The 55148-nt window shown below is 52.4% G+C and carries 59 protein-coding genes and 1 pseudogene (1 of these 60 cut by a window edge); 26 read left to right on the top strand and 34 right to left on the bottom strand.

Going from position 1 to position 55148, the window contains the following annotated elements; translation table 11 throughout:
* Both HMPREF2726_RS02245 and HMPREF2726_RS02240 read left to right on the top strand, forming a co-directional pair.
* Positions 1 to 1188: the 3' portion of an L-lactate MFS transporter gene (locus HMPREF2726_RS02245; protein WP_009311261.1), read on the top strand. Its footprint begins 354 nt before the window's first position; only the last 1188 of its 1542 coding nucleotides appear in the window; its start codon lies beyond the left edge, outside the window; it ends in the stop codon at positions 1186 to 1188.
* Positions 1189 to 1624: 436 nt separating this feature from the next.
* Positions 1625 to 1825 (top strand): hypothetical protein, encoded by a 201-nt coding sequence (locus HMPREF2726_RS02240; RefSeq protein WP_003765401.1) that lies wholly within the window; start codon positions 1625 to 1627, stop codon positions 1823 to 1825.
* 130 nt (positions 1826 to 1955) lie between these two features.
* Here HMPREF2726_RS02240 and cah read toward each other — a convergent pair whose 3' ends face one another.
* The 4 genes from cah to HMPREF2726_RS02220 all read right to left on the bottom strand — a co-directional run bounded on the left by cah (position 1956) and on the right by HMPREF2726_RS02220 (position 5585).
* Positions 1956 to 2714, bottom strand: a complete 759-nt coding sequence (cah, locus tag HMPREF2726_RS02235) for a carbonic anhydrase (protein WP_070602050.1) — start codon at positions 2712 to 2714, stop codon at positions 1956 to 1958.
* 313 nt (positions 2715 to 3027) lie between these two features.
* The gene (locus tag HMPREF2726_RS02230; protein ID WP_003765388.1) at positions 3028 to 3759 is read right to left on the bottom strand and encodes a phosphoadenylyl-sulfate reductase; all 732 of its coding nucleotides are present in this window, start codon (positions 3757 to 3759) and stop codon (positions 3028 to 3030) included.
* A gap of 129 nt (positions 3760 to 3888) precedes the next feature.
* The gene (dinB, locus tag HMPREF2726_RS02225; protein ID WP_070602048.1) at positions 3889 to 4947 is read right to left on the bottom strand and encodes a DNA polymerase IV; all 1059 of its coding nucleotides are present in this window, start codon (positions 4945 to 4947) and stop codon (positions 3889 to 3891) included.
* 143 nt (positions 4948 to 5090) lie between these two features.
* A complete protein-coding gene (locus HMPREF2726_RS02220; protein ID WP_003756439.1) occupies positions 5091 to 5585 on the bottom strand; it encodes a hypothetical protein in 495 nt (164 codons plus the stop codon).
* A 962-nt stretch (positions 5586 to 6547) separates the two neighbouring features.
* Here HMPREF2726_RS02220 and HMPREF2726_RS02210 point away from each other — a divergent pair.
* From HMPREF2726_RS02210 to HMPREF2726_RS02200, 3 genes are read left to right on the top strand one after another with little or no spacing between them, the layout of a single operon-like run.
* Positions 6548 to 7555 carry a ubiquinone anaerobic biosynthesis protein UbiU gene (locus HMPREF2726_RS02210; RefSeq protein WP_070602047.1) on the top strand — a complete coding sequence of 336 codons (1008 nt, stop codon included), beginning with the start codon at positions 6548 to 6550 and terminating at the stop codon, positions 7553 to 7555.
* A gap of 12 nt (positions 7556 to 7567) precedes the next feature.
* Positions 7568 to 8485, top strand: coding sequence for a U32 family peptidase (locus tag HMPREF2726_RS02205; protein ID WP_009312869.1), 918 nt, complete (start codon positions 7568 to 7570; stop codon positions 8483 to 8485).
* Positions 8472 to 8912 (top strand): ubiquinone anaerobic biosynthesis accessory factor UbiT, encoded by a 441-nt coding sequence (locus tag HMPREF2726_RS02200; protein ID WP_009312870.1) that lies wholly within the window; start codon positions 8472 to 8474, stop codon positions 8910 to 8912. Before HMPREF2726_RS02205 ends, HMPREF2726_RS02200 begins: the two co-directional genes overlap by 14 nt.
* A 134-nt stretch (positions 8913 to 9046) precedes the next feature.
* Here the strand turns inward: HMPREF2726_RS02200 and HMPREF2726_RS02195 are convergent, their stop codons facing one another.
* Entirely contained in the window at positions 9047 to 10759 is a 1713-nt protein-coding gene (locus tag HMPREF2726_RS02195) for a proline--tRNA ligase (protein WP_009312871.1), read from the bottom strand.
* 449 nt (positions 10760 to 11208) lie between these two features.
* On the opposite strand from HMPREF2726_RS02195, the gene fghA reads away from it, so the two are divergent.
* Positions 11209 to 12057: an S-formylglutathione hydrolase gene (gene fghA, locus HMPREF2726_RS02190; RefSeq protein ID WP_070602045.1), complete on the top strand. Its 849-nt coding sequence runs from the start codon at positions 11209 to 11211 to the stop codon at positions 12055 to 12057.
* An 83-nt stretch (positions 12058 to 12140) separates the two neighbouring features.
* On the opposite strand, the gene HMPREF2726_RS02185 is transcribed toward fghA, so the two are convergent.
* From HMPREF2726_RS02185 to hda, 8 genes are all read right to left on the bottom strand, one after another.
* On the bottom strand, positions 12141 to 12980 hold the full coding sequence (locus HMPREF2726_RS02185) for a DUF4198 domain-containing protein (protein WP_070602043.1): 840 nt from the start codon (positions 12978 to 12980) through the stop codon (positions 12141 to 12143).
* Positions 12981 to 13198: 218 nt separating this feature from the next.
* The gene (locus HMPREF2726_RS02180; RefSeq protein ID WP_009312874.1) at positions 13199 to 13750 is read right to left on the bottom strand and encodes a hypothetical protein; all 552 of its coding nucleotides are present in this window, start codon (positions 13748 to 13750) and stop codon (positions 13199 to 13201) included.
* Positions 13751 to 13965: 215 nt separating this feature from the next.
* Positions 13966 to 14808, bottom strand: a complete 843-nt coding sequence (gene kdsA / locus HMPREF2726_RS02175) for a 3-deoxy-8-phosphooctulonate synthase (protein ID WP_070440181.1) — start codon at positions 14806 to 14808, stop codon at positions 13966 to 13968.
* An 87-nt stretch (positions 14809 to 14895) separates the two neighbouring features.
* On the bottom strand, positions 14896 to 15279 hold the full coding sequence (gene panD, locus HMPREF2726_RS02170; protein ID WP_003767516.1) for an aspartate 1-decarboxylase: 384 nt from the start codon (positions 15277 to 15279) through the stop codon (positions 14896 to 14898).
* 235 nt (positions 15280 to 15514) lie between these two features.
* Positions 15515 to 15835 (bottom strand): divalent-cation tolerance protein CutA, encoded by a 321-nt coding sequence (cutA, locus tag HMPREF2726_RS02165; protein WP_045072369.1) that lies wholly within the window; start codon positions 15833 to 15835, stop codon positions 15515 to 15517.
* Between the two features lie 10 nt (positions 15836 to 15845).
* Positions 15846 to 16145: a TonB family protein gene (locus tag HMPREF2726_RS02160; RefSeq protein ID WP_003756389.1), complete on the bottom strand. Its 300-nt coding sequence runs from the start codon at positions 16143 to 16145 to the stop codon at positions 15846 to 15848.
* Positions 16146 to 16334: 189 nt separating this feature from the next.
* Positions 16335 to 17003, bottom strand: coding sequence for a histidinol-phosphatase (locus HMPREF2726_RS02155; protein WP_045072370.1), 669 nt, complete (start codon positions 17001 to 17003; stop codon positions 16335 to 16337).
* Positions 17000 to 17668, bottom strand: a complete 669-nt coding sequence (hda, locus tag HMPREF2726_RS02150; protein WP_003763115.1) for a DnaA regulatory inactivator Hda — start codon at positions 17666 to 17668, stop codon at positions 17000 to 17002. The genes HMPREF2726_RS02155 and hda overlap by 4 nt, the downstream gene beginning before the upstream one ends.
* Before the next feature lie 178 nt (positions 17669 to 17846).
* On the opposite strand from hda, the gene HMPREF2726_RS02145 reads away from it, so the two are divergent.
* Entirely contained in the window at positions 17847 to 18485 is a 639-nt protein-coding gene (locus HMPREF2726_RS02145) for a DedA family protein (protein ID WP_070602042.1), read from the top strand.
* Positions 18486 to 18711: 226 nt separating this feature from the next.
* On the opposite strand, the gene HMPREF2726_RS02140 is transcribed toward HMPREF2726_RS02145, so the two are convergent.
* Positions 18712 to 19131 carry a YidB family protein gene (locus tag HMPREF2726_RS02140; protein WP_003756377.1) on the bottom strand — a complete coding sequence of 140 codons (420 nt, stop codon included), beginning with the start codon at positions 19129 to 19131 and terminating at the stop codon, positions 18712 to 18714.
* Between the two features lie 641 nt (positions 19132 to 19772).
* Here HMPREF2726_RS02140 and HMPREF2726_RS02135 point away from each other — a divergent pair.
* From HMPREF2726_RS02135 to HMPREF2726_RS02120, 4 genes are all read left to right on the top strand, one after another.
* Positions 19773 to 21953: a TonB-dependent siderophore receptor gene (locus HMPREF2726_RS02135; RefSeq protein WP_070602040.1), complete on the top strand. Its 2181-nt coding sequence runs from the start codon at positions 19773 to 19775 to the stop codon at positions 21951 to 21953.
* A 120-nt stretch (positions 21954 to 22073) separates the two neighbouring features.
* Complete coding sequence (locus HMPREF2726_RS02130; protein WP_070602038.1) at positions 22074 to 22349, top strand: transporter; 276 nt, start codon at positions 22074 to 22076, stop codon at positions 22347 to 22349.
* On the top strand, positions 22342 to 23847 hold the full coding sequence (locus tag HMPREF2726_RS02125) for a PepSY-associated TM helix domain-containing protein (protein WP_070602037.1): 1506 nt from the start codon (positions 22342 to 22344) through the stop codon (positions 23845 to 23847). Before HMPREF2726_RS02130 ends, HMPREF2726_RS02125 begins: the two co-directional genes overlap by 8 nt.
* A 2-nt stretch (positions 23848 to 23849) precedes the next feature.
* A complete protein-coding gene (locus tag HMPREF2726_RS02120; protein ID WP_246827847.1) occupies positions 23850 to 24128 on the top strand; it encodes a DUF3325 family protein in 279 nt (92 codons plus the stop codon).
* Between the two features lie 227 nt (positions 24129 to 24355).
* Here the strand turns inward: HMPREF2726_RS02120 and HMPREF2726_RS02115 are convergent, their stop codons facing one another.
* The gene (locus tag HMPREF2726_RS02115) at positions 24356 to 25513 is read right to left on the bottom strand and encodes a sugar transporter (RefSeq protein WP_070602033.1); all 1158 of its coding nucleotides are present in this window, start codon (positions 25511 to 25513) and stop codon (positions 24356 to 24358) included.
* Between the two features lie 135 nt (positions 25514 to 25648).
* Between HMPREF2726_RS02115 and HMPREF2726_RS02110 the strand changes: the two genes are divergently transcribed.
* The 4 genes from HMPREF2726_RS02110 to HMPREF2726_RS02095 all read left to right on the top strand — a co-directional run bounded on the left by HMPREF2726_RS02110 (position 25649) and on the right by HMPREF2726_RS02095 (position 29517).
* Positions 25649 to 26026, top strand: a complete 378-nt coding sequence (locus HMPREF2726_RS02110) for a hypothetical protein (RefSeq protein WP_070602031.1) — start codon at positions 25649 to 25651, stop codon at positions 26024 to 26026.
* A gap of 132 nt (positions 26027 to 26158) precedes the next feature.
* The gene (gene glyA, locus HMPREF2726_RS02105) at positions 26159 to 27409 is read left to right on the top strand and encodes a serine hydroxymethyltransferase (RefSeq protein ID WP_070602029.1); all 1251 of its coding nucleotides are present in this window, start codon (positions 26159 to 26161) and stop codon (positions 27407 to 27409) included.
* A 198-nt stretch (positions 27410 to 27607) separates the two neighbouring features.
* Entirely contained in the window at positions 27608 to 28822 is a 1215-nt protein-coding gene (locus HMPREF2726_RS02100) for a pyridoxal phosphate-dependent aminotransferase (RefSeq protein WP_070513525.1), read from the top strand.
* Positions 28823 to 28836: 14 nt separating this feature from the next.
* The gene (locus HMPREF2726_RS02095) at positions 28837 to 29517 is read left to right on the top strand and encodes an SIR2 family NAD-dependent protein deacylase (protein ID WP_009312888.1); all 681 of its coding nucleotides are present in this window, start codon (positions 28837 to 28839) and stop codon (positions 29515 to 29517) included.
* A 349-nt stretch (positions 29518 to 29866) separates the two neighbouring features.
* Here the strand turns inward: HMPREF2726_RS02095 and HMPREF2726_RS14065 are convergent, their stop codons facing one another.
* From HMPREF2726_RS14065 to HMPREF2726_RS02085, 3 genes are all read right to left on the bottom strand, one after another.
* Positions 29867 to 30013, bottom strand: a complete 147-nt coding sequence (locus HMPREF2726_RS14065) for a hypothetical protein (protein ID WP_003767024.1) — start codon at positions 30011 to 30013, stop codon at positions 29867 to 29869.
* 191 nt (positions 30014 to 30204) lie between these two features.
* Positions 30205 to 31059 carry a prolipoprotein diacylglyceryl transferase gene (gene lgt, locus HMPREF2726_RS02090; RefSeq protein WP_009312890.1) on the bottom strand — a complete coding sequence of 285 codons (855 nt, stop codon included), beginning with the start codon at positions 31057 to 31059 and terminating at the stop codon, positions 30205 to 30207.
* Between the two features lie 110 nt (positions 31060 to 31169).
* On the bottom strand, positions 31170 to 32300 hold the full coding sequence (locus HMPREF2726_RS02085) for a M14 family metallopeptidase (protein WP_049230378.1): 1131 nt from the start codon (positions 32298 to 32300) through the stop codon (positions 31170 to 31172).
* A gap of 92 nt (positions 32301 to 32392) precedes the next feature.
* On the opposite strand from HMPREF2726_RS02085, the gene HMPREF2726_RS02080 reads away from it, so the two are divergent.
* A complete protein-coding gene (locus HMPREF2726_RS02080; RefSeq protein WP_003767028.1) occupies positions 32393 to 32557 on the top strand; it encodes a hypothetical protein in 165 nt (54 codons plus the stop codon).
* A gap of 51 nt (positions 32558 to 32608) precedes the next feature.
* Positions 32609 to 33499, top strand: coding sequence for an acetylglutamate kinase (gene argB, locus HMPREF2726_RS02075; RefSeq protein ID WP_003778941.1), 891 nt, complete (start codon positions 32609 to 32611; stop codon positions 33497 to 33499).
* Positions 33500 to 33667: 168 nt separating this feature from the next.
* Here argB and HMPREF2726_RS02070 read toward each other — a convergent pair whose 3' ends face one another.
* The 5 genes and pseudogenes from HMPREF2726_RS02070 to HMPREF2726_RS02055 form a co-directional block, all read right to left on the bottom strand.
* A complete protein-coding gene (locus HMPREF2726_RS02070; protein WP_009312896.1) occupies positions 33668 to 34642 on the bottom strand; it encodes a class 1 fructose-bisphosphatase in 975 nt (324 codons plus the stop codon).
* 45 nt (positions 34643 to 34687) lie between these two features.
* A pseudogene (locus HMPREF2726_RS14280) lies at positions 34688 to 34795 on the bottom strand (IS5/IS1182 family transposase); the annotation flags it as partial.
* 21 nt (positions 34796 to 34816) lie between these two features.
* Positions 34817 to 35191 carry a hypothetical protein gene (locus tag HMPREF2726_RS02065; RefSeq protein ID WP_009312898.1) on the bottom strand — a complete coding sequence of 125 codons (375 nt, stop codon included), beginning with the start codon at positions 35189 to 35191 and terminating at the stop codon, positions 34817 to 34819.
* Between the two features lie 105 nt (positions 35192 to 35296).
* Positions 35297 to 36142 (bottom strand): 23S rRNA (adenine(2030)-N(6))-methyltransferase RlmJ, encoded by an 846-nt coding sequence (rlmJ, locus tag HMPREF2726_RS02060; RefSeq protein WP_070602026.1) that lies wholly within the window; start codon positions 36140 to 36142, stop codon positions 35297 to 35299.
* 143 nt (positions 36143 to 36285) lie between these two features.
* Positions 36286 to 37230, bottom strand: a complete 945-nt coding sequence (locus HMPREF2726_RS02055; RefSeq protein WP_009312902.1) for an AraC family transcriptional regulator — start codon at positions 37228 to 37230, stop codon at positions 36286 to 36288.
* Positions 37231 to 37359: 129 nt separating this feature from the next.
* On the opposite strand from HMPREF2726_RS02055, the gene HMPREF2726_RS02050 reads away from it, so the two are divergent.
* From HMPREF2726_RS02050 to HMPREF2726_RS02040, 3 genes are all read left to right on the top strand, one after another.
* Entirely contained in the window at positions 37360 to 37695 is a 336-nt protein-coding gene (locus HMPREF2726_RS02050) for a carboxymuconolactone decarboxylase family protein (RefSeq protein ID WP_003756322.1), read from the top strand.
* Between the two features lie 125 nt (positions 37696 to 37820).
* Complete coding sequence (locus HMPREF2726_RS02045; protein WP_009312905.1) at positions 37821 to 38186, top strand: rhodanese-like domain-containing protein; 366 nt, start codon at positions 37821 to 37823, stop codon at positions 38184 to 38186.
* 54 nt (positions 38187 to 38240) lie between these two features.
* Positions 38241 to 38735 (top strand): DUF302 domain-containing protein, encoded by a 495-nt coding sequence (locus HMPREF2726_RS02040; protein ID WP_009312907.1) that lies wholly within the window; start codon positions 38241 to 38243, stop codon positions 38733 to 38735.
* Between the two features lie 194 nt (positions 38736 to 38929).
* Here HMPREF2726_RS02040 and HMPREF2726_RS02035 read toward each other — a convergent pair whose 3' ends face one another.
* The 11 genes from HMPREF2726_RS02035 to gatC form a co-directional block, all read right to left on the bottom strand.
* Positions 38930 to 39937, bottom strand: coding sequence for a 2Fe-2S iron-sulfur cluster-binding protein (locus tag HMPREF2726_RS02035; protein ID WP_049222974.1), 1008 nt, complete (start codon positions 39935 to 39937; stop codon positions 38930 to 38932).
* A 302-nt stretch (positions 39938 to 40239) separates the two neighbouring features.
* Positions 40240 to 40809, bottom strand: a complete 570-nt coding sequence (locus tag HMPREF2726_RS02030; protein ID WP_003756310.1) for a DJ-1/PfpI family protein — start codon at positions 40807 to 40809, stop codon at positions 40240 to 40242.
* Between the two features lie 82 nt (positions 40810 to 40891).
* Positions 40892 to 42322 (bottom strand): Asp-tRNA(Asn)/Glu-tRNA(Gln) amidotransferase subunit GatB, encoded by a 1431-nt coding sequence (gatB, locus tag HMPREF2726_RS02025; RefSeq protein ID WP_009312913.1) that lies wholly within the window; start codon positions 42320 to 42322, stop codon positions 40892 to 40894.
* 99 nt (positions 42323 to 42421) lie between these two features.
* Complete coding sequence (locus HMPREF2726_RS02020; protein ID WP_070602025.1) at positions 42422 to 43294, bottom strand: VirK/YbjX family protein; 873 nt, start codon at positions 43292 to 43294, stop codon at positions 42422 to 42424.
* A 169-nt stretch (positions 43295 to 43463) separates the two neighbouring features.
* Positions 43464 to 43916, bottom strand: coding sequence for a hypothetical protein (locus HMPREF2726_RS02010; protein ID WP_009312917.1), 453 nt, complete (start codon positions 43914 to 43916; stop codon positions 43464 to 43466).
* A 122-nt stretch (positions 43917 to 44038) separates the two neighbouring features.
* Positions 44039 to 45487, bottom strand: coding sequence for an Asp-tRNA(Asn)/Glu-tRNA(Gln) amidotransferase subunit GatA (gene gatA, locus HMPREF2726_RS02005; RefSeq protein WP_070602023.1), 1449 nt, complete (start codon positions 45485 to 45487; stop codon positions 44039 to 44041).
* Between the two features lie 77 nt (positions 45488 to 45564).
* Positions 45565 to 46020 (bottom strand): DUF4303 domain-containing protein, encoded by a 456-nt coding sequence (locus HMPREF2726_RS02000; protein ID WP_349267060.1) that lies wholly within the window; start codon positions 46018 to 46020, stop codon positions 45565 to 45567.
* A gap of 222 nt (positions 46021 to 46242) precedes the next feature.
* Positions 46243 to 46875 (bottom strand): DUF6714 family protein, encoded by a 633-nt coding sequence (locus HMPREF2726_RS01995; RefSeq protein ID WP_246827846.1) that lies wholly within the window; start codon positions 46873 to 46875, stop codon positions 46243 to 46245.
* 2 nt (positions 46876 to 46877) lie between these two features.
* Complete coding sequence (locus HMPREF2726_RS01990) at positions 46878 to 47639, bottom strand: WGR domain-containing protein (protein WP_070602021.1); 762 nt, start codon at positions 47637 to 47639, stop codon at positions 46878 to 46880.
* A gap of 64 nt (positions 47640 to 47703) precedes the next feature.
* The gene (locus HMPREF2726_RS01985; protein WP_009312922.1) at positions 47704 to 48189 is read right to left on the bottom strand and encodes a hypothetical protein; all 486 of its coding nucleotides are present in this window, start codon (positions 48187 to 48189) and stop codon (positions 47704 to 47706) included.
* Positions 48190 to 48218: 29 nt separating this feature from the next.
* Positions 48219 to 48509 carry an Asp-tRNA(Asn)/Glu-tRNA(Gln) amidotransferase subunit GatC gene (gene gatC, locus HMPREF2726_RS01980; protein WP_009312923.1) on the bottom strand — a complete coding sequence of 97 codons (291 nt, stop codon included), beginning with the start codon at positions 48507 to 48509 and terminating at the stop codon, positions 48219 to 48221.
* A 227-nt stretch (positions 48510 to 48736) separates the two neighbouring features.
* On the opposite strand from gatC, the gene HMPREF2726_RS01975 reads away from it, so the two are divergent.
* Genes HMPREF2726_RS01975 through HMPREF2726_RS01950 form a run of 6 tightly spaced genes read left to right on the top strand, consistent with a single transcriptional unit; the run spans position 48737 to position 55009 of the window.
* The gene (locus tag HMPREF2726_RS01975; RefSeq protein WP_070602019.1) at positions 48737 to 49774 is read left to right on the top strand and encodes a rod shape-determining protein; all 1038 of its coding nucleotides are present in this window, start codon (positions 48737 to 48739) and stop codon (positions 49772 to 49774) included.
* 11 nt (positions 49775 to 49785) lie between these two features.
* Positions 49786 to 50625, top strand: a complete 840-nt coding sequence (mreC, locus tag HMPREF2726_RS01970) for a rod shape-determining protein MreC (protein WP_003778898.1) — start codon at positions 49786 to 49788, stop codon at positions 50623 to 50625.
* 7 nt (positions 50626 to 50632) lie between these two features.
* Positions 50633 to 51136 (top strand): rod shape-determining protein MreD, encoded by a 504-nt coding sequence (gene mreD, locus HMPREF2726_RS01965; RefSeq protein ID WP_003756286.1) that lies wholly within the window; start codon positions 50633 to 50635, stop codon positions 51134 to 51136.
* A 9-nt stretch (positions 51137 to 51145) separates the two neighbouring features.
* On the top strand, positions 51146 to 53185 hold the full coding sequence (gene mrdA, locus HMPREF2726_RS01960; protein ID WP_094113194.1) for a penicillin-binding protein 2: 2040 nt from the start codon (positions 51146 to 51148) through the stop codon (positions 53183 to 53185).
* Positions 53178 to 54341 carry a rod shape-determining protein RodA gene (gene rodA / locus HMPREF2726_RS01955; protein WP_049222978.1) on the top strand — a complete coding sequence of 388 codons (1164 nt, stop codon included), beginning with the start codon at positions 53178 to 53180 and terminating at the stop codon, positions 54339 to 54341. The genes mrdA and rodA overlap by 8 nt, the downstream gene beginning before the upstream one ends.
* Before the next feature lie 11 nt (positions 54342 to 54352).
* Positions 54353 to 55009, top strand: coding sequence for a MarC family protein (locus tag HMPREF2726_RS01950; RefSeq protein ID WP_003756281.1), 657 nt, complete (start codon positions 54353 to 54355; stop codon positions 55007 to 55009).
* Positions 55010 to 55148: the final 139 nt, after the last annotated feature.

Here is a 55148-nt window from a genome sequence, read left to right as displayed (position 1 = left end):
CTTCTGTATTTGGGCAACGGCGTGATCGGCGGCATCGGCTTGGGACTGGGCTATATCGGCCCGGTGTCCACTTTGATGAAGTGGTTTCCGGACAAGCCGGGCATGGCGACGGGTTTGGCGATTATGGGGTTCGGTGGCGGTGCGATGCTTGCCTCGCCGTTGTCCGTATCGTTGATGAATGCGTTTTCAGACGACGTGTCGGTCGGCGTCGCACCGACTTTTGTCGTTCTGGGGCTGTTTTACCTTGTGTTGATGATGTTCGGCGCATTCACCATCCGCGTGCCGGCGGAGGGTTGGAAACCTGAAGGCTATGTCGCGCCGAAAGTGAAAAACAAGCTGGTCAGCAGCAATCATGTCAATGTTTCCCAAGCGATGAAAACGCCGCAATTTTGGCTGTTGTTTTGGGTGTTGTGCCTGAACGTGACTGCTGGTATCGGCGTTTTGGGGCAGGCTTCGGTCATGATTCAGGAGCTGTTTTCAGAGGCGTCGGTCGGCAAACAAGCGGCAATCGGCGCTGGGGCGGCGGCAGGTTTCGTCAGCCTTTTGAGCCTGTTCAATATGGGCGGGCGGTTTTTATGGTCCAGCGTTTCCGACAAACTCGGACGTAAAAATACCTACACCATCTTTTTCGTACTCGGTTCGCTGCTGTATTTTGCCGTTCCGTCCATTGGCGAAAGTGGAAACAAGGCTTTGTTTATTATTGGATTCTGCGTCATCATTTCCATGTATGGCGGCGGTTTTGCCGCGATTCCGGCTTATTTGAAAGACTTGTTCGGTACTTATCAGGTCGGCGCGATTCACGGACGTATTTTGCTGGCGTGGTCAACCGCTGCCGTGATCGGTCCGGTTTTGGTGAACTACATCCGCCAAAGCCAAATCGACAGCGGTGTTCCCGCTGCGCAGGCATACGGCGTTACCATGTATATCATGGCGGGATTGTTGATTGTCGGTTTGCTGTGCAACCTTGCCGTCAGATCGGTTCATGAAAAACACCACGAAACCGACATCAAAACAGCGGCGCACAGCGGCAATCCCGATGACGAAACCGCTGTTTCCGATGCCTACTTGTTGCAGGAAAAAGTCGCGGCAGGCGGTTTTTCGGTTTGGTGGCGTTGGACTTTGGTCGGCGTCCCGCTGGCTTACGGCGTGGTGATGGTTTTCGTCAAGGCATTGGATTTGTTCCGTTAGGATTTCAAATGCCGACGTTAGGTCGTCTGAAATGCAGATATGGGTTTTCAGACGACCTCTGAGCGGAAAGACCGGCTTTTGTTTGTATAGTGGCTTAACTTTAAACCGACGGCGTTACCTCGCCTTAGTTCAAAGAGAACGATTCCTCTAAGGTGCTGAAGCACCAAAGTGAATCGGTTCTGTACTGTCTGTACTGTGCGGCTTCGTCGCCTTGTCCTGATTTAAAGTTAATCCACTATATAACCGTCTGATTGGTAAAAGCATTAGTGTGCAATGCCGATTGAGATAAGGTTTGCACGAAGTATGGCAGGGCAAATCGGCAATTTATACCGGACTGGATTTGTGATACATTTTTGCCTTCACAAACCGCAGCAAGCTGCCGGTCAAACGGGAAATCTGTCTTCTTCCCGTTTATTGACCCATGATAGGAAAAGAAATGTTTTGGTATATCGTAGGATTTTTTGCTTTCGTAGTTGCCGTCCTTGCGCTTTGGGTGAATGCCAGCGCATTTGGTATGCAGGAGGACGGCACGCCGCAATCGGAATATGAAAAACGCTTGGGCTTGGGGGCAAAATTGAAGGATAAGGAAACTGCTATGAAAGAACGCGAAGCAGCAAGGTTTCATCCTGATGATTGATGCTGCATTGCGATTCTTCCTTCGGATATACGGTGGACTCGGTGTTCTGAAACCTTAGACCATCATGTAAAAAGGTCGTCTGAAAAACCAAATTTGGTTTTTCAGACGACCTTTTTGTTTACGGCTCCGTTTATTCGATGACAACGCGTGCGTTAAGCGGCTGGACGGGGCGGTTGTTGTGCGAGCCGATGGCGCGGGTGAATTTTTCTGCCTGCGCCTGATCAATGTAGTCGTAGGTTTTCAACAGCAGCCACGATACGCCTTCGCTGCACGGCGGCGTGGTAAGCGAACCGGCAAAGCGGTAGTAATTCAGCCGTTTCGGCAGCAGGGTGCCGGCGTCGAAAGCTTTGTCGAGGTTTACCTTTCCTTCTTTCATCGGCATCACGTTCCATATAGGCGCGAGGCGGTCGTTGGTCTTGCCAGGTTCGTACAATACTGCCAATACCAAAGGCTGGTGGTTTTCGTCTAGGTAGACGAAGTGGGCTTCCATCGGGAAGGTGCGGCCTTTGATTTGGTTTTCACTGGGGACGTGGAAATGGAATTGTTTCAGGGTGTAGGTGCGTCCGTTCACGCTGAGGGTATTGCCGCCTTCGGGGTAGTTGACTTGGATGGTGTGGCCGTTGTTTTCCACGTTAACCGCGCTCGGCTTGTAATTGACTTTGATGGCAGGCAGTCTGCCGGAGACGGTTTCGGTAATGTTGACGGGGGATTGGTTTTTGCCTGTGGAACATAAACGGAACTCTTCAGACAGATTGCCCCAGCTTTCGGGGGAGTCGTGTCCGGTGTAGCCCCAATGGGTGTGGTTTCCGTGTGCGGCGGCGGAGAATGCTGCGAAGGTGGACAGCAGGAAAACAGTCAGACGAGGTAACGTACGGGTCAAGCAGGGCATTGCAATATCCTTTCTGTGAGGAGGAGGGGAAAAGCATTGCGGTGCGTATGTAGATTATTGTTATTTTTTATTTAACCATAGCCATATTAAATCATTAGGTCAAGCCTTCTTGGGTTAATTCTGTTAAGGCTATGAAGTTAAGGCGAATTCATTTTTTCAAAACGATGCTGTTGTTCTGAAAATTGATAATAATTTGAAATAGAAAATGCCTATTTTTCACCCCTTAAAAATTTAAGGAAAGCCGACTTATGAAAAAGGTCGTCTGAAACCTGAATTCGGTTTTCAGACGACCTTTTGCCTTGCCTGACAAGGGTTATTTGTGCAGCCCGCATTCTTTGCTGTCTTTGCTTTCCCACCACCAGCGTCCGGCGCGGATGTCTTCGTCTGCTTTGACGGGGCGGGTGCAGGGTTCGCAGCCTATGCTCGGGTAGCCTTGGAAATACAAGGCATTGAGCGGGACATCGTAGGCTTGCGCGTATGCCCAGACGTCGTTTTCTTCCCAGTCGAAAATGGGGTTGAACTTGGCGATGTTGCGGCTGTGGTCGGTTTCTTCAAAATCCAATTCGCTGCGGGTTGCCGATTGACTGCGGCGTTGTCCGGTCAGCCAGGCGGGGGCGTTTTTCAGGGCGCGGTTGAGCGGCTCGATTTTGCGGATGTGGCAGCAACGGCGGCGCAGCTCGACGCTGTCGTACATGGCGGTTGCGCCGAATTCCTGCTCAAACTGCCGCGCGCTTTCGGGATCGGGGTGGAAAACTTCCAGCTCGGTTTGGTAGCGGACGTTGACGGCGGTAATCAGGGCGGCGGTTTCGGGATTGAGCTTGCCTGTGTCGAGGGTGATAATGCGCAGGGGGAGTTTCAGGCGGCAGATGGCGTCGGTAATGATCATGTCTTCGACGGCAAGGCTGGAGGCGAAGACGGCTTGCGGATAACGGCGGGCGATGTGTTTGAGGCGGGTTTCGAGCGTGGCGGTCAACTCGGGCAGTCGGCGCCGTTCGGCTTCGCCTGTTGTCGGGATGCGCCAAAGCTGGGGGCGGAAGAGGGACATGGTTGGCTTGTTCCTTGGTTTTTGTTTTCAGACGACCCCTCTTGCGGCAAAGGGGTCGTCTGAAAGTTTGTACGGAACATTATTGTCGGGCGGTCTCGCGCGAAGGGGAAAGAATGCTTTTCTATTTCTTTATAACCAAAGCGATTGCTGCTGGTCTTTCGGCACGAGGTGGTTCACGCCTATGCCGATTAGGCGGAAAGCGTCTTCGCGCTGGGGCGGCACGCGCTGCATCAGGGTTTGCGCGGCGCAAAGCAGGGCGTCGGTGTCGGGCAGGACGGAAGAGTAGGTCAGGGAGCGGGTGATGATGCGGAAATCGTGGGTTTTCAGCTTGAGGGTTACGCCTTTGGCTTCGACATTTTTGCGTGCGATTTGCCGCCACAAGTCTTCAGCAAGATGGGGCAGATGTCCTGCCGCCTGTTCGAGCGACAGGTCTTCGGGCAGGGTGATTTCGGTGGAGATTTGGAGGCGTTCGCGTTCGGCTTTGACGGGGCGTTCGTCCGTACCGCGCGCCAAATCATAAAGGCGGTAGCCGTAGCGTCCGAAATGGTTTAACAGTTCGCCGCGCTCGAAACGGCGCAAATCGCCTGCCGTCTGCATACCCAGCGACTGCATTTTTTTCAGCGTAACCTTGCCCACGCCGGGGATTTTGCCCAAGGGCAGGGTTTCCAAAAAAGCCATGACCTTGTGCGGCGGCAGGACGAATTGCCCGTTCGGCTTGCGCCAGTCCGACGCGATTTTTGCCAAAAATTTGTTCGGCGCGATGCCTGCGGAAGCGGTCAGGCCGGTTTCTGCAAAAATGGCGGTGCGGATTTCTTTGGCAACTTCGCTGGCGTATGGGATGTTTTTGAAATTATGGGTCACGTCAAGATAGGCTTCGTCCAGCGACAGGGGTTCGATTAAATCAGTATAGCGCCTGAATACGGCATGAATCTGCGCGGAAACCTGACGGTACAAATCAAAATGCGGCGGCACATACACTGCTTGCGGACACAGCCTTTTCGCCGTCGCCACCGACATCGCGGAATGCAGCCCGAACTGCCGCGCCTCATACGATGCGGCGCAAATCACCGAACGCGCGCCCTCCCACGCGACGACCACGGGCAGTCCTTTCAAATGCGGCTGCTCGCGCAGTTCTACCGATGCGTAGAACGCGTCCATGTCGATATGGATGATTTTGCGCTGGGACATTGAAGACGGTCGGGAAAGAAAAAGAGACGGGTATTTTAGCGGAAAACGATAGAGGAAGGTCGTCTGAAACGGCATTTGGTTTTCAGACGACCTTTGATCAGGGAAAGCAAACAGACTTTGTAGATTTGCCCGATGGCTCGAACCTACGCCGTTTCATGCGCCCATTGGGGCAGGGTGGTCTTTTGTTTGCAAAAAGCGAACAGACGCTGCCCATTGCACTTTTCAAACATCAGCTCTACGCCGCTTTGCAAACGCAAAATCAGGGCGGAAGGCGTATCGATTTTGATGAAGTCGATATGGTGTTGCACAAGTTTGGCAATGGCGGAATACAAATCAAGCTTGTCCGCGTGCCTGAAAAACCAAGGATTTAAGCTTAACCAACGCCCGCCGTTCAGCGAGGTACCGGGCTGAAAGTCCGCCCGGATTTGAGTCAGGCGGTCGTCTGAAAAATGCAATTCGATATCGCCGTAGAGCCAAATGTTCCACCCCTTTTTTACCAAAAGCCCTTTGGGCACGCATTCGGGTGCAGGGAACATTTGCAGGATCATCTCCGCCGTCTGTCCGATCTCCAGATAATCAAATCGGCCTGTGGTCAAAAAGTCGTACATATCGACGGAAATCGGGAAATGGTAGCGCATGGTCGTTTCAGACGAGGTGTGAAATATGGGCTATCTTAGTTCAAAATATAAATGAAATCAATTCTTATTTTTATTTATTTAGCTAATTAAAAGAAATTTGTCGGCAAGGCTGATCACTCAAGACAATATTAAGATATTGATAATGAGTTTTCCAATACGCAAATTTGCCATATGATTATCCGCGTTCCATCATCATTTATTCAGTTTATCAGCTATGGCATACATTTTTATATTTTTAGTCGGATGCTTCATTTTCATCCTGATTGCCCGCAGAGTACGGCCAGCGCCTGAAATCATTTGGGAAAACGAACCGCTCATCTGCATCAGTCTCGGTAATTTATTGGATAACGAACGGATTTATTTTGGCAAAAACGAGATTTTCATTTGTGAAGGCAGTGAAATCAAAGCACGTCATCCTCTTCAAGATTTGATTTATTTGAGTAGGACGATGATGGCCCTTTTCGGTACTCATGTTTAGCGGCTGGAGTTTAGAGCGGATGGAAGCCAAGTTGCTTATCATTTTTATCCCAAAGCCGACGGATTCGCTATTTTTTATAAACAACTGGTTCAAAATCATCCGTGTACCATTATGGACTGTTGGAGTGAGTGGAGGAGATAGGCAGTTTGGGGCTGCAAATGAATAATTTTAGCCCTAGGTGCGATTATTCGCGTTGAGTACATAAAAGGTCGTCTGAAACCTGTTTCAGACGACCTTTTATTGTAAAAATCTATAAATTTAATAGATAATAACTAATCTCATATTATCAAATTGGAAAAGATAACCCGCTGATTAACTTGATATTTAACATGGTTAAATTATGTTAACTAAAACATACGTTATCCAAACCTGATTTCACAATTGATTTAAATCATAATATCTTGTGTCCAAATCTCTAAAATACCCGAAATCATACTAAATATTGATTTTCGAATAACAAACTACAAGAGTCGAGGAACGCAAAATGCCGAAAATCCCTGAGTTGGTTTGTCCCGCCGGCAACCTGCCCGCTTTGAAGACGGCGGTGGACAATGGCGCGGACACGGTTTATATGGGGCTAAAAGATGCGACGAATGCGCGCAATTTCCCGGGGCTGAATTTCGATATGAAATCGGCGCAGGAAGGGGTGGCTTACGCCCATGCGCGCGGCCGCAATGTGTTGATGGCCATTAATACTTTTGCCCAGGCGGGGCAAATCGAGCGGTGGCATCGGGCTGTCGATACGGCGGTGCAACTGGGGGCGGACGCGATAATCGTCGCCAACCCTGCGATTATGGCTTATGCCGCCGAGCATCATCCTAATTTGAGGCTGCACATGTCGGTGCAGGGTTCGGCGACCAATTATGAAGCCATCAATATGATGAAGGAGCTGTTTGGCATCCGCCGCGCCGTGCTGCCGCGCGTTTTGACGGTCGATCAGGTCAAACATGTGATTGACAATACGGATGTGGAAATCGAAGTGTTCGGTTTCGGCAGCCTGTGCGTGATGGTGGAAGGGCGCTGCATTTTGTCGAGCTATGCGACGGGCGAATCACCGAATATGCAGGGCGTGTGTTCGCCTGCCAAAGCCGTACGCTGGGAGCAGTTGCCCGACCGCATGAACGTGCGGCTGAACCAAGTGTTAATCGACCAATACAAACCGAACGAACCGGCAGGCTATCCGACCTTGTGCAAAGGCCGTTTCGAGGTAAACGACGAAACCTATTACGCGCTGGAAGAGCCGACCAGCCTGAATGTTTTGGAAATGTTGCCCGAACTCATCAAAATCGGCGTTTCCGCCATCAAAATAGAAGGCCGCCAGCGCAGCCCGATGTACACGGCGCAGGTAACCAAATCGCTGCGGCAGGCTTTGGATGCGGCCGCTGCCAATCCGGCACATTTCAAAGTCAATCCGCTATGGAACAATGCTTTGAGCAAGGTTTCGGAAGGGCATCAGACGACCTTGGGCGCATACAGCCGTCCGTGGAAATAAGGGGGAGGGAAAATGAATCCGATGAAATTATCGATGGGGCCGGTTTTGTTTTTCTGGCAGAAGGAAGCGCTGCTGGAATTTTACGCCGCCATGCTGGATGCGCCGGTGGATACCATTTATCTGGGCGAAGTGGTGTGTTCGCGCCGCCAGAAAATGCGTTTTGCCGACTGGGTCAGCCTGGCGGAAGATTTGGCGGAAAGCGGCAAGGAAATTATTCTGTCGTCGCAGGTGCTGCTGGAAAGCGAATCCGATTTGAAACGCCTGCGCAAAATCACGGGGCAGGAAAAATTCAAAGTCGAAGCCAACGACATGGGCGCGGTCAAACTGGCGCGCGAACACGGCATTCCGTTTGTCGCCGGCGCCAGCCTGAACATTTACAACGAAAGCACGCTGGCGCTATTCCAAAAACTGGGCGCATACCGCTGGATTGCGCCGTCTGAGTTGAGCCGCGACAAAATTGCCGAAATCATCAAGGCTTCAGACGACATCGAAACGGAATTGTTTGCTTGGGGCAAAATGCCTTTGGCGTACTCTTCACGCTGCTTTACTGCGCGGCATTACAACCTGAACAAAGACGGCTGCGAATTCCGCTGCTTGGATTACGAACAAGGCATGGACATGAATACCCGCGAGGGCAAACCGTTTTTAACCATCAACGGCATTCAAACCATGTCTTATGGCTGCCAAAACCTGCTGCCGCACCATGAGGATTTGCGGCAAATCGGCGTGAACATGCTGCGTCTGTCGCCGCAAATGCACGGCATGGCGGAAATCGTCCGTATCCACCGCGACGTATTGGACGGCAAAACTGCCCTGGCGGATGCGCTGCCCGAATTGGAACGACTGACCACCGGCACGCTGGTGGACGGCTATTGGCACGGCCAGGCGGGTATCGAAGCCGTGAAGGAGGAATATTATGGCGTTGCCTGAAATCGTATTGCCCGCATGGGCGGGAAAAATCGGCGGTAAATTACCGTGCAGGCCGCCGCGTTTCGCTTTGGTTTTTGCCCTCAACACCATGCTCAAACGCGGATTGCTGCCCGCCGACATGAGCCTGTTTGACGGCAAAAAATTCGAAATCGACGTATTGGACGCGGGCATCAAGGTGCGTTTCACCGCCAATGCCGAAAAATTTATTGATGCGGATTTTTTCGGCACACCCGATTTGCGCCTTGCCGCCAACGGCATCGACTTTATGCGCATGATGATGCGCGAGGAAGACCCGGATACTTTGTTTTTCAACCGCAAACTGCAAATCGAAGGCGATACCGAGCTGGGGCTGATTACCAAAAACCTGCTCGACAGCGTGGACTGGCCGTTCGGCGATTGGTTTTTGAAACGGCAGTTGTCCGATTGAATGCCGGTTCGTGCAAGAATGAAGCAAAGCATTCATCCGTTAAGCTTCTGATTTCACAATAATGAAGGTAGTCTGAAACCTGTTTTCCAGTTTTCAGACGACCTTCTTTCATCTGCATCCGTTTTAAACCGTCATTAGTCTTTCAATGCAGCCAATACTTTGCCGGCGATTTCATTCAAGCCCACGGTTTGTGCCTGATTGTCGCGGCGTTCGGCGTATTCGACATTGCCTTCTTTCAGGGCGCGGTCGCCGATGACGATGCGGTGTGGGATGCCCAGAAGCTCGGAGTCGTTCAGCAGCACGCCTGCGCGTTCGTCGCGGTCGTCGAGGAGGACGTCTGCGCCTGCGACCAGCAGTTCGGCGTAGATTTTGTCGGCGGCTTCGCGTACGGAGTCTGATTTTTTGTAGTTCATCGGCACGATAACGACTTCAAACGGCGCCATCGCTTTTGTCCAGATGATGCCTTTTTCGTCGTTGTTCTGCTCGATGGCGGCGGCAACAACGCGGGTGATGCCGATGCCGTAGCAGCCCATTTCCATGATTTGCGATTTGCCGTTGTTGTCGAGGAAGCTTACGTTCATGGCTTGGGTGTATTTGTCGCGCAATTGGAAGACGTGTCCGACTTCGATGCCGCGCGCCAGTTTCAGACGACCTTGTCCATCGGGGCTTTCGTCGCCTTCAACGACGTTGCGTAAATCGACAAACTCAGGCTCGGCGGCGTCGCGGCCGAAGTTGAAGCCGGTATAGTGGTAGTCGTCTTCGTTCGCGCCGATAACCCAGTCCGCGCCTTTTTCGGTGGCGAAATCGGCATAGACTTTGCCTTTGAAGCCGACGGGGCCGAGCGAGCCGCCGTTTGCGCCGAACTGCGCACGGATGGCGGCAGGGTCTGCCATGGTCAGCGGCGATTTCACGCCTGCGAGTTTTTCGGCTTTGATGTCGTTAAACTCATGGTCGCCGCGCAACAGCAATAAGACGATTTCGCCTTCGTTTTCGCCTTCGACAACGATGGATTTCAGCGTTTTTTCAATCGGAATGCTGAGGAAATCAACCAATGAATCAATGGTTTTGACGTTCGGCGTGTGTACTTTGGCCAGCTCTGCCTGAGCGGCCGCGCGTTCGCCTTTGAGTGGCAAGGTCGGTGCCAGTTCGATATTGGCGGCGTAATCGGAAGTGTCGCTGTATGCAATCACATCTTCACCGCTTTCCGCTAATACTTGAAACTCGTGCGAACCGGTACCGCCGATGCTGCCGGTGTCGGCGGCGACGGGGCGGAACTCCAAGCCCAGACGGGTGAAGATACGGCAGTAAGCGTCGTACATGGCATCATAGGTCGTCTGAAGCGAGGAGTAGTCGGCATGGAAGGAATAAGCATCTTTCATGACGAACTCGCGCGCGCGCATCACGCCGAAGCGCGGGCGCACTTCGTCGCGGAATTTGGTTTGGATGTGGTAAAAGTTTTTCGGCAGCTGTTTGTAGCTGTTGATTTCTTTGCGCACGATGTCGGCGATGACTTCCTCGCAGGTCGGGCCCATGCAGAAATCGCGGTCGTGGCGGTCTTTCAGGCGCAGCAGTTCTTTACCGTAAAATTCCCAGCGGCCGGATTCCTGCCACAGCTCGGCAGGCTGCACCACCGGCATCAGCAACTCCACGCTGCCCGCGCGCGCCATTTCTTCGCGCACGACGTTTTCAACTTTGCGCAACACGCGCAGCCCCATCGGCATCCAAGTATAAAGGCCGGACGCGTTGGCTTTAATCAGGCCGGCGCGAATCATCAGCTTGTGGCTGGCAAGCGCGGCTTCGGCAGGGGCTTCTTTCAGGGTGGAAATGAAAAATTGGCTGGCTTTCATGGTGTGTTTTTCTGTGTAAAAAAGTAAGCGCGTATTGTAACGCGAAAGGCAGGGGGATTGAAGTTTTTCCCCATAGGGCGACAGCCGATGCCTTGCTTATTTAGTCAACTCATTTAACATTTATCGGGCGTGTCAATCACTTTTTATACACAATCCCGCATTGGCTTGTTTTGCTTATAAATTTTTCCCATAAAGGCTTTGAAATTTTTTATTTTTATAACCAATTGATTTTATTGTGTTTTATTTGACTATTTTTTAAGCACCGAAAGGCTTGGGTTGTTCCAAAAGCAAAAATTCTGATTACCCAAAGCTTATCAACAAACTTATCCACAGAGTTTGTGTATAGATTGGTGTCGTCTGAAACCATACCGTTCGATAGGTTTTTAAAAGCCCGTAACGCGGTCTTTCTGTTAAGATGATGCCTTCACTGTTTTCACGCCATCCTATCTATGTCCGCACACGAATTACACCTGCTTTCCCGCGCCAAAATGTTCAACGGCCATCAAGAGCAATACCGCTGCTTTTCCGAAACCTGTCAAACCGATATGACTTTCGGCATCTACCTGCCGCCGCAGGTATTGAAAGGCTATCCCGCGCCGGTCTTGTATTTCTTGTCGGGATTGCACGGCGACGGCTCGGAACTGATACGCCAAACCAGCATCCAGCGTTTCGCCGCGCAATGGAACATCATCGTCGTTTTCCCCGACACTTCGCCGCGCGGCAGCCATATCAGCGACAGCGCGAACGAATTTATCGGGCAAGGCGCGGGATTTTACGTCGATGCGACCGAACAGCCGTGGGCGGCGCATTATCAGATGTACAGCCATATCAGCCGCGAACTGCCCGACTGGGTGGAACGGCATTTCCCCGCCACTCAAGAACGCAGCATCGCAGGTTTCAGCATGGGCGGGCACGGTGCGCTTTCCATCGCCCTGAAAAATCTGGGCCGCTATGCCGCCGTTTCCGCGTTTGCCCCCTTGTGCCACCCGACTGTCAGCCGAGGCGGAAAGCAGGCGTTTGCCGCCTATCTGGGCGCGGAATCGGAGGCTTGGCAGGCTTACGACAGCACATCGCTCGTTCAGATGACCTCACGCAAGCTGCCGATATTCATCGACCAAGGCGGCGCCGACCCGCTGTTCCCCGACGAACTGCAACCCGAAGCCTTCGTCAATGCCGCCCGCGCCAACGGCTTCAACGTGCAATACAAAGTCCGCCCCGGCTACAGACACGATTATTTCTTCATCGCCAGCTTTATCGACTCGCATATCGAGTTTCATGCTGAGGCATTGGGTTTGTAAATCCACTATAAATTTAATCCACTATATAAAGAAAGGTCGTCTGAAAACTTTTTCAGACGACCTTTTTGATCTTTCACACTCAATTAGTGTTGATGATGATGGTGTTCATGCCGTTCAGCCGCGCGTTTCGTTCCGACGGGCATAATCAGCGTTGCATAGGCATTGTCTTGTTGGCAAACACTTTTATCGGCATAATCCGCCTGATGGGCGGCTTTGATTTTCCACAAACCTTCAATCAAAGGAATCACGTTGACGACGCCGTCTTTATCCGTTTTCCCTGAGAAACCTTGCGGCTCGCGGTGGTCGTGCGTAGCCGCCAAGTCCATTTCCGCCAGCGTATCCGAGCTTGCCGTTACCGTCGCTTTTGCCAACGGTTTGCCTTTATAAAGCACTTTAACCGGCAACAGACCGCCTACCTTGACCTCATTCGGATTTTTCAGCGGCACCAGCTCCAATTCATGACCGACCGGACGGGTCAATACGCTTTCATCCACACCAGTGCTGCCCACTTGCAAAAACGCTTTGCCGAACATCTGGGCCTGTTCGCAATAAGTCGCGCCGGGCAGGTCTTTCAAGGTTTTCTGTTTCCAGCCTTCACTGTTTTGCGACCAGAACGTCGGTTTGTACACCGCGCCGACCCAATACGAGCCGTCTTTCAGGCGGGATTTGGAAACATATTGGTAATTTTCGCCTTTATTCGTCAAATCAACGGTTTTTCCGGATTTGTCCGTCAATTGCAGCGGTTTGAAAATATGCACACGGTCGTCGGCGATTTTTTCAACATTCGGGAAATCATGGCTGTAACCCAAATCCGCTTTCAACGTACTGCCCGAATCCAAACGCACCGGAGCCGACACCCACAAATCATGCGCCTGCGCCGCCATACTCAAGCCCAATGCGCCAAGTATCCATAATTTTTTCATGTTTCTTCCTCAAATTTATTGTTTACGGTTCAAAAGCCAACGGAAAGCCCGAAAAGCAAGGCAACCTTACTCTTTTTATTTCAAAATGTAAATATTATTGATGATTGTTTTTAGTTACAAAGAACTAGAAATCCTTAAAGGGACAACAGAAAACAAGAGGTCGTCTGAAAACCTTGAAATCAGGTTTTCAGACGACCTTTCAGTATTGGGAAGATGGATTATTGCGCTTCCAGTTTTTTCAGCAGATCAGGCATGGCTTCTTCGTTGTAGCGGTAATAGCGGACGCTGTCCGTACCTTCTTTATTGGTCATTTCCAATACGTTGGGTTTGCCTTCCAGCTTCAGCAGCAACGGAACCTTGAATTTGACGGTTTTGCCGATTTCGTCAGGTTTTTGTTCGGGCGCGCCATCGTTGTGGCTGACGGTGTAGTTGGTTATGGTTTGACGGAATTCTTGTCTCCAACGGCTGAATTTCCATTTGAAGTCTTGGGTAATGGTGGTCGTATCGCCGGAATTTGCTTGGAAATGGATCAGGTCGCGGCCGGTACCGTCGGGGCGCATCAGGCTGGCGTTGAGCAGGGAGCCGTCAGCGTTTTTACTGGTGTTTCCCCACATGCCGAACAAATCTTTGCGTTTGACTTTTTTGGCGGTAACGAGCTGGTTGGGTTCGGTAACGTGCAGACCCGGTACATAAGCCGTCTCCGCCACGGCGGCAGAAGTCAGGGTCAAGGTGAACGCGGCGGCGCCAAGTAGGGTTTTCCATGTTTTCATATTGTTTTCCTTATATGTAATGAGCAGTTGAAGAATCGGGCGCAGGCGGCGAATCCGTTTTCAGGGTTTTCGCGTTTGCCCACAATGTTGATGGTTTGTGTATTTACTATTTTATATCGAAAAATCGATTGAAATACAAAATTGCCTGACCGTCAGTTTACACAAGGTAAACCGACGATTCAATTTTCAGACGACCTTTCGTTTGCCATGCCGCATTAACGGATGTCCATAGGCGCGAAGGATTTGACGGTTTCGTCCACGGCTTTGACGCGGGTCAGGAAGTCTTCCAGCTGGGCGAGCGGCAGGGCGCTGGGGCCGTCGCATTTGGCTTGGTCGGGGTTGGGATGTGATTCGAGGAAGAGGCCTGCGAGGCGGGTTGCCATGCCGGCGAGCGCCAAGTCCAGCACTTGCGCGCGCCGTCCGCCGGATGCGGCGGCACCGGATTCGCGGGTTTGCAGGGAGTGGGTGACGTCGAAGATGACGGGCAGGTTGCCGCAGGTTTGTTTCATGACGCCGAAGCCGAGCATATCGACGACGAGGTTGTCGTAGCCGAAGTTGGCACCGCGTTCGCACAGTATGATTTGTCCGTTGCCTGCTTCTTGGAATTTTTCGACGATGTTTTTCATCTGCGAGGGGCTGAGGAACTGGGGTTTTTTGATGTTGATGACGTTGCCGGTTTTTGCCATGGCGACGACGAGGTCGGTTTGGCGGGCGAGGAAGGCGGGCAGTTGGATGACGTCGCAGACTTCGGCGACGGGGGCGCATTGGTAGGGTTCGTGGACGTCGGTGATGACGGGTACGTCAAACTCGCGTTTGACGGCTTGGAAGATTTTCATGCCTTCGTCCAAGCCGACGCCGCGGAAGGAGTGGATGGAGGAGCGGTTGGCTTTGTCGAAGGAGGCTTTGAAGACGTAGGGGATGCCGAGTTTGTCGGTCACTTTGACGTATTGTTCGCAGGCTTTGAGGGTGGAGTCGAGGTCTTCCAAGACGTTGATGCCGCCGAACAGGGTAAAGGGGAGGTCGTTGCCGACGGTGAGGTTGTTGATGCGGATGTTCATGATGATGGGGCTTTCTCGAAGGTCGTCTGAAAATGGCTGAAAGGTCGTCTGAAAGCGGATTTTGCGGTTTCAGACGACCTTTGTGTTTTATAGGACGGTGTGCGGCGGCTCGTAGGAGAGGATGTCGCGGATTTTGTTGTGTTCGTCCACGAGGACGACTTTGGGTTCGTGCGCGGCAATTTCGGGTTCGGACAGCATGACGTAGGACATGATGATGACGATGTCGCCTTTTTGGACGAGCCGTGCGGCGGCACCGTTGAGGCAGACGACGCCGCTGCCGCGTTCGCCGGGGATGGTGTAGGTTTCGAAGCGTTCGCCGTTGTTGTTGTTGACGATGGCGACTTTTTCGTTAACGAGGATGCCTGCGGCGTCGAGCAGGTCTTGGTCTATGGTGATGCTGCCGACGTAGTTGAGGTCGGCTTCGGTAACGGTGGCGCGGTGTATCTTGCCGCCGAGCATGGTGCGGAACATGGGTTTCCTTTTGGTTTAGGATTGCGGGTGCAGACGTATAGTGGCTTAACTAAATCAGGACAAGGCGACGAAGCCGCAGACAGTACAGATAGTACGGCAAGGCGAGGCAACGCCGTACTGGTTTAAAGTTAATCCACTATAAGGTCGTCTGAAAATCAAAAGCCGTCATTATAGTGGACTTCCCTGTAAATTCATAATGATGCTTGGGCGTTTTTCAGACGACGCGGCTGTTTTATCAACCTAAACTCCGCTTCAGCCAGCGCAAATAGGGGGCGTATCCGCGCGATACGTTTTGCATCAGGATTTGCGGGCATTCGTAGCTGTGGTTGGCGATGATGGTTTTTTGGATTTCACGGTAGCAGTGGCGCGAGGTTTTGATGGTGATGCGGATTTCGTCGTCGCGGCAGATTTCGCCGTTCCAAAGGTATTGGCTGGTGATGGCTTCGTATTGCACGCAGGCGGCAAGTTGCTTTTCCAGCAACAGGCTGCCGATTTTTTCAGCTTCTTCGCGGGTCGGGGCGGTGGTGGTAACGATGACGGGTTTGAACGCGGACATTTCAGACAACCTATTGGTTTTTAAACTCGATGGTTCCTTTATATTTCACCCAGTATCCGGCGGCTTTGTATTTGTCTTTTTTGGCGGTTGCGACGGCTGTTTCGTCGAGTCCTTCATAACCGCTGGATTCGAGGATGCTGACTTCTACGGCTTTGCCTTCGGGGGAAACCAAGATGGATAGTTTGACGGGTTTGATGGGTTGTGCGGGATTTTGGGATGCGGGGGCGTATTCTGCCGGGTTGACGGTTTGCGCGGTTGCGGGTAGGGCGAAGGCAAGCAGCAGGGCGGGGATGATGGAGCGGATGGACATATTGTTTTCCTTATTTGTAGATTTGTAGCGGGTTTAGGGGGGTGTTTTTGATTTGTTTTCAGACGACCTTTGTTTTTCGTGGGCTAAGCCCACGCTACGGGGTTGTGCTATTTTCAGACGACCTTTGTTTTCGAGGGTGAAGCCCACGCTACGGAGTTGCGCCCGTTTGGGCGGCGGGTGCGGTTTTGCTTATTTGAAGTTCAATATCGGCCAACCTTTTGCTTTGGCTTCTTGTTCTAACTCGGCATCGGGGTTGACGGCGACGGGTTCGTTGACGAGGCGCAGCAGTGGCAGGTCGTTTTTGGAGTCGCTGTAAAAATAGGTTTTGCCATAGCTTTCGAGCGTTTCGCCGCGTTCGGCGAGCCATTGGTTCAGGCGGGTGATTTTGCCTTCTTTGAGGCTGGGCGTGCCGATGTAGTTGCCGGTGTAGCGGCCGTCGGCACCGGTTTCGAGTTGGGTGCCGATGATGTTGGTGATGCCGAAAAGGTGGCAGATGGGGGTGATGATGAACTCGTTGGTCGAGGAGATAACGAGGGTTTCGTCGCCGGACATTTGGTGGCTCTGCACCAGCATACGCTGCATGGGCGAGATGTGCGGCATGATGAACTCCGCCATAAATTCGCGGTGAAATTCTGTTAGCTCTTCTTTGCTGTAACGGGCGAGCGGGGCGAGGTGGAATTTGAGGAATGCGTCGATGTCGAGGCAGCCGTTTTGGTAGTCGCGGTAGAATTTTTCGTTTTGCGCTTCGGTTTCGGCAGCGTCAACCAGCCCTTTTTTGATGAGGTATTGCGGCCAAGAGTGGTCGGAATCGGTGTTGATGAGGGTGTTGTCGAGGTCGAAGATGGCGAGGTTTTTCATTGGGTTTCCTGTTGTTTCAAAAGCTGGCGAAGAAGCGGCAGGGTGATGCGTTTGCCCATGGTAACGGCGTAGTTGTCCAGCGTGTCGAGCATCTGCATCAGGCTGTCCATGTCGCGCCGCCAGTGGTTGAGCAGGTATTCGAAGATTTCGGGGTCTATGGTCACTTGGCGCGCCGCCGCCATGCTGACGAGCGCGTCGATTTTTTCTTGGTCGGTCAGGGGTTTGACTTCGTAAACAAGGCAGTACGCCATGCGGGTGCGCAAGTCTTCGCGGATGACGAGCTGTTGGGGCGTGTGTTCGGAGCTTAACAGCAGAAAGCCTTTGCCGCTGTTACGGAAGCGGTTGAATACGGCAAACAGGAGGGCTTGTTCTTCGTTGCCCAGTTTTTCGATTTGGTCGATGGCGAGGTATTCGGCTTCAAAGGCGGCTTCGGTCAGCGGCGTGGCGGCGGCGTCGATATAGACGGCTTTTTTCCCTGCGTCGAGGGCTTGGGCGACCCATGCGCGCAGCAGGTGGCTTTTGCCCGCGCCTTCTTCGCCCCAGACGTAGATAAACGGGTCGTGTTTATGCTGTAACACATAGACCAGTTCGGCATTTTCCGTTCCGAGGAATTTGTCGAAACCGGGATAGCCGCGTTCGGCGAAGTCGAAAATAAGCTGGTTCACAAAGGCATACCGGATGGGTTGGAATCGGGTTTATTGTACGTTGTTTTGTCAACGCGTATCAAGGCGCAGGGTCGTCTGAAAAAGGGGCGCGTTGCATGGGTTTCATATACAATGGCGGACATTTGGCAACGCGTCTGTTTTCAGACGACCTCTGTCTTTTTTATTTCAGGAAAATCTCGTGATTTCGACCCTTATTGATTTTATCCTCCACATCGACCAGAATTTGGTCGAGATTTCCGCGCAATACGGCGTATGGATTTACGCGGTGTTGTTTTTGATTATTTTCTGCGAAACCGGCTTGGTGGTTACGCCGTTTCTGCCGGGCGATTCGCTGCTGTTTGCCGCGGGCGGGATTGCCGCGGTCGGCAGCATGAATATTCATGTCATGATCGCGCTGCTTTTGGCCGCCGCAATTTTAGGCGATGCCGCCAACTTCATGATCGGCAAGTTTTTCGGGCGCAAACTCTTTGCCAACCCCGATTCCAAAATCTTCCGCCAGTCGTATTTGGAGAAAACCCACGCGTTCTACGAAAAACACGGCGGCAAAACCATCATCATCGCCCGCTTCGTCCCGATTGTGCGGACGTTCGCCCCGTTTGTCGCGGGCATGGGCAGTATGCACTACGGCACTTTCATCCGCTACAACATCATCGGCGCGGTATTGTGGGTCTTGTCGTTTTCCTATGCCGGCTATTTCTTCGCCAATATTCCGGTGGTGAAAAACAATCTGGCTTTAGTGATGGTCGCGATTATCGTGATTTCCATCCTGCCGGGTGTGGTCGAAGTCATCCGCGCGAGAAGGGCAGCGAAGAAGTAAAAATTGTTTGAACCATAAGAGAAGGTCGTCTGAAAACGTTTTTCAGACGACCTTTTTGTATAGTGGCTTAACTAAATCAGGACAAGGCGATGAAACCGCAAGACAGTACAGACAGTACAGAAACCGATTCACTTGGTGCTTCAGCACCTTAGAGAATGTCTCTTTGAGCCAAGGCGAGGCAACGCCGTACTGGTTTAAAGTTAATCCACTATATTTTTCGTACTGCTTATTTGGTGAAGTTCTTCAATATCGCCGAAGCAATATCGTCCAAACCGAATCCGTCCGCATCCTGCGCAGAACCGTTCGGCGTGGCTTTGTCTACCAGATTGGGCAGAATCTGCGCCAACATATCGCCGGCTTGCTGGCTGTCGAGACCGAATTTTTGCGCTACTTGGCTGATGGCATCGCTGCCCAAAGCGTTTTGCAAATCGCTGCCGGATACGGGCAGGTTGCTTTGTTGGTTGGAAACCCAGCTATTTAATACATCGCCCAACCCGCCTTGTTGCAACTGATTAATCAGATTGCCCACGCCGCCTTGTTGTTGTACCAAATTCATCGCCATGTCGGTCAGCGAGCTTTGTCCGTTTTCATCTTTGCCGCCCAAGGCTTGTGCCGCCGCGTTCAACAAACTGTCCATTAATGCCATAAAGCCTCCTTGTGTGATGTGTGAGTGTGAAGTGTAAAGAAACCAGAGTGTAACAAAATTCCGACGCTTGTTTGCCAATTTAACCCAATTCAACAGCGAATTGACGAGCTGCTACAAAAGTAAAGGTTGTCTGAAATTTATAGTGGCTTAACTTTAAACCGACGGCGTTACCTCGCCTTAGTTCAAAGAGAACGATTCCTCTAAGGTGCTGAAGCACCAAAGTGAATCGGTTCTGTACTGTCTGTACTGTGCGGCTTCGTCCGCCTTGTCCTGATTTAAAGTTAATCCACTATACAACTCATCATTTCCGTGTAGGTGGGGATCCGAAGGACTCTTTGGGCAGCAGTAATTTTCCAGAGATTCCAGAAATCCAAAGTGTTGGATTCTCGTCTCAGCCTGCCTTCGCGTAGACCGGGGTGGGAATGACGGTATTCAATATCCCCTTTCCAAACTTTTACAAACCCTCTGTCATTTCTTTTTCCTATCCCTGTTCACCGCATCATAGCGTCCTGCCCGTTTCGCATTTTTCTACCCCGTCTTCCGCATAAAACAAAATGAAACAAAATTACCAAATTTTATACAAAAATTATTATCAATCCTATCAATCTATTGTTTGAACTTGAAAAGGAGAATTTGTAGCAATGAAGTTTTACCGTTTGAGCGCGCCGCTGTTACTTATCCTGCCTGTCTGCACGCAGGCGGCGGACGCATACGTTCCCGCCGATGCCGAACCGGCAGCAGTTACCCTTTCCACTGTTACCGTGCGCGGCAAGAGGCAGAAGTCGTTGAACAAGGGCTATACCGCTTCGGGCACTTACGCCGCAACGGGGATGCCGCTGACGCTGCGCGAGGTGCCGCAGAGCGTGAGCGTGGTAACCGACAAACAGATGAAGGACCAAGGCAAGCGCAGCGTTTACGACGCGCTCTCATGGGTCAACGGTATCAGCGGCAATCCGGCAAGTTCGCGCTATGCGGTAACCAACATGTATGCGCGCGGCGAGAAGGTCAACGATTACCAGATAGACGGCATGACCACCGAAATCGACGGCAACCAACTGCTGAACTCGGGCGCGTACGAGCGGGTGGAAGTCGTGCGCGGCACTTCCGCCTTGCAGGGCAGCGTGGGCGACCCGAGTGCGACGGTGAACCTGGTACGCAAGCGTCCGACCAAAGAGCGGCAGGCTGAAATTTCCGTCGGTATCGGCAGATGGCGGCGTTGGAATGCCGAGGCCGATGTGTCCGGACCGCTCAACCCAAGCGGCAGCCTACGCGGCCGTGCCGTGGTCAACGCCGAGGGCGGGCGACATTGGACCGAGGGTTCGCGCGACCGCTCCGACATGGTTTACGGCATTGCCGAATACGATTTCTCGCCGCAAACCACCGCCTACGCCGGCATCAACCACCAGCGCGCGCGAGAAAAAGAATTTTACGGCGGGGACCTGCCCGTTTACGATAGCGCAGGCTACCCAACCCGCCTCGGCATCCGTGACAACAACAAAATCAAAGGCAGCAGGTATAGGGAACGCGCGACGGAACTCTTTACCGGACTGGAACACCGCTTTGAAAACAACTGGAAAGCCAAGCTGGAATACCGCTACAACCGTGAGAAAGCCCTCAATCCCGGTATGGGTGACGCCCCATACAACTATCTCAGGCACGACGACAGCTCGGCCGGAGCCAAGTTTTATAAAATGGGCGACAATATCGTCAGCCATGCCTTCAGCTTCAAGCTCAACGGGCAATACGATTTATGGGGGCGCAAACACGAAGCCGTATTCGGCATCGGAGGCTACCGCACGCGGGACAAACGCGTCTGGGCAAACTCTGAGGGCAACTATTCCATAGACGACATCTACGATTTCATACGCCGCCGCGACTATCCCTCCATCGCTTCCGTCAACGACTGGAAATGGGATGGAGACACCATCGCGCATCGCCAAATCAGCGGCTATGCCGCCACCCGCCTGCACGCCACCGACAAACTCTCGCTGCTTTTGGGCGCCAACTACGCCCGCTACCATTACCAAGCCATACCGGTTGGTGGCAGCCCGAATACGGAAGCCAAAGAAGGCCGCTTCGCCCCCTACGCCGGCATCACCTACGACCTCACCGGCAACCTCTCCGCCTACGCCTCCTATAGCCGCCTGTTTAAGCCGCACGAAAACGGCGAAACAGACATCAACCGCCGCCCTATCGATCCGATTACCGGCCGCACCGTCGAGGCTGGACTGAAAGGCGAATGGCTCGAAGGCCGTCTGAACGCCTCGTTGTCGGTGTTCCAATCCAAACGGCGCAACGTCCCCGTCGAAGCGGGCAAATTTGACAACGACGACACCTACTACCGCGCAGCGAATACCAAAGCCCACGGCTGGGAAGCCGAAATCAGCGGTTCGCCCGCCGAAGGCTGGGACATCAGCGCGGGCGTGCAGTCGCACCTGACCCGCGAAGAAAACGGCAACCGGCCCAACAGCCAATACGACCCGCGCCACAGCTTCAAACTCTTCACCACCTACCGCCTGCCCAAAACCCGCTGGACCCTCGGCGGTGGCGTGCGCTGGCAGAGCAAGACCTTTGTGGACAAATACGGCGACCTCAGCAATATCGAGTTTGACGACGATGAAGCCAAAGAACGCGCCCGCGTCCTCTCCAGCCAAAAATCCTTCGCCGTGGTCGACCTGACCGCGCAGTACGACATTTCCAAAAACGCCAATCTGACACTAAACTTCGACAACGTGTTCGACAAACGCTACCGCATGGACACGATGTACCACGACTACGGCCAGCCGAGGAGTTTGTCGGGGACGCTTAGGTATAAGTTTTGACGGGGTTTGGGGTTGCTGCAATTTTGAAAGGTCGTCTGAAACCTACAACCCGTTATTTCCAAAAGCCGCCTGCAAAACACACAATCGAATAAAAGTAACGAATATCCCAAGGAAAACCATATGAGTCCCATCCTGCCACGCCCGCTGCACATCGCGGTGCGGATTGTGCTGGCTTTGGCCGGAAGCTACTGGGTATCCGCGCTGGCGGCGGGTACGGTTCCGCTTTATGCGGGCGGGTCAACCAATGCCGTTTACGGCGGCACCCTCCTAGGCATCACGCTGCTGCCGCTGGTATTTCTGTGGGCGTTGGCGGCGCGGCGGCTGCGGACGGTGTTTTGCGCGCTGTCGCTGTCGGTGTTGCTGCTTTCGGCGGCAGGGGGGCTGCCGCATGGCTAAGGAGGCGGGGCTGCGCAAGGTAATGGCGGAAATCCACACATGGACGGGGCTGATCTGTTCGTGGGTTTTGTTCGTAATATTCCTTGCGGGAAGTATTGCGTTTTTCCGTGCCGAACTGGATGTATGGATGCAGCCGGAGCTGCCGTTTTCAGACGGCCTGCCGGACGAACGGGTTTCGCTGGCGACCGCCCTGGACTATCTGCGCCGCCATGCGCCGAATGCGGCAGAATGGTCGGTTTCTCTGCCGACCGAACGTTCGCCGTACCTAGATTTGGGCTGGACGGAGCGTGGGACCGAAGAGGCGTCCTATACCACCATCAGCCCTTATCCTGACGCGCCGCAGTCCAAACCGCGCGAAACGGCGAGGGCGGGTTATCTGGTTTCCATCCACAGCAACCTCGCGGCGGCGGAATACGGCGGTTACTGGCTGACGGCTGCGGCCGCGGTGGTCGCGCTGGCGGCGGTAATCAGCGGCGTGATTGTGCATAAAAAGATTTTGGCGGAGTTTTTCACTTTCCGCGCAGGCAAAAAACTCAGAAGCTGGCTGGACGCGCACAACCTGCTGGGCGTGCTGCCGCTGCCGTTTCATGTGATGATTGTTTACAGCGGCCTCTTGCTGACTTCGCATACGGTGATGACCTACAGCCAAACGGCGGCGGAATTGTCGGATGAAGAATTCGAGGCGCGCTCCGCCTATGTGTCGAGGTCGTCTGAAAACGCGGGGAAGCGGTGGGAGATGGCGGATTGGTATCCGACGGTGCAGAGGCTGCGCCCGAACGGGACGGACAAGGAAATCAACTTGACCATCACTGACCCTGACCGCAAAGAAGCGGTGTTGTCGGCGGATTATTTCGACAAAAGAAGCATCGGCTCGAACCCTGATTTGTCGGTGGCGGTACGTTTGCGCGACGGGGCGCAGGTGTACCGCAAAGATGCCTACGGTGGCTTCGAACAGGCCCACTCTTCGCTCTACAGTCTGCATACGGCGGGCTTTGCCGACTATCCGACGCTCTGGCTTTATTTCTTCAGCGGTATGGCGGGTTGCGGTATGATTGCGACGGGTGCGGTAATGTGGCCGATGAAGCGGCGCAACCGCAAACAGCCGCCCCTGCGCGGGATTGCGTGGGCGGAACGCATCAACATCGCCGTGTTCGCCGGCTTCCCGCTCGCCTGCGCCGCCTTTTTCTGCACCAACCGCCTGCTGCCCGCAGACTGGGACGGGCGTGAAATTTGGGAAGCGCAAAGCCTCTTTACCGTCTGGGCCGCTGCTGCGGTTGCCGCCTTCTTCCCCTACCCCGCGTATATCAAATGGCGCGGCCTGTTTTACGCCGCCGCCGCACTGTGCACCCTGATCCCGCTCTTGGATATTTATGTCGGACGGCCTCTCTGGCTGTCGATTCGGTCGGGGGACACGCTCTATTGGACGGTGGAACTGTGTTTCCTGACATTTGCGGCAATATTCTTCCTCATCGCCCGCCGCATCGAAAAGGCGCAATGATCATGCTGTATTTCCTGATGTTTTCCCTCTGCTCCGGCGGCTTTTTCTGCCTCATGCTCTCGCAAACGCCCCACGCCAAAACCATGCTCGGACGCCCCGTCCAACACCCCGTCCGCCTGCGCCTTGCCGGCGTAACACTCTTCGCCGCCGCCCTTGCCGCCGCACTCGCTTCGCCCCATCCCGCCGCCGCCAGCACAAGCTGGTTCGGCTGCCTGAGCGTAGGCGCAGCCTTGTGCGCGGTTGCGGTTTATTTTCGGGGAAAGGGAGCCCGCAGGAAGTAAAATTTATCGGATTAAAATCAAAAGTCGTCTGAAACAAAACAACGTTTTCAGACGACCTTTTTATAGTGGATTAACAAAAATCAGGACAAGGCGATGAAACCGCAAGACAGTACAGACAGTACAGAAACCGATTCACTTGGTGCTTCAGCACCTTAGAGAATCGTTCTCTTTGAGCTAAGGCGAGGCAACGCCGTACTGGTTTAAAGTTAATCCACTATACAACCCCCTTATTTCCGCATTTCAACCAACATCCGACACACGACCAATCCTGCCGCCGCCAAGATTGCAGCGGCTAAGCCGATGTTGGACATACCCGCCCACACGGTAACGTAGTGTCCCAAAAGCGCGCCGCCGCCGATGCCGACGTTGTAGAGGCCGGAGTAAATCGAGTTGGCTACATCGGTCGCATCCGAGGCAAAGTCCAATACTTTGGAGACCATGCCGAGGCTTAAGACGACGATGGCGATGCCCCAGACAAACACCAGCGCGTAAACGGCTATCGGGTAAGCGGCAAGGGGCAGCAGGCAGAGCGTCGATGCCAGAATGACGGATACCGAAGTCAGCAGGAATACGCGTTGGTGTTTGGCAAACCATTTGCCGAACAAATACGACGCGGCAAATCCCGCCAGCCCGTACAGGCTCAAGACGATGGTCACTTGTTCGGGCGCGAAGCCGCCGGCTTGCAGGACGAAGGGTTCGATATAGCTGTATGCCGTAAAGTGGGCGGTAATCAGGAGGACGGTCAGCGCGTAGAGCAGCATGAGGTTTTTGCGCTTGAGCAATCCGGGCAGGCTTTTGAGCGAACCTGTGTTCACGCTGGGCAGCAGCGGCAGGTTTTTCGCCAATATGCCCATCACTGCCGCCGCGCACAGTCCGATAAGCAAAAAGCTAAACTGCCAGCTTGAATGTTGCCCGATAACGCGCCCCAGCGGGATGCCCGCCACCATCGCCATAACCGTACCCGTACTGAGCAGCCCCAAAGCCTGATTGCCTTTGCCCTGCGGCGCAACGCGCACTGCCAGCGAGGCGGTAATCGACCAAAACACGGCGTGCGTCAGGGCGATGCCGATGCGGCTGACGAGCAGGATTTCGAAACTTCGGGCGAAATAGGAAACGATGTGGCTGAGGGTAAAGAACGCGAAGAGGACGAGCAGCAGCTTTCGGCGTTCGATGTTTTTCGTTGCCAGCATCAGCGGTAGCGACAGCAGCGCGACAATCCACGCATACACGGTAATCATGATACCGACTTCGGTCGGCGGCATATTGAAGGTCGCGCCGATGTCGCTCAATAGGGCAATCGGGATATATTCGGTGGTGTTGAAAATGAATGCGCCGACTGCCAGGGCGATGACGCTTAGCCATTGTTTGTTTGTGTTTGCTGACATTGGGGTTTCCCTTTTTATATTTTTCTTCAAAATTTTATCTAATCTGTAATTATACTACTTTCAGACGACCTTCCCACTGCGCCGACACAAAATTCCGCCCTAGACGCTCCCGCCTCATCGGCATACAATCTTTGCATGAACACCAAACACCCCAAGCCCTCCCGTTTTGCCCATATTTACGGCATGAACGGGCAATTCGTCCTGTTGGAACAGCATTCCGAGTGGATGCCGGTCAACGATGCCGACTACGACAACGCGCCCGCATTGCCGGAGGGGTTTGTGTTTGCGGATGAAGCGTTCTATACGACCGACGGCAGCGTGCCGCCGCTCGTCCTGCCCGACAACATCAAAATCTTCAACGAAGAAGCGCGCAAACTCGAACGCCGCAGGCTCGATGCGCTGGCTTTGGAAGAGTTGGGCAAAAACCTCGCCGCAGCCCAAGCCGAGACCGACCTCGAAACCCTGCTTGAAAAAATCGAATTTCATTTGAAACAAGACAATCTGTTCAAATAAAACTTTTCAGACGACCCTCCAAGCAGCAAAGGGGTCGTCTGAAAGATAAAATCGTTGACAATCCAAACCGATTTGGTACATTGTTCAACACTTATCAATCCCCGTTTCCCAACCGACAAAGGAGTCGAGAAGATGTTTTCAAAAAGCGTCAACCTAGCCCAATATGATCCGGAGCTGGCAGCCGCCATTGCCCAAGAAGACCAACGCCAGCAAGACCACGTCGAACTGATTGCTTCCGAAAACTACGTCAGTTGCGCCGTGATGGAGGCACAAGGTTCGCAATTGACCAACAAATACGCCGAAGGCTACCCCGGCAAACGCTACTACGGCGGCTGCGAACACGTTGACGTCGTCGAACAACTGGCAATCGACCGCGTCAAAGAACTCTTTGGTGCGGAATACGCCAACGTCCAACCCCATTCCGGCTCCCAAGCCAACCAAGCCGTGTACGCTTCCGTCCTTAAACCCGGCGACACCATCCTCGGCATGAGCCTCGCCCACGGCGGCCACTTAACCCACGGCGCCAGCGTCAATATTTCCGGCAAACTCTACAACGCTATTGCCTACGGCTTGGATGAAAACGAAGTTCTCGATTACGCCGAAGTCGAACGCCTCGCGCTCGAACACAAACCCAAAATGATCGTTGCCGGCGCATCTGCCTACGCCCTGCAAATCGACTGGGCAAAATTCCGCGAAATCGCCGACAAAGTCGGTGCCTACCTCTTTGTCGATATGGCGCACTACGCAGGTCTGATTGCCGGCGGCGAATATCCCAACCCCGTCCCGTTCTGCGACTTCGTCACCACCACTACCCACAAAACCCTGCGCGGCCCGCGCGGCGGCGTGATTTTGTGTCGCGACAACACGCATGAAAAAGCGTTGAACTCCGCCATCTTCCCAAGCCTGCAAGGCGGTCCGTTGATGCACGTTATTGCCGCCAAAGCCGTTGCGTTCAAAGAAGCTCTGCAACCCGAATTCAAACAATACGCGAAACAGGTAAGAATCAATGCCGCAGCCATGGCGGAAGAATTGGTCAAACGCGGCTTGCGCATCGTTTCCGGCCGCACCGAAAGCCACGTTTTCCTCGTTGACCTGCAACCGATGAAAATCACCGGCAAAGCCGCCGAAGCCGCATTGGGCAAAGCAAACATCACCGTCAACAAAAACGCCATCCCGAATGATCCGGAAAAACCGTTCGTTACCTCCGGCATCCGCATCGGCTCCGCCGCCATGACCACACGCGGCTTTAACGAAGCCGACGCCCGTGTCCTCGCCAACCTCGTTGCCGACGTTTTGGCAAACCCTGAAGACGAAGCAAATCTGGCAAACGTCCGCAAGCAAATCACCGCGCTTTGCGACAAATACCCCGTTTACGGCGCATAACCGGCTTGCCCGTTTAAGCATCTTGTAACACGGAAAGGTCGTCTGAAAATCCCGAAAAAGGGTTTTCAGACGACCTTATTTGTTTTTGACACTTGATTCTTGAAGCGGCGGGCAAAAATCCCGCATTTGCCCCTTTCTTTCCGCCTGCAAACGGAGTACATTTACCCCCATTGTTAACAATTTTACGGAACACACATCATGGAGAAATTTCCCAAATCGTCCAAGCTGGACCATGTTTGCTACGACATCCGCGGTCCGGTACACAAAAAAGCCCTGCAACTCGAAGAAGAAGGTCATAAAATCCTCAAGCTCAATATCGGCAACCCTGCGCCGTTCGGCTTTGAAGCGCCCGATGAAATCTTGGTGGACGTGATCCGCAACCTGCCTACCGCGCAAGGCTATTGCGATTCCAAAGGGCTGTATTCCGCCCGCAAGGCTATCGTTCATTACTATCAAACCAAAGGTCTGCGCGATATTTCGGTCAACGACGTTTATATCGGCAACGGCGTGTCCGAGCTGATTACCATGTCCATGCAGGCGCTTTTGAACGACGGCGACGAAATTCTGATTCCCGCACCCGATTATCCGCTGTGGACGGCTGCCGCCACTTTGGCGGGCGGTACGGTGCGCCATTATTTGTGTGACGAAGAAAACGACTGGTTTCCCAACCTTGCCGACATGGAAGCCAAAATCACGCCCAAAACCAAAGCCATCGTCGTCATCAACCCCAACAACCCCACCGGCGCGGTATACAGCAAAGAAATCCTGCTTGAAATCGCCGAGTTGGCGCGCAAACACGGTCTGATTATCTTCGCCGACGAAATTTACGACAAAATCCTCTACGACGGCGCGGTACACCACCACATCGCCGCGCTCGCGCCCGACCTGCTGACCATCACCTTCAACGGTCTCTCCAAAGCCTACCGCGTTGCCGGATTCCGCCAAGGCTGGATGGTGCTCAACGGCCCGAAAGAACATGCCAAAGGCTATATAGAAGGTCTCGATATGCTTGCCTCCATGCGCCTGTGTGCCAACACGCCGATGCAACACGCCATCCAAACCGCTTTGGGCGGCTATCAAAGCATCAACGAATTTATCCTGCCTGGCGGCCGCCTGTTGGAGCAACGCAATAAGGCGTGGGAACTTGTCAACCAAATTCCCGGCATATCCTGCGTCAAGCCGATGGGGGCGCTTTATATGTTCCCCAAAATCGATACCGAAATGTACGGCATTCATGACGACATGAAATTTATCTACGACCTGCTCGTACGCGAAAAAGTTTTGTTCGTCCAAGGAACAGGGTTCAACTGGATACGCCCTGACCACTTCCGCATCGTTACCCTGCCGTACACCCACCAAATCGAAGAAGCCATGGGCAAACTTGAGCGCTTCTTGCAGACTTACCGGCAATAAGGCAGGGCAACGGTATGAAAAAATGCGTTGTCCTGACCGGCGCGGGGATTAGCGCCGACAGCGGGTTGCTGACTTTCCGCGACGCGGGCGGTTTGTGGGAAGGGCATAAGGTGACGGATGTCTGTACGCCCGAAGCCTTGGCGCGTAATCCCAAGCTTGTAATTGATTTTTACAACCAGCGCAGGCTTCAGGCAAACGCCGCCGAGCCGAACGCCGCGCATCTGGCGTTGGTCAAGCTGGCGCAATATTACGATGTGCGCATCATCACGCAGAATGTGGACGCGCTGCACGAGAAGGCAGGCAGCAGCAAAGTATTGCACCTGCACGGCGAGCTGAACAAACTGCGCAGCACCGTCGATGAAGACGAAATCATCGAATTTACCGGCGAACAGACCGACGATGTGCGCGACAGCCAAGGCAATCCGATGCGCCCGCATATCGTGTTTTTCGGCGAGCAAGTACCGATGTTTGACGCGGCGGTCGAAGAAATGCGCGATGCGGATGTGGTCATGATTGTCGGCACGTCGATGCAGGTTTATCCGGCGGCTTCGCTGATTCATTACGCGCCGCCCGCTGCGGAACGCTATCTGGTCGATCCGAACCCGCAAGGCGTGGGCGCGGATGTCGAAGTGATTCCGAAACGTGCGGCGGAAGGCGTGCCGGCATTGGTCGAGCATTTGATTAGTCGGGCTTAAGACGGTTTGAAAATGCGGAAACGTCGTCTGAAAACGGGCAATGCTTGTTTTCAGACGACGTTTTGTTTTGCAATGGTTATTTTGTGACAAGACAGTTGCCGCGAACGGACTTTGTGTTGCGTTTGGGCAACTTGGTAGGGAGAGGAACAGAACGTCCGATTACTATAGTGGCTTAATTTAAATCAGGACAAGGCGACGAAGCCGCAGACAAGATAGTACGGCGAGGCAACGCCGTACTGGTTTAAAGTTAATCCACTATACAGAATCCGCCATATCCCTCCACGATAAAAAAGGTCGTCTGAAAACCATGTTTCAGGTTTTCAGACGACCTTTGTTTTTCAAAACGGAATCAGCCGCCGCATGCGCCGCAGCAACCGCCTTCGCTGTGGCCGCCGCGTTTTTCTTCGTTGTTGACTACGGGCAGCTCGACTTCTTCAGACTGTTCTTTTTTGTCTTCGGGCAGGTCGTTGACTTTGATTTTGTTTTCTTCTGACATTTTGGGCTCTCTTTAAAAAAGATGGAAAGGTGTGCCACGATACCATCGGGCGGCGGATAAACCAAGTCGGATTTAAGATTTTTTGCGATTCGGTTTGATGAATCGCAAATCGTGCCGGTTTGGAATGGCTGATGTGATAACGGGACGCTGGTTATCGCGTCCCGTTTGGGTTTTCAGACAACCTTTGGGCATCAGTTCAGGCGGTTTTTCTTACCGAACCAAACAAAACCGATCGCGCCCAAAACAATCATCGGCACGCTCAACCATTGTCCCATCGACAAGCCCAAGGTGAGCAGGCCGAGATAGTCGTCGGGCTGGCGGGCGTATTCGGCGATGAAGCGGAAGAAGCCGTAGCCGCCGAGGAAGAGGGAGGCGACTTGTCCCGTCGGGCGCGGTTTTTTGGAGAAAATCCATACGACGATGAAGAGGCAGATGCCTTCAAGGGCGAATTGGTAGAGTTGCGAAGGGTGGCGCGGCAGGACGTGGTATTGCTGCATCCATTCCGCCCAAAGCGGGTTGCGCACGGCGGCGTTGAGGTCTTCTGCGCGCGCTTGCGGGAAGCCCATTGCCCAAAAGGCGTTGATGTCGGTAATGCGGCCCCAGAGTTCGCCGTTGATAAAGTTACCGATCCGGCCGGAAGCCAAACCCAGCGGAACGAGCGGCGCGACAAAATCCATGGTTTTCAAGGTACTGATTTTATGTTTGCGGCTGAACAGCCACATGGCGATGACGACGCCCAAGAAGCCGCCGTGAAACGACATGCCTCCTTCCCAGACTTTGATCATGTCAAGCGGATGTTCGAGGTAGTATGAGAATTTGTAAAACAGGATATAGCCAAGTCGTCCGCCGAGTATGACGCCTATTGCCCCCCAACCTAGGAAGTCGTCGAGCATTTCTTTCGTAAAAGCGGTGTTGCCTTGCTTAATACGGCGGCGACCCAGCCATAGGAAAAGTATAAAGCCGACGATATAGCTGAGGGCATACCAGCGGATGGCGATAGGTCCGAAACTGATTAATGCGGGGTCGAACTGCGGATGTATCATCATGATGTGTGTTCCTTATGGGAAGGGCGGTTTATGTGTTTTTAGCCCGACAAAGGTCGTCTGAAAATCCCGATTGGGATTTTCAGACGACCTTTTGCGTGATGGGAAAAGAATTATCGTAAATCATCGACAACGTTCAAGACAGCCGACAACATGGCTTCGCCCAAACGCAGGGAGCGTTGACCGTTCCAGCCGAAATCGTCGTCGGGCAGGTTGGCATTGTCTTTAAACGGCATTTCGAGCGTATAGGCGAGGCAGTCGAAACGGTTGCCCACCCAGTTGGTCGCGAGCGTCATGTTTGCCTGACCGGGCGCGTCTTTTTCATAGCCGTATTCGTCTTGGAAGTCGGGGCTGGCGGAGAGCAGGGCGGTTTTGAACTGCGTTTCCAGCGCGGCAATGCGCGGATTGTAGTTCGGCACGCCTTCCGTACCGGCAACAAAGACAAACGGCAATGCTTCGTCGCCATGAATGTCTAGGAACAAATCCACGCCGGTTTCCAGCATTTTTTCGCGCACGAGGAAGACTTCCGGGCTTTTTTCCAAAGTCGGATTTTCCCATTCGCGGTTGAGGTTTGCGCCGGCGGCATTGGTTCGAAGGTTGCCCAATACCGAGCCGTCGGGGTTCATGTTCGGCACGATGTAGAACGTGGCGCGGTCAAGCAGAGTGCGTGCAGTCGGGTCTTGCGGATCGAGCAGGCGGCCGAGCAGGCCTTCGATAAACCATTCCGCCATCGTTTCGCCCGGATGTTGACGCGCGATAATCCAGATTTTCATGTCGCTTTCGACTTGGTTGCCGATGGTCAGCAGGTTGATGTCGCGGCCTTGTACGGTGCTGCCCAAGTCGTCGATGCGGCAAAGCCCGCTGCCTTGCGCGTCGCCCAAGAGGTTTAAATGCTGCTCGTGGGAGTAGGGCTCGAAATAGGCGTAGTAAACGCTGTTGGAGAGCGGCGTATGGTTGATGGTCAGCACGCCGTTTTCGTATTCGGTCGGGACGCGGAACCAATTTTGACGGTCGTAAGAGGCGCACGCCTGATAATCTTCCCAGCCTTGCGGATAAGCCGAATCCGCCGCGTTTTCAAAGTGCATCACGCAATTCTGGTAGGCCGCACCTTGCAGGCGGAAGTAAAACCATTGGGCGAAATCGGAAGCGTTGTCCGGACGCAGGGCGAGGCGGATATTGGCAGGGTCGGTCAGGTCTTTGACGACGACGGAGCCGGCATCAAATTGAGTGCTGATTTTAATCATGGGAAAGTCCTCGGTATATCGGGCGAACCGGATAACCGTTGTTTGAAAAAATGTGTGGGCGATACCGCGTCCGTCGGCGACGGCAAACCGATATGCCCGAATCCGTTGATTCTACCATTCCGACGGGCGCGTCCTCAACCGATAAGGGGCGGGGAATGTTGTTTCAGACGACCTTTGACGTTAAGATAGGGCAGATTCACTTTAAATCAGGACAAGACGGCGAAGCAGCAAACAGTTGCGAAGCTGATTTTTACTGATTCAAAGGTAATCCGCTATAATGATTAAATTGTTAATAATGAGACACGATTATGAGCGAATCCCATCCCATTTCCGCAGCCGACAAAGCGCGCATTTTAGCCGAAGCCCTGCCGTATATCCGCCGTTTTTCCGGCTCCGTCATCGTCATCAAATACGGCGGCAACGCTATGACCGAGCCTGCTTTGAAAGAAGGTTTCGCCCGCGATGTCGTTTTGCTCAAACTGGTGGGCATCCATCCCGTCATCGTCCACGGCGGCGGCCCGCAAATTAATGAAATGTTGGAAAAAATCGGTAAAAAAGGCGAATTCGTGCAAGGCATGCGCGTGACCGACGGCGAAACGATGGATATCGTCGAAATGGTGTTGGGCGGTCATGTGAATAAAGAAATCGTCTCACTGATTAATTTGCAGGGCGGACGCGCGGTCGGCGTAACTGGGCGCGACAACCACTTCATCAAGGCCAAAAAACTGCTGGTCGATACGCCCGAACGGGCAGGCGTGGACATCGGACAAGTCGGCACGGTCGAAAGCATAGACGTGCGCCTGATTGAAGGCTTGATCGAACGCGGCTGCATCCCCGTCGTTGCGCCCATCGGCGTCGGCGCAAAAGGCGAAGCCTTCAATATCAACGCGGATTTGGTCGCAGGCAAACTGGCGGAAGAGCTAAACGCGGAAAAACTGCTGATGATGACCAATATCGCCGGCGTGATGGACAAAGAAGGCAACCTGCTGACCAACCTGACCCCAAGCCGTATCGGCGAATTAATCGCAGACGGCACGCTCTACGGCGGTATGTTGCCCAAAATCAGCTCTGCCGTCGAAGCGGCAAGCAACGGCGTCAAAGCCACTCACATCATCGACGGCCGCCTGCCCAACGCGCTTTTGCTGGAAATCTTCACCGATGCGGGCATAGGCTCGATGATTTTGGGCGAAAGGCCATAACGGCCCGCAGATGATTCAAGGCTTGCCGAACAGCATGCCTTGTAAATGCCCGAATACTAAATAATACACAAAAGGTCGTCTGAAAACCTGTTTCAACGTTCATAGAGAATGCTGAAACGGATTTTCAGACGACCTTTTTATGACAGGATAGCCTACAAACTCAACATCTTATTTTTGATGCAGCTTGCCGACATATTCGACTTCCTCGCGGCTGCCCATGACGACGGCTACGCGTTGGTGCAGACCTGTGGGGACGATGTCGAGCATGTTTTCCAAAGCATTGCTTGCCGCCGCGCCTGCCTGTTCCAAAATCAGGCTCATCGGATTGGCTTCGTACATCAGGCGCAGCTTGCCGGGTTTGGACGGATCGCGTTTGTCTTGAGGATACATGAAGACGCCGCCGCGCATCAGGATGCGGTGGATTTCTGCGACCATGCTCGCCACCCAGCGCATATTGTAATTTTTACCGCGAACGCCCGTATCGCCTGCCAGCAGCTCGTTAATATATTGCTGCATAGGGGCTTGCCAGTGGCGGGTGTTGGACATATTGATGGCAAACTCTTTGGTCGATGCCGGAACTTGCGGATTTTCTTTGGTCAGGACGAATTCGTTGTTTTCGTTGAGCGTGAACACGAAAACGTCGTGTTTCAAAGTGAACACCAATTGGGTTTGCGGGCCGTACAAAACATAACCTGCCGCCACTTGGTCACGGCCTTTTTGCAGGAAGGATTCGGTATTCAGACGACCTTCGGGCTTGGTAAGTACGGAAAAAATCGTGCCGACGGAAATATTGACGTCGATATTGGACGAGCCGTCCAGAGGGTCGAACAAGACGAGATAGCCGCCGTTTTCGTTGGCTGCCACAAAAGTATCCTCTTCCTCGCTTGCCAAACCGGCGACATGGGCGTTGTTTTTCAAGACGTCAATCAGGATATCGTTGGCAATCACATCCAGCTTTTTCTGATCTTCGCCCTGAATATTGCCCGTACCCGCCATGCCCAACACGCCGGCGAGTGCGCCCAAGCGGACTTTGCCGCTGATATCGGAGCAGGCGGCGACAATGGATTCGAGGACGCTGCCCAATTCGGCAGGAATGCTGTTTTGCTGTAAATGCTGCGGTAGGAATTGCGCTAATGTTTTCATATCGGACTCGGTTTCTGGCTATAAAAAAGAAAAGGTCGTCTGAAAATATAGTGGATTAACTTTAAACCAGTACGGCCTTGCCTTGCCTTGCTGTACTATTTGTACTGTCTGAGGCTTCGTCGCCTTGTCCTGATTTAAATTTAATCCACTATGGTTTTCAGACGAGGTCGGTATTTATTTTTTGCTTGAAGGGGCGGAGGCGGTGCCGCCTATCATTTCTTTGGCGCATTCGACCGCGCTTTGTTTGATTTTGGTTTTCAGCTCGCCGCCAACTTCGCCGCCGATCAGTTTCGACATATCGTCGATGGATATCTGGTCTGCGGTTTTTTCCGAAGCGCACGAACAGATTTGCTGTACGGTATCAGACGGTATCGCGCTGCTTTTCGGCGCTTTTTCCACGCAGATGGCTGTCGCGCTGCTGATGAAGTGGCCGCGAAGCTCTTCGCCGAAGGTTTCTTGTACCGTATCTTGGACTGAGCGTTCGCACGAGCATAGAAAAAGCGCACAAAGGGAAGCCAAAAGCAATGAAGCGGGATGTCTGATAGTCATAATTTGAAAGCGTAAAAACAATGTAGTGAATTGTAGTTTAAATCGGAGGCCTCTGCCATAGGATTTCCCGCCAGTGTCTTCGTTTGGCGGGCTGGGGATGGCTGATTATTTTATGCAGCTGTTTAAGACGAATCGCGCGCCGTTGTCTTGCGCCAGTATGTCGGTCAACGCGGGAAGGTTGTTTTTCAGCAGTTCCGGCAGCAGGTAGGGCGGGTTGATGATAAACATGCCGCTGCCGTGCATCCCGAATCCGTCCGGACGCGGGGTGTGGACGTGCAGCTCGGCGTGCAGGTAGCTGTCGGGCATCAGCTTTTGCAGTTGCTCGGGCAGCTTGCGGCTTTCTTCTCGGCTCAAGCAGGGATACCAAACCATATAACAACCCTGCTCAAAGCGTTTGAGCGCGTCTTTTAAAGTATGGACAACGCGCTGATAGTCTTGTTTTTCTTCATACGGAGGGTCTATCAGGACGACGGCACGGCGCGGCGGCGGGGGCAACAGTGAAATCAGACCGCGAAAACCGTCTGCCTGCATTATTTGCCCGCGTCTGCCCAAACGCGCTTCTTCCATATTGTTTTTCAGATGTTGGAAATCGGCAGGGTGCAGCTCAAACAAACGCAGTTTGTCGCTGTCGCGCGTCAGGGCTTGGGCAAGCCACGGCGAACCGCAATAGAGTTGCTTTTGTGGGAGTATGGTATTCAGGCGGGCAATGAAGGCGGACAGCTCGGGCGGCAGATTTTCCGCCTCTTGGAGCAACCGGATGCCTTGTCTGTATTCGCCGACTTTTTGCGCCTCGCTGCCGCTCAAGTCATATAAACCCGCGCCGCTGTGGGTATCGATATACCAATAGGGCTTGTCTTTTTGATTGAAGTAATCAAGCGTCAGGAAAAGGATGAAATGCTTGATCATATCGGCATGGTTGCCGGCATGGAAGGCGTGGCGGTAGCTGAGCATAAGAGGTCGTCTGAAAAAGGAAAAATGGATTATATAGGCAAATAAACGGTGTATCCAAACAGGCTTTTCCGCAGTATCTCAATGGCTAAACGATAAATCAAAGGGTTATGACGCTTTTGCCGTTTTCAGACGACCTTTTGAGTTCAAATGCCTTCAAGCGACTGGCTGGTATTTTCATCTGCTGTTTCATTTTTCCGATACTGCCCCGGCGAAATCCCGTATTGTTTTTTAAACGCTTTGCCGAAGTGGGTTTCGGACTGGAAGCCGACGCTCAGCGCGACAGACAAGACGGAATCGGCAGTTTGCCGCAGCAATACGGCGGCTTGGCGCAGGCGGATGAGGTTGACGAAGGCGTGGGGGCTGATGCCGGTTTGCTGTTTGAACAGGCGCATCAGTTGGGCGCGGGAAAGGTTGGCAAGCGCGGTCATTTTTTCGATGTTCCATTCGTCTTCGGGGCGGCTGACGACGGTTTGGATGAGTTGGCGCAGACGTTTATCGCGCAGGCCGTTGAGTATGCCGCCTAATGGTGCTTCTCCGCCTTGTTCGAGATGGGCGCGGACGATGAGGACGAGGAGGACGGAGGAGAGGGCGTTGACGATAGCGCGCGAGCCGGAAAGCGTGTGTGCGCTTTCGTATTGCAACATGGAGATAAGACATTGCAGCGAGGGATGGTCCATCTCGATAAGGACGGTTTCGGGCAGGTCGTGCATGATATCGGCGTGTTCGTCGTATTCGAAACGGGCGCAGAACAAATCGAGGCTTTTTTCGCCGCCGCTACGGGATGAGGCGACTGTAAATGCGCCGCTGTTGCCGATATGCGGTGTATCGCCGCAGTTGTTGCAGTCCGCTTCGCTGCTGATGATGTGTTCCGCGCCGCGCGGGAAAAAGATAAGGTCGCCGGTTTGCAAGAGCCGCGCTTCGGGTTCGCCTTCGATTTTGATGTAGCTTTCTCCGGCGACGACGAGGTGCGCGATACCGTGCGCGCGCCTGCGTTCGTGCGGGGCGTACCATTTGTCGCGGAACAGGCATTGTATGTCCACACTGCCGGTGATTTGCGCCAGTTCGATGAGTTTGTCCAAAGTGTCCATAAGTATTTTTTGCAAGTGAATGAGATGATTTGACGATTATAATAGTCAAATTATTGCAATAATGCCATCCATCGGATGTAAAAAAGTGCAACATCCTTCATTTGCAAACACATTAGAAAGGAAATCAAAATGTTTCAAAATTGGCCCGAACACACCGCACACGTTAAAAAATCATTCGGCGAGCTGGGTAAAAACCACCCTAAAATGCTGCAAGCCTACGGCGCGCTGGAACAAGCCGCCGCAGCCGAAGCCTTGGATGCGAAAACCCGCGAGCTGATTGCCCTCGCCGTCGCCATCACCACCCGTTGCGAAAGCTGCATCAGCGTACACGCCGCCGCAGCCGCCAAAGCGGGTGCGACTGAAAGCGAAATCGCCGGCGCGCTGGCGACCGCTATTTCCTTGAACGCAGGCGCAGCCTACACTTATGCCCTGCGTGCTTTGGAAGCGGTTGACGCGCAGCGTTGATTTTGTCTCAAAGGGTCGTCTGAAAAAACTCCCGTTTCAGACGACCCTTCTGTTGACGGAACATTGCTTTTTGCCGCCAAACCGTTTAGATTGATATCTTTGTTCAACCGTTTGGAGAAACGACCATGAAAAAATTGCTGACTGCCGCGCTGACTGCCGCCGCACTTGTCCTGCCTGCCGCCGTATCCTTTGCCGCACCTGCCGCCAAAGCTGCAAACGCGCAACCTGCCAAAGCAAAAGGCGTATGGATTGACGTACGTTCCGAAGAAGAATTCAAATCCGGCCATCTACAAGGTGCTGTCAACATTCCGCACGACCAAATCGTCGAACGCATCAAAAGCGTCAGCCCCGACAAAAACGCACCCGTCAACCTCTACTGCCGTAGCGGCCGCCGTGCCGAAGCCGCGCTTACCGAGTTGAAAAAAGCAGGCTACACCAACGTAACCAACCACGGCGGTTACGAAGACTTGGTGAAAAAAGGTTTGAAATAACCAGCAACAAGGTCGTCTGAAACGTTTCAGACGACCTTTTATCCAAGGAAAAACATGAAACCGATACGCACCTTCGCCGCAGCCGCCATCCTCGCCGCCCTGACCGCCTGCGCTTCACACGGCGGTGATGCCGCCCGACAACCCGATTCCCGACAAAGTTCAGCCATGAATCAAACCCATACCGCTATCAGCAAATACAGTTTCGACGATACCGTCCGCCGTTTGGAAACCGCCGTCAAAGAAAAAGGCATGACCGTGTTCGCCGTCATCGACCACCAAGCCGCCGCGCGTCGAAGCGGTTTGGACATGCAGCCCGCCAAAGTCATCGTCTTCGGTACGCCCAAAGCCGGCACGCCGCTGATGCAAAAAGACCCCGCCTTCGCCCTGCAACTGCCGTTGCGTGTCCTCGTTACCGAAACCGACGGCGCAGTCCAAGTCGTGTTCAACGACACGCGCGCGCTGGTGTCGGGCAGCAAAATCGAGTTTGCCGAAGTGGAAAACACGCTCGCCAATGCTGAAAAGCTTATTCGCAAAACGGTAGCGGAATAAGGCTCGCCCAAATCCGAAGGTCGTCTGAAAACCTGAGTAATCCCACTAAATTCGTTTTCAGACGACCTTTTGACAAAATAATGTGCCGAGGTCGTCTGAAAAATTTTTCGATGACATCGGCACATTATTTTTTAAGACAACTCAGTTCCCAAGCCTTTTGCGGTTGCGGCAGGATTAGATTTGCGCGGGTATATCTATTGCGCGGGCGAAAACGCATCCGAATAGAAGGTTGTCTCAGGCAGGCTGCATTGCGCAGTTAACACGGATTTCGCACTTTCGGTCATGGCGACGGAACCGCAGGCATAAACTTCGTAACCGCTCAAGTCGGGATAATCTTTTGCGGCGGAGGTTTGGACGTATCCTTTTTCGCCTTGCCAGCCCTCATCGGCTTTTGATAGGACGGGGGTGAAGCGGGCGTTTTTCAGACGACCTGTCAGTTCTTGAGCTTCTTCGAGTGCGTACAAATCATCTTGGTGACGCGCGCCCCAGTAGAAATGGACGGCGCGACTGCTGTCTTGGCGGATAAGGTCGAGCAGGATGCTGCGGATGGGGGCATAGCCTGTACCGGTTGCCAGAAGGATGATGGGTTTGCCGCTGCCTTCTTGCAAGGTAAACGAACCGAGCGGGCCTTTGATGCGGACGATGCCTTTTTCTTTGACTTTGGGTTCGCTGCCGAAAATCATTTCCGAACAGACGCCGTTTTCGCGCCTGCGGATGTGCAGTTCCAAAATGCCTTCTTGGTCGGGCGAATTGGCGATGGAGTAGCTGCGGCTGACGTTGCCCGGCAGCAGTAAATCAATATATTGCCCGGCATAGAAAGCAAACGGCGGGGCTTTGGGCAGGGCAAGTTTCAGGAGGGCGACATCGTGTTTGAAAACCATGCTTTCAATACGGGCGGGCAGGGTGCGGACGGGTAGCGAGTTGGCGTTGTAGCCGGGGATGTTGATGCTGATGTCGCTTTGCGCGGTGGTGCAGCACATCAAAATCTTGCCTTGGGCTTTTTCTGCTTCGGATAAGGCCTGTTCCGAGTGTTCGCCCATTTGAATATCGCCGCTCACCAGTTCGGCTTTGCATTGCCCGCAGGCACCGCTTTTGCAGGAATGGGGCAGATTGAGGTTTTGACGGGCGGCAGCGGCTAAAACCGTTTCGCCGTCGTTGGCGGTAAAGGTGGTTTGGTCGGGTAGGGTAATGGTATGGGTCATAGCTTGGTGTGGTTTGAATAGATTGGGGGATGGGAAAAGGACAAGAAAGATTAGGTTTTAATCTACTATAAAAAAGGGTCGTCTGAAAGCCTGTTTTCATTTTCAGACGACCTCCGGGTAATGAGTTCGCAAGTCGGACATGAATATCCGGCTTGGAGTTTCACTGCAAGTGCATTAACGGATACGGTTTGAGCCCAATGCATAAGTTTGACCGCCTTGCCATGCGAACCACCAATACAGGCACATGTCACGCTGACCTTTGAATGTAGAACGTGTGAACGGTCAGTATTTCCTCTACTTTACTACTGCCACATTTCCCTGCATCGGGCGATAAGGTCTTCGGGAATATCACCCAAGGCAGACAAAATTTGGAGAGCAAAATCGACAAAAGCCGTGCCGTTGGCGGTAATAACGTTGCCGTCCCGCACGGCTTCGCGTTTGGTTTCCACATAAGCCTGCCGGTTAGTGTATTCGGGTAAATCGGCAATGGCAGCCAAGCTGTTGGCGGTGTGGCGGCAGTCGTTCAACAGACCGTTGGCGGCAAGAAAATAGGTACCTTCACAAATACCGCCCACAATCTTGCCCTGCTGCTTAAACGTGCGAACCAAGTCGGCAATTTTTAGGCGGTTTTCATCGGATAAATCGCGCCACGATTGGGTTGCGCCGTTTAGAATCAAAGCGGCGGTGTCGGGCGGCAGTTCGTCCAAGGTTAAATCGGGCTGAACGCGTAGATTACCCATGGATGTTTTCGGATTTCGGTCGGTGGAAACGTAGCGGACGGTATAGCCTGCAAATTGTTGTAAAACAGGAGTCAGCAAAGTGGATTCCCAGTCGGCAAACTGTTCCAAGATAATAACGACGACGGTTTTCATTGCATTTTCCTTTTCCGGTTTAAAAACGGTTTCAGGCTGCCTGAAAACCCTTTTATCGTTTTTCAGGCAGCCTGCACCTTGTTTACCCCAACTTCGCTCTAACCAATTCCTGCACCTGTGCGGGATTCGCTTTGCCTTTGCTGGCTTTCATCACTTGTCCCACAATCGCATTCAGGGCTTTTTCGTTGCCGGATTTAAATTGTTCCACTGCTTTGGCGTTGTTTGCCAGCACTTCGTCCACCATGGCTTCAATCGCGCCGGTATCGGTCATCTGCTGCAAGCCGTGTTTTTCGATGATTTCGGCAATGGAGGCTTCGGGTTCCGCCCACATGGCTTCAAAGGCTTTTTTCGCCAATTTGCTGCTTAGAGTGCCGTCGGCGATTTTGCCTACCAGCGCGGCGAGGCGTGGGGCGGTAATCGGGCTGTCGGCAAGTTCCATGCCTTCTTTGTTCAGCGTGGCGGCGAGTTCGCCGTTCATCCAGTTGGCAATCAGCTTGCCTTGTCCGCTGGCTTTGGCGGCTTCTTCAAAATAGGCAGCCTGCACGCGGCTGGCGGTGAGCAGGCGCGCGTCGTAGTCGGACACGCCGTAGTCCGTCACGAAACGCGCCGCCATTTCTTTCGGCAGCTCTGGCATTTCTTCTTTGGCTTTTTGCAACCGGTCGTCTGAAATGATGACGGGCAGCAAATCAGGGTCGGGGAAGTAACGGTAGTCGTGCGCGTCTTCTTTCAAACGCATCACGCGGGTTTCGCCTTTTTCCGGGTCAAACAACATGGTTGCCTGCTGTACTTTGCCGCCGTCTTCCAAAATCTCGATTTGCGCTTCCACTTCGTAATTAATCGCCTGCTCCAAGAAGCGGAAGGAATTAAGGTTTTTAATCTCACGGCGCGTGCCGAATTCCGCTTGACCTTTCGGACGCACGGATACGTTGGCATCGACGCGGAACGAGCCTTCCGCCATATTGCCGTCACAAATGTCCAGCCATGTTACCAAGCTGTGTAAGGCTTTGGCGTAGGCAACGGCTTCGGCAGCGGAGCGCATTTCGGGTTCGGATACCACTTCCAATAACGGCGTGCCGGCACGGTTCAGGTCGATACCGGTCGTGCCGTTCAGGCCCTCATGCACGGATTTGCCCGCATCTTCTTCCATGTGCGCGCGGGTTACGTTGATGGTTTTTACATCGTCGCCGACCACGATTTCCAGTTTGCCGTGTTCTACAATCGGTAAATCCAACTGGCTGATTTGATACCCTTTTGGCAAGTCGGGGTAGAAGTAGTTTTTGCGGTCGAACACGTTTTTCTGATTGATTTTCGCATCCAAAGCCAAGCCCAATTTGATGGCTTTTTCAACGACTTCGCGGTTCATCACCGGCAGCACGCCCGGCAGCGCGCATTCCACCACGCTGGCGTGCGCATTGGGTTCCGCTCCGAACGCAGCCGATGCGCCGCTGAAAATTTTGGATTGGGTGTTGAGCTGGACGTGGATTTCCAAGCCGATTACTGTTTCCCAAGTCATAAGAGGTTCTTTCTTTTGATGTCAATAATATAAAGTGGTCAGCCGTTTTCAGACGACCCGTTTGTTTTTCAAATGGCAAGGTCGTCTGAAAACGCAGAATCAAGTCTTCTGAAAGCAAGCCTGTATCTCGCCCGCCATGTTATCCAGCATTTGGTAACGTTTGCGGTACATCGAACGCTTTTTGCTTTCGATTTCCGCCAAGTCTTTTCGCGGCGGGATTTGCGGCAGATGCCAGTAGCCGTCGCTTTCGAGCGTTGCGCCGTTCTCCTGCCAAAACAGGTCGTAATTCATTTTGACCCGTTTCTTCAGCCGCCAGCGCAGTTTGACCTGATGCTCTTGGGCAATGCCGACAACGCTGCCCAAATTGAGCGATGTCGAAAAATATTGCAGGGCGGTTACCATCAGTTGCTGCGGACGTAGGCCGTGGAGTTGTTTGGTCAGGCTACGTACAAGGTCTTTAGCTTCTTCCCCTGCGGGGCCTTGGATAGAAGCGGCCAGCAATTTGCTGTCAACTAAGGCGAAGGTTGCCATGTAGAGACGTTTTCCTTCGCTGTCGCGCAAGGATAGCGACCACATTCCTTCATCCACGCAATTATCGTTCCGGTTCAGCCATAAAGTCAGGCCGTTTGAAAGATGCGCCAGAACGACATGGAATTTGCGCGTCGTCATATTGGCGAGCGTTTCCTGCCCGAACAGTTTTTCGGCTGTCAGCAGGTCTTCTTTCATGACTTGTAGCCTGCGCCGTTTGTTGAAACGTTGGTCGACAAAGGCATGTATCAACGGATAGGCATCTTGCGGCCACCTTTGAAAAAAGGTACGGCGTGGCGCAGAGGCGTTGACAAAGTTTTCAAAATCTTTGACTTGTCGCCGTGTAAACAACCTGCGTAAGGAGAATTTCAAATGCTGGATTTGAAATTTCGGCGCATCCTTATATACGGTTTTGAAATCTGGAAAAACAAACTGATCCGGCATTATACCTTTCCCTCTGCGCAGGTATACACATCAGATTCCGCACCAAATTCGGTCGGTGCGTCGCTGAAGATTTTGAATTGGGGGTTGAACTGGACGTAAATTCTTAAGCCGATTACTGTTTCCCAAGGCATAGTTTAAGTTTCCTTAATACATAGAAACCTGCTTGCATTCAGGATGGCGATGATTGTTTAAAAAGCTTTTTACGCCAAATAGCCAGTAGTAATACATTCACAGCAGCCACAGCAGATACGAGGAACAGCCATTCGTAAGAATAAATAACATTAAATAATGTAACAAATGTTTGTTCCAGAGGATGCAACGTCAACTGTCCGTAATATGCCGCTTGATTGCGAGCCGGCATAATAAAACGCATGACTATGTAACCAAGGTTGATAAACAAACTCAAAGGTAGGCAGATAATGCTATTGAGTAATAAATGTTTTCGCCAAAAATGCGGCGTTTTTGGACGTTTACGCCATAAAATGTACGTAACAAGTACAGAAAGGATGAGCCAGTACAGCAGAAATAACACAATGCTTGTAGATATTTCCAGCCCCGTTGTCTGCCATAAACCCCATAAGAATTGCCAAAATTTTGGGGAAAAGTAATCGTAATATTCCATTATTTTAGTAATTTTGTTAGTTTCAGACTGTTGGAAATTAGACGGTTTTCTTTTTTTAGATCATCTGAAAACAACAGCCTGAAATCTGGATTTTATTTTTGGATAATTTCTACTAATAAATTCTACTCCGGTGCTTTCGTATGCCAATCACTTGCCAACTGTACTTGATGCGCTGCGCCAAGGATTTTGGCTTCGGAGAAGTGGTTGCCGATGAACTGCACGCCGATGGGCAGTCCGCTGCTGCTGAAACCTGCAGGCAGGGTCAGGGCGGGCAATCCTGCCAGATTCACGGCGATGGTGTAGATGTCGGAAAGGTACATCTGCACGGGATCGTGGATGTCGCTGCCGAGTTTGGGGGCGGCGGTGGGCGCAGTCGGGGCGAGGATGAAATCGCATTGCGCGAAGGCTGTCTGAAAATCGTTGGCAACGAGGCGGCGCAGTTTTTGGGCTTTCAGGTAATAGGCATCGTAGTAGCCGTGCGACAACACATAAGTACCGATCATGATGCGGCGTTTGACTTCGCTGCCGAAACCTTCGGAGCGGGTATTGCTGTACATTTCTTCAAGGTCGCCGAATTGGGCGGCGCGGTGGCCGTAGCGTACGCCGTCGTAGCGGGAAAGATTGGTGCTGGCTTCGGCGGAAGCGAGGACATAGTAAGCGGGGATGGACAGGGCGGTTTGCGGCAGGGAAACTTCAATGGTTTCCGCACCTTGTGCTTTTAAAAGGTTGATGACGCTTTGCAAAGCAGCCTGTACATCGGCATCCGCGCCTTCGCCGAAATATTCTTTAGGTAGACCGATTTTTATGCCTTTGAGCGGTTTGTCCAAATCGCGGGTGTAGTCTTCCTTGCTGCGTTCCAAACTGGTGGAATCGCGCTTGTCAAAGCCCGCCATTGCATTGAGCAAAATCGCGCAGTCTTCGGCGGTTTGCGCCATCGGACCGGCTTGGTCGAAACTGGAAGCGTAGGCAACCATGCCGAAGCGGGAAACCGTGCCGTAGGTGGGTTTGATGCCGGTGATGCCGCAGTGTGATGCGGGCTGGCGAATGGAGCCGCCGGTATCTGAACCGAGCGCGGCAGGGGCAAGACGTGCGGCAACAACGGCTGCGGAACCGCCGGACGAGCCGCCTGGGACGTGTTCGGGATTCCACGGGTTTTTAGTCGCGCCGTAGAACGAGGTCTCATTGGTCGAGCCCATGGCAAACTCGTCCATATTGGTACGGCCAAGCGTTACCATGCCTTCATCGAGCAGGTTTTGCACGACGGTGGCAGTGTAGGGCGAAACGAAGTTGTCCAGCATTTTGGAGCTGCATGCGCTGCGCCAGCCTGTTTGGCAGAAAATATCTTTGTAGGCGATGGGTACGCCGGTAAGCGCCGTGGCGTTGCCTTGCGCGATACGCGCGTCGGCGGCACGGGCTTCGGCTAGGGTTTTGTCTTGGTCGAGAGTAATGTAGCCGTTGATTGCCGGGTTCTGCGCAGCAATGGAGGCGAGGTATTCGGTTGCCAGTTCGACGGCGGAGATTTGCTTGGATTGCAGCAGTTGGCTGGCTTGTTTGAGGGTGTATTGGGTCATAAGAGTCTTTTAGTTTAAATAAGTGGGATTTCAAAGAGTTTAATGGTGTAGGCTGATTTCAGGGTCGTCTGAAAATATCAACCTATCAATTTTTGGTAAGTATCCGGTTGGTTGAGCTGAGTGGTGGAACGGTAAAGCAGTGATTGTTCGTCATTTTCATCATAATCATCAATATAAAACGCAAACAGCAATATACCGTTTTCAGCACGATTGCCGAACAGACCTTCTTGGTCGCATTGTTGCAGTGCGGCTATCAGGGCGGTTTCGTATTCGGCACGTTTTTGCTGATAAGCATCATCATCTAGGTTCTCTATGCTGAGGTATGCAGCTTGGTAGAGCTCGCTTTGGTTTTCCAGCCAGTTATCTGAAACGTTCTGAGGCTCGGTTTCACTGTCATAAAGGGTACATCTGCCATCCCAAATCGCCTGCAAAATGGTGCAATTTTCATATTCGTCTGCGTGTTCGACGGTAAAAGCAGCCAAATCCTGATAGGTAATGGCGGCATTGCCTGCGGCGAAAAAGTCGTCTACCAGATAGAAATAATATGCGGCAACTTCTTTACCTGCCTGTTCGGCCTATTTCTTGATACGGTTGAAACATTGGTGGATGTGGCTAACGGCAACTGTGTGAAGGTGTTGTTGCTCGGTGGACATGGGATTCCTTTGCTTCGTACTTTTTGTCTATTCTATTCGTATGCGAAACAGAACTGTTTTGTAACCGTACTTGTTCTTTCAGACGACCTTCTTTTGGAAGGCTTAGTTTTTATCGGGCAAAATATTGGCATCTGACAATATTTGATTTAAGTGTTCAAATGCAGCCTGCCATGGGCTGTCAATATATGAAGAGTAGCCGTCGTCGTAGGTATTTGCCGTTATTTCCACGAGAAAACGGACTGTATTCAACAAAGCACGTTGTTGAGCAGCGTTGAGCAGCAGTTCATCGGTATAATAGCTGTTCTCCAAGGCATAAGCCAATGTATCGGCAATCATACCGTCAGGGTCTTGTAATGCCCAAAGCAAGTAATATGGTAGGGCGAAATGCCTGCCTATACTATCCATAAATGTGATGGCAGAACAGGGATTAAAACGTGGGATTTCTCCTACGCGGTGTCCTTGAAAAAGGACATTTTCCCAATAATCCCGTTCATCTTCAGCACGATAGCGGCAACGTTCCGGATTATTGGTATCCATCCAGTCATCCACGCAGTCGGCTTCCAATATCCCAATTCCGTTCTTTAGTTGGGTATCGGCAAATGCGTGGCAGACTTGCTCGGCGATTTCTTCGTATGCTTTATTCCACTGTTGAGCATATTCACGCAGGTAGCCCAGTATCTTGATGAGTCGCTTGGGAGACATTGTGCATACAGGCTCGGCACGCTGATGTTTCATAGTTAGGTCGTCTGAAAATGGTTCACCTGTGCAACAGCAAAACGTTGCAAGTCATCTGCCATTTGTTGATTGATCTCAGACAAAGTACCAGCAAAACACCAACCGCGTAGCTGTGCCAATATGTCAAGCCTCTGCATGGCAAGTAGGGCAAGTTGCTGCAATTCAGGTTTCAGACGACCTGTAATTTTAATGCTGCCGAATGTAGCAGCAATAATCACTCTATCGGATTGGTAAACTTCGGTTTCCTGTTGTTTACACAGTTCTTCAATGCTTTTGGCAGTTTGGTCTGCTTGAGGCGGCAGGTAATCCATACCCCAATATTCACAAATCAATTTCTGAGGGAAAGCCAATATATCCAGATCGGCATTTTTGCGGAAGGCTTGTGCAAGCTCATACAACGCATCACTGCCTTCATCACTGCCAAACGGAGCCTCTTCGTCACCGCAGTCATAATAGAAATTATCGGTTAAGTATCGGACGAAGTGTGGATGCGAGGTTTTGCGATGTGGACCGAAATCTTCATCGTCAAAATAAAAGCGGTCGATGAAATTAAAATCGGGAGCAGGTTTGTAGCCTTTTTTGGTCTTTTGCGTAATGAGCTTGTCAGCAGCTTTTTGACACTCGACTTCATCGTCGTATTCGGTAATTTGGTAACGTCCGGTTGCACCAAGTTTGCCGAAATTGACCATGATGTCGCTACCATCGGAATTGATAATCCAAAATTTCTGGGACTTGTCGTCAGTATAAATGAAGGCTTGTTTCACAGAAATTCCTTTTCAGGTCGTCTGAAACTGCAAATATTTAAACTAGGTAAAACAACTTACATTTTTATTTTACGCGGCTGCAAACGGTTTCCACCATTTTGTCACTGTGCATTGTTTCGCTGGAATCTTCCTTTTTCAGCTGCTCAATGGCTTCTTGCGGCATTTTGTTGGGACTATTGTAATTGTGAACGTCGATACGCTCTTCAAGTTGTCCGTTTTTGTCAAACAGGGCAATCGCGCTCATAACAGATTGTTTGGGTTCTTGGCAATGTACCCAATCTAAAATCAGCATATGGGCATGTTTGCCTGAAACCGCAGATTGATGCCGTGTAATGGTTGAATACCAACCATTACCGAGATTTTTGATACTGTTCGGATAGAGTGATGCGCTGTATTTCCCGTCAGGTGTTTCGTAGTCATACAAATGCACGGCTTGCTCGGAATGAACAACAGGCAATACAGAGGATTTAGGGTTGTTGTCATCCTTAGGCATAGCGTAGGCGTTAACCGTGAGTACGCCAAGTAATAATGTGGTCAAAAATTTATTCATTATTGGTTTTCCTAAAGGATAAATTCCATCTATTCTTCAATTACCTGAGGCACGATATACAGGCGGTTGCGCACTTCGGGTGCGACGGCTTGATATTCGGCGGCATGGTCGGTTTCGGTAACTGTATCTTCGCGCAGGCGCAGGGCGGCTTCGTGGGGGTGTGCCATCGGCTCGACACCATCGGTATTCACGCTCTGCATCTTTTCGACCATGGCAAAAATGTCGTTCAATTCTGAGAGGGTTTTGCCTTTTTCTTCCTCGGTCAGCGAAAGGCGTGAGAGTTTGGCGATTTTTTCCACATCGGTTAAGCTTAAAGCCATAAAAAATCCTTGTCTGATAGCAAACGCCCCTTTATTGGGGTATCATTGCGTTCTTCTTCGATGAAACGAAGAATTATAACCGAAAACTACTCAAACGGCGTGTGATTTCGCCATACGTTTCATTACGGGGAGTAGGGAAGTCGTCTGAAAAGGCGTTGTTTCCATGTTTTTAATATTTTGAATAACAATTAAATAAAATCGGTGCTGGGCCGATATTCAGGTATTTTATGTTTCGTTTTTTATCCCGTTTTTTCTCAAACGATATCGCCATTGACTTGGGTACGGCGAACACGTTGATTTATGTGCGTGGTAAAGGCATTGTTTTGGACGAGCCGTCTGTGGTGGCGGTTCAATCGGGTACGGGCGGTAAAAGCAAGATTGTCGCCGTAGGTACGGAAGCCAAGAAAATGCAGGGGCGCGCGCCGCGCAATATTGAAATCGTCCGTCCTATGCGGGATGGGGTGATTGCTGATTTTACGATTGCCGAGCGTATGCTGGGTATGTTGATTAAAAAAGCAATACAAGGCAATTCGGTTGTGCCGCCGCGCGTAGTGATCTGTGTGCCGGGCGGGGCAACCCAAGTGGAACGCAAGGCAATTTTGGATTCTGCGTTTGCCGCAGGTGCATCTTCCGTACATTTGATTGAGGAGCCGATGGCGGCTGCTTTGGGTGCGGGTTTGCCGATTGAAGATACTGCCGGTTCGATGGTGGTGGATATCGGCGGCGGCACAACGGAAATCGGCATTTTGTCGTTGGGTGGTATGGCTTATTCTGCCTCCGTCCGTGCGGCAGGTGATGAGTTTGATAATAGCATCGTGCATTATCTGCGCCGTCATCGTGGCGTGTTGATTGGTGAAGCGACGGCTGAGGAATTGAAGAAAACAATCGGTTCAGCCTCCGGTTTTGCAACCGAAACCGCCATGCGGATTAAAGGTCGCGATTTGGCGGAAGGTACGCCCAAATCGATTGCCATTACTTCGGAAGAGGTGCGCGAGGCTTTGAGCGAAACGGTTAATCAGATTATCCGCGCCGTGCGCCTTGCTTTGGAACAGGCTCCGCCTGAGTTGGCCGGCGATATTGCCGACAGGGGAATTATGTTGACGGGCGGTGGCGCGCTGCTGCACGGTATGGATACGGTTTTGGCGGATGCGACGGGGCTGCCTGTCGGTATTGCCGACCAGCCTTTGAACTGTGTGGCTTATGGTGCGGGCAAAGCCTTGGATTATATCGGCAAATGGAATGCCGTCTTTGTGGATAACCCGTAAGGCAGGCTGAAATGGAACATTCTTCTTTACGGTTTGACGAGGCAAAGGGCCAAAAGCTGTTGCCTCGTTTTATTGCGTATTTGTTACTGGGCGCAGGCATTATGGTGGCGGACGGCCGTTTCAACCTGATGCAGCCCGTGCGCACTGCGGCAGCAGAGATTCTTTATCCGGTGCAATGGTTGGCAAATCAGCCGGTCCGTCTCTATCAATATTTTTCCAACCAATCTCAATCACAAACCGAGCTGTTGGAACAAAACCGTCTCCTTTTGGAGGAAAACGGTCGTCTGAAAATCCAGCTTCAACGCGATAAGGTCAATCTGAGCGAATTGCAGGAGCTGAAAAAGCTATACGGCTTGCAGCAAAAAGGCATCAGCAATGTCATCGGTGCTGAAGTATTGTCCAGTGGCAAAGACCCGCTGTCCGAACGTTTGATTATCAATAAAGGCAGTGGCGAAGGGGTGGCGGCAGGCGATGCCGTTATCGACCAAAACGGCTTAATCGGGCGGATTACCTTAGTTCACGCAAACAGTGCGGAAGTCGAGCTGATGGCGGCTGCGCAAAGTATCGTCCCTGTTGCCGTTGAGCGTACGGGCGAACGCAATCTCGCCTACGGCAATGGCGTGGGTTTGGATTTGCGTTATTTCCCGACGGGCTCGGATTTGAAGCCGCAGGATGTTTTGATTACCTCCGGCTTGGACGGTATTTATCCGGCAGGCATTCCCGTAGCCCGCGTGGATAAAGTCGTCCGCGCTTCAGGTACGCCTTATTACGACACAGAACTGACCCCGTTTGCCGCCTTGCGCCGCAGCCGCTTTGTTTTGGTTCTGTCTTCTTCCCATTCTTCCCAATAAATCATTCATGAACGATTTTGACGATTCCTACCGTGCCATGCCCGTCGGCGTGATTGCGGCAAGTTTTGCCGTAACCATGCTTGTCGATTTCATGCCTTTTCCCTTTGATGTGTTTTTTTGGCTGCCTGAACTGACTGCGCTGATGCTGCTTTATTGGTCTATGCACCATCCCCAACGCGTCGGCATGGGCATTGCGTTTTTGCTCGGCTTGATAGTCGATGCCGCAACGGCAGCGACTTTGGGGCTGCACGCATTGTCTTATACGGTCATGGTGTATTTCGTCTTGAACACGCGCCGTCAAATCATGCTCTACGGCCACATCATGCAGATCGGGGCGGTATTGGCAGCATTGTTCTGCCATCAGGCGGTCTTGGTGGCGGCGCGCCTGTTCCTCAATAACCAAATCATCACTTGGCAAAGTTTCATCGCGCCTTTGGCAGGCGCGCTGCTTTGGCCTTTCTTGAGCCAGTTGATGCTGGTGCTGACCAATTTTTATCGCGCCAACAGATAACGTGAAACCATGTCCATACTGAATACTATGAAACGTCGTCTGAAAAATGGCGGTAGCGGTAAAACACAGACTGCAAAGGCAGCGCAAGCCGATTCTTTATTGCGTCTGCTGGTGGTATTTATCTTGATTGTGGTTTTGTTTGCCGCATTGGTGGCGCGGTTTGTCTATTTGCAAGTGTTCCGGCATGACGATTTTTCCGGGCAGGCATCCAGCAACCGCATCACATTAATTCCGACTCCGCCCGTCCGCGGCGAAATCGTAGATGTCAACGGCGTACCGCTGGCAAAAAACTATCCCGTGTTTTCGCTGGAAGTTATCCCCAGCCGCATTGAGGGCAAGATGGAGGATGTCATCGAAGCCCTGCGGAAGTATGTCGATATTACGCCTACCGATTTGAAGCGTTTCCACAAATATCGCGAAAGCTACCGCAAATTTGAAAACATCCCGCTCAAGCTACGCCTGACAGATGAAGAAGCGGCAAAATTGTCCGTGCATCTTAATGAATTTAAAGGCGTAGAAGTCAATTCGCGCACTTTCCGCGAGTATCCTTATGGCAAGCTGACTTCACACTTTTTAGGTTATATCGGCCGCATCAGCGACAAAGATCAGGAAATTTTGGAAGAAGAGGGCTTGACTGCGCTCTATCGTGGCAGCACGCACATTGGTAAATCGGGGCTGGAAAAATATTACGAACCGCAGCTTCATGGCGCGCCCGGCTATCAAGAAGTGGAAAAAGACGCTTACGGCAATATTGTTCGCGTCTTGAAAAACGTGCCGTCGCGCATGGGGCAAACTTTGCGTTTGGGCATGGACATCCGTATGCAGCAAGAGGCAGATAAAATATTGGGAGACAGGCGCGGGGCGATTGTTGCCATCAATCCGCAAGACGGTACGGTGTTGGCATTCGTTTCCAAACCTTCTTTCGATCCCAATCTCTTTATCGACGGCATCGACAGCGAAACTTGGAAAGCCTTGAATGATGACTGGAAAAAGCCGTTGGTCAACCGCGTGACGCAAGGTTTGTACCCACCGGGCTCGACGTTTAAGCCGTTTATGGGCATGGCTTTGCTGGAAAGCGGCAAAATTACCCAAACGACAGTCGTCCCCGCGCCCGGCGCATGGAGCATCCCCGGCAGCCGCCACGTCTTCCGAGATTCCGTACGCAGCGGTCACGGTTCGGCGAATTTGAGCAAGGCGATACAGGTGTCGTCCGATACCTTTTTCTACCGCTTGGGCTACGAAATGGGCATAGACAAAGCATCGCCGTATTTAGCGCAATTCGGTTTCGGCAAAAAAACCGGCATCGACCTGCCCAGCGAATATACGGGCGTTTTGCCCAGCCGCGAATGGAAGGCGAAACGCTTTGCCAAATCTTCCGATCCTACTGCCAAAGAATGGCGCGCAGGCGAGATGGTCTCGGTCAGCATCGGGCAGGGTTACAACGCTTACACCCCGCTGCAAATGGCACACGCCACCGCTTCGCTCGCCAATAACGGCGTGGTTTATCAACCGCATTTGGTGAAAGAATTGTTGGATTTCGACAAACGCAAAATCACGCGTATCAATCCCAATCCCGAATACAAAATCCCGTTCAAACAAGACAATTTCGAATACGTCAAACAGGCGATGGAGAAAGTCTTGAAACCGGGCGGTACGGCACACCGCATCGGCGGCGGATTGGCTTACAGCATGGGCGGCAAAACGGGCACGGCGCAGGTTGTGCAAATCAAGCAGGGCGGTCGTTACAACGCCGCAGCTTTGCGCGAGCAACACCGCGACCATGCGTGGTTTATTTCGTTCGCCCCCTTGGAGAAGCCTGAAATCGCCATTGCCGTAATTCTGGAAAACGGCGGCTGGGGTGCCTACGCCGCACCGCTTGCCCGCAGCCTGACCGATTTTTATATGCTCAATGTCAAGCCGCAGCAATTTTCAGACGACCCCGACGCAGGCGGAATGCCCGAACCGCAACACCACCACACACAACCCCAACCGCCGACCATATTCCAAAAAGCCTACGGTCTGAAACAGGAGGAAGCAAATCATGAATGAAACGGTTGGAATGTGGGCAAAAATCAAGCGCACCGTATCTGCTCCGATAGATCCGTGGCTGTTTTTCCCCATGCTCGCCATCTACATCATGAGCCTGTTTTTGCTCTATTCGGCGGACGGGCAGGATTTCGGCCAGCTTGAACACAAAACCCTGCATACGGTTTTCGGCTTCGCCCTGCTGTGGTTTGTCGCCTCATTCAAGCCGCGTGATGCCGCAAAGGTTGCGCTGCCGATGTACCTGATTGGCGTGTTGCTGCTTGTCGCCGTCGAAGTCGCGGGCGTAACCGTCAATGGCTCTACCCGTTGGCTGGAGCTGGGTTTCACGCGCATCCAGCCGTCCGAAATCATGAAAATCGTCCTGCCCATGACCGTCGCTTGGTACTTCCAACGGCACGAAGGTCGTCTGAAATGGTTTCACTACATCATCGCCATGCTTTTAATCCTCATCCCTGTTGCGCTGATTTTGAAACAGCCCGACTTGGGTACGGCAGTTTTGATTATGGCATCGGGTATTTTCATCGTCTTTTTCGCAGGCCTGCCGTGGAAAGTCATCTTTGCCGCCATCATTGCCTTTGTTGCCGCATTGCCGCTTTTGTGGAACTACGGGATGCACGACTATCAGAAAACCCGCGTCCTGACGCTGTTTGACCCGACGCAGGACCCTTTGGGCGCAGGCTACCACATCATCCAATCCATGATTGCCATCGGTTCCGGCGGTGTCTGGGGAAAAGGCTGGCTCAACGGCACACAAACGCATTTGGATTACATTCCCGAGTCCACGACCGACTTCATTTTTGCCGTATATGGCGAAGAATTCGGTTTGATCGGCAACATCTTGCTGCTGCTGGTTTACCTCGTTATCCTGACGCGCGGACTGCTGATTGCCGCCAAAGCCCAATCGCTTTACAGCCGCACGCTTGCCGGCGCATTGACCATGACCTTTTTCTGCTACGCCTTTGTGAACATGGGCATGGTGAGCGGCATTTTGCCCGTTGTCGGCGTCCCCCTGCCGTTGGTCAGCTACGGCGGCACTGCAACGCTTTCCATCATGACCGTACTTGCGCTGCTGATGGGCATTTCCAGCGAACATAAAACCAAACGCCGCTACGAATTTAACGATAAAGCGGACGTAAACGTCTCTACAAAAAACCAATAAGGGAATAAAAAATGGAATTAGGTGTAGAAATCGGCAAGCTTTTGGTTGCCTTCCTTGTACTGATCAACCCGTTCAGCGCGCTCTCGATTTACCTTGATTTGACGCAGGATCACAGCACCAAAGAAAAACGCCGCATCGCCCGCACCGCCGCGCTCGCCGTCTTCATCGTCATTGCCGTCTTCACCTTGACGGGCGGAATGTTATTGAAAATCTTAGGCATCAGCGTCGGCTCTTTCCAAGTCGGCGGCGGTATTTTGGTATTGCTTATCGCCATCTCCATGATGAACGGCAACGATAACCCTGCCAAACAAAATATCGGTGGAGACAAGGAAGAGGGCGTTGTACCACACATCCAGAAAAACGCCAAAGCCATCGCCGTCGTTCCCGTCGCTATTCCCATCACCATCGGTCCGGGCGGTATCTCTACCGTGATCATCTACGCCTCAGCCGCCAAAAATTACAGCGATATTGCTTTGATCCTTACCGCAGGCTTCCTCGTCAGCCTGATTTGCTACGCTATCCTCATCGTCGCCGGGCGAATCAGCAAAAAACTGGGCACGACAGGACTGACCATCCTCAACCGCATCATGGGCATGATGCTTGCCGCCGTCTCCGTAGAAATCATCGTCGCGGGATTGAAATCCATTTTTCCGCAACTGGCAGGCTAGTTCAGTGGATTGTATAGAAGGCAAACTGTCCATCTTTATCAAGGAAAAAGGTCGTCTGAAGCTAGGTTTCAGACGACCTTTAGTCTATTGTGCCAATATCTATCCAAAATATAGTGGATTAAATTTAAATCAGGACAAG

This window comes from Neisseria sp. HMSC074B07 (assembly GCF_001810355.1).
In the GTDB taxonomy this organism is placed as follows: Bacteria; Pseudomonadota; Gammaproteobacteria; order Burkholderiales; family Neisseriaceae; genus Neisseria.
This window is presented reverse-complemented; position numbering and strand designations above follow the sequence as displayed.

Bases quoted from the DNA above. Each gene is read 5' to 3' on its own strand.
- HMPREF2726_RS02200 (WP_009312870.1), top strand. From the start codon at position 8,472: ATGGCGTTGCCTGAAATCGTATTGCCCGCATGGGCGGGAAAAATCGGC.
- HMPREF2726_RS01975 (WP_070602019.1), top strand. From the start codon at position 48,737: ATGTTTCGTTTTTTATCCCGTTTTTTCTCAAACGATATCGCCATTGAC.
- HMPREF2726_RS02020 (WP_070602025.1), bottom strand. From the start codon at position 43,294: ATGCCGGATCAGTTTGTTTTTCCAGATTTCAAAACCGTATATAAGGAT.
- HMPREF2726_RS02140 (WP_003756377.1), bottom strand. From the start codon at position 19,131: ATGGCATTAATGGACAGTTTGTTGAACGCGGCGGCACAAGCCTTGGGC.
- HMPREF2726_RS01995 (WP_246827846.1), bottom strand. From the start codon at position 46,875: ATGAAACATCAGCGTGCCGAGCCTGTATGCACAATGTCTCCCAAGCGA.
- cah (WP_070602050.1), bottom strand. From the start codon at position 2,714: ATGCCCTGCTTGACCCGTACGTTACCTCGTCTGACTGTTTTCCTGCTG.
- HMPREF2726_RS02130 (WP_070602038.1), top strand. From the start codon at position 22,074: ATGAGTCCCATCCTGCCACGCCCGCTGCACATCGCGGTGCGGATTGTG.
- HMPREF2726_RS02125 (WP_070602037.1), top strand. From the start codon at position 22,342: ATGGCTAAGGAGGCGGGGCTGCGCAAGGTAATGGCGGAAATCCACACA.
- HMPREF2726_RS01950 (WP_003756281.1), top strand. From the start codon at position 54,353: ATGGAATTAGGTGTAGAAATCGGCAAGCTTTTGGTTGCCTTCCTTGTA.
- dinB (WP_070602048.1), bottom strand. From the start codon at position 4,947: ATGTCCCAGCGCAAAATCATCCATATCGACATGGACGCGTTCTACGCA.
- gatB (WP_009312913.1), bottom strand. From the start codon at position 42,322: ATGACTTGGGAAACAGTAATCGGCTTGGAAATCCACGTCCAGCTCAAC.
- HMPREF2726_RS02045 (WP_009312905.1), top strand. From the start codon at position 37,821: ATGAAAAAATTGCTGACTGCCGCGCTGACTGCCGCCGCACTTGTCCTG.
- HMPREF2726_RS02160 (WP_003756389.1), bottom strand. From the start codon at position 16,145: ATGTCCATCCGCTCCATCATCCCCGCCCTGCTGCTTGCCTTCGCCCTA.
- cutA (WP_045072369.1), bottom strand. From the start codon at position 15,835: ATGTCCGCGTTCAAACCCGTCATCGTTACCACCACCGCCCCGACCCGC.
- HMPREF2726_RS02230 (WP_003765388.1), bottom strand. From the start codon at position 3,759: ATGTCCCTCTTCCGCCCCCAGCTTTGGCGCATCCCGACAACAGGCGAA.
- kdsA (WP_070440181.1), bottom strand. From the start codon at position 14,808: ATGAACATCCGCATCAACAACCTCACCGTCGGCAACGACCTCCCCTTT.
- mreD (WP_003756286.1), top strand. From the start codon at position 50,633: ATGAACGATTTTGACGATTCCTACCGTGCCATGCCCGTCGGCGTGATT.
- HMPREF2726_RS02080 (WP_003767028.1), top strand. From the start codon at position 32,393: ATGCCCGAATCCGTTGATTCTACCATTCCGACGGGCGCGTCCTCAACC.
- HMPREF2726_RS02040 (WP_009312907.1), top strand. From the start codon at position 38,241: ATGAAACCGATACGCACCTTCGCCGCAGCCGCCATCCTCGCCGCCCTG.
- HMPREF2726_RS02050 (WP_003756322.1), top strand. From the start codon at position 37,360: ATGTTTCAAAATTGGCCCGAACACACCGCACACGTTAAAAAATCATTC.
- HMPREF2726_RS02210 (WP_070602047.1), top strand. From the start codon at position 6,548: ATGCCGAAAATCCCTGAGTTGGTTTGTCCCGCCGGCAACCTGCCCGCT.
- HMPREF2726_RS02240 (WP_003765401.1), top strand. From the start codon at position 1,625: ATGTTTTGGTATATCGTAGGATTTTTTGCTTTCGTAGTTGCCGTCCTT.
- rlmJ (WP_070602026.1), bottom strand. From the start codon at position 36,142: ATGCTCAGCTACCGCCACGCCTTCCATGCCGGCAACCATGCCGATATG.
- lgt (WP_009312890.1), bottom strand. From the start codon at position 31,059: ATGATGATACATCCGCAGTTCGACCCCGCATTAATCAGTTTCGGACCT.
- mreC (WP_003778898.1), top strand. From the start codon at position 49,786: ATGGAACATTCTTCTTTACGGTTTGACGAGGCAAAGGGCCAAAAGCTG.
- HMPREF2726_RS02155 (WP_045072370.1), bottom strand. From the start codon at position 17,003: ATGAAAAACCTCGCCATCTTCGACCTCGACAACACCCTCATCAACACC.
- HMPREF2726_RS02100 (WP_070513525.1), top strand. From the start codon at position 27,608: ATGGAGAAATTTCCCAAATCGTCCAAGCTGGACCATGTTTGCTACGAC.
- rodA (WP_049222978.1), top strand. From the start codon at position 53,178: ATGAATGAAACGGTTGGAATGTGGGCAAAAATCAAGCGCACCGTATCT.
- gatA (WP_070602023.1), bottom strand. From the start codon at position 45,487: ATGACCCAATACACCCTCAAACAAGCCAGCCAACTGCTGCAATCCAAG.
- HMPREF2726_RS02205 (WP_009312869.1), top strand. From the start codon at position 7,568: ATGAATCCGATGAAATTATCGATGGGGCCGGTTTTGTTTTTCTGGCAG.
- fghA (WP_070602045.1), top strand. From the start codon at position 11,209: ATGTCCGCACACGAATTACACCTGCTTTCCCGCGCCAAAATGTTCAAC.
- HMPREF2726_RS02195 (WP_009312871.1), bottom strand. From the start codon at position 10,759: ATGAAAGCCAGCCAATTTTTCATTTCCACCCTGAAAGAAGCCCCTGCC.
- HMPREF2726_RS02035 (WP_049222974.1), bottom strand. From the start codon at position 39,937: ATGACCCATACCATTACCCTACCCGACCAAACCACCTTTACCGCCAAC.
- HMPREF2726_RS02115 (WP_070602033.1), bottom strand. From the start codon at position 25,513: ATGTCAGCAAACACAAACAAACAATGGCTAAGCGTCATCGCCCTGGCA.
- HMPREF2726_RS02010 (WP_009312917.1), bottom strand. From the start codon at position 43,916: ATGGAATATTACGATTACTTTTCCCCAAAATTTTGGCAATTCTTATGG.
- HMPREF2726_RS02030 (WP_003756310.1), bottom strand. From the start codon at position 40,809: ATGAAAACCGTCGTCGTTATTATCTTGGAACAGTTTGCCGACTGGGAA.
- HMPREF2726_RS02085 (WP_049230378.1), bottom strand. From the start codon at position 32,300: ATGATTAAAATCAGCACTCAATTTGATGCCGGCTCCGTCGTCGTCAAA.
- HMPREF2726_RS02095 (WP_009312888.1), top strand. From the start codon at position 28,837: ATGAAAAAATGCGTTGTCCTGACCGGCGCGGGGATTAGCGCCGACAGC.
- HMPREF2726_RS02065 (WP_009312898.1), bottom strand. From the start codon at position 35,191: ATGACTATCAGACATCCCGCTTCATTGCTTTTGGCTTCCCTTTGTGCG.
- HMPREF2726_RS02070 (WP_009312896.1), bottom strand. From the start codon at position 34,642: ATGAAAACATTAGCGCAATTCCTACCGCAGCATTTACAGCAAAACAGC.
- HMPREF2726_RS02110 (WP_070602031.1), top strand. From the start codon at position 25,649: ATGAACACCAAACACCCCAAGCCCTCCCGTTTTGCCCATATTTACGGC.
- HMPREF2726_RS02135 (WP_070602040.1), top strand. From the start codon at position 19,773: ATGAAGTTTTACCGTTTGAGCGCGCCGCTGTTACTTATCCTGCCTGTC.
- HMPREF2726_RS02055 (WP_009312902.1), bottom strand. From the start codon at position 37,230: ATGGACACTTTGGACAAACTCATCGAACTGGCGCAAATCACCGGCAGT.
- HMPREF2726_RS02120 (WP_246827847.1), top strand. From the start codon at position 23,850: ATGCTGTATTTCCTGATGTTTTCCCTCTGCTCCGGCGGCTTTTTCTGC.
- HMPREF2726_RS01985 (WP_009312922.1), bottom strand. From the start codon at position 48,189: ATGAATAAATTTTTGACCACATTATTACTTGGCGTACTCACGGTTAAC.
- argB (WP_003778941.1), top strand. From the start codon at position 32,609: ATGAGCGAATCCCATCCCATTTCCGCAGCCGACAAAGCGCGCATTTTA.
- HMPREF2726_RS02180 (WP_009312874.1), bottom strand. From the start codon at position 13,750: ATGAAAACATGGAAAACCCTACTTGGCGCCGCCGCGTTCACCTTGACC.
- HMPREF2726_RS02185 (WP_070602043.1), bottom strand. From the start codon at position 12,980: ATGAAAAAATTATGGATACTTGGCGCATTGGGCTTGAGTATGGCGGCG.
- mrdA (WP_094113194.1), top strand. From the start codon at position 51,146: ATGTCCATACTGAATACTATGAAACGTCGTCTGAAAAATGGCGGTAGC.
- panD (WP_003767516.1), bottom strand. From the start codon at position 15,279: ATGTTCCGCACCATGCTCGGCGGCAAGATACACCGCGCCACCGTTACC.
- gatC (WP_009312923.1), bottom strand. From the start codon at position 48,509: ATGGCTTTAAGCTTAACCGATGTGGAAAAAATCGCCAAACTCTCACGC.
- HMPREF2726_RS02220 (WP_003756439.1), bottom strand. From the start codon at position 5,585: ATGCGCTACCATTTCCCGATTTCCGTCGATATGTACGACTTTTTGACC.
- HMPREF2726_RS14065 (WP_003767024.1), bottom strand. From the start codon at position 30,013: ATGTCAGAAGAAAACAAAATCAAAGTCAACGACCTGCCCGAAGACAAA.
- glyA (WP_070602029.1), top strand. From the start codon at position 26,159: ATGTTTTCAAAAAGCGTCAACCTAGCCCAATATGATCCGGAGCTGGCA.